Consider the following 56,240-nt stretch of genomic DNA (forward strand, 5'->3'; position numbering starts at 1 on the left):
CCGATGCGCCCTTCGACGTCCTCGACGTAGACGACATCGTCAGCGACGACCGGAGTGCTTTCGATCGGCTTCTTGCCGAGGCGCTGGCGGGCGACCAGGCGACCTTCGCCGAGTTCGAGCCAGTGCACCCAGCCGTCGAGGTCGCCGACCACGGCGTGGTTGCCGATGATTGCCGGCGCGGTCAGCCAGCGGTGGCGCAGTTCCTCGTTCTTCCAAAGGTTGGCACCGCTCTGGCGATCAAACGCCCACACGTTGCCTTCGGCATCGCTGGTGACGACGGCGGTCGCGCTGACGCCGACGCCGGCATAGCTGTTCATCTCGCGCCCCCAGGCCGGGCGACCGCTGTCGGCATAGAACACGGCGATCTGGCCGCGGTAGCCGACGGCGAATACTTCGTTGGCATCAACGACGACCTGACCATCGATGTCAGCGAGACGCTCAACCTCGGTGCGGCCCTCGGCGTTCGACAGCAACTGTGTCCACGCCAGCGCACCGTCGGAACTGCGCACGGCGACCAATCGACCACTGTCATAACCACCGACGACAAGGTCTCCGGCGATTACCGGCGAGGAATTGCCGCGCAGGCTGAGCGCCGGCACAGCCTGCTCGTAGACCCACTTGCGCGAACCGTCGGCCGGGTCGATGCCGAACAGGCGACCATTCTGCGCACGCACGGCGACGAGATCGTTGCCCATTGCCGGTGCCGTGATGATTTCGGCATCGATCCGGCTCTGCCAGCGCGGGCTGCCATCCGTCGCGGAAAAGGCATGCAGGGAACCCTCCAGGGAGCCGACGACGACGAGGTCGCCATTCGCTGCAGGGCCACCGGACCAGCGTTCCTTCTTGTCGCGCACGCTCCACAGGTTGCGCCCGGTGGCAGCGTCCAGCGCCTGCACGCTGCCGTCGACACCCGCCACATAGAGACGGCCATCGGCCACTGCCGGGCGCAGTCGAGCACCCGAGTTGCCGGCACCTTTGCCCGGCGTGGCCGTCCACAGGGACTGTACAGCGAGGGTCGGCGTGAACGACTCCGACAGCGGCGTCGGCGGCTCGACGTTGTCCTTGCGGCCAAGCTTGTCGAGCCACTTGCAGCCACCGAGTGCAACGATGGCTGCCGCGATGACGGGGACGACGAGGGCGCGCTTCATGAATTCTGTTTCTCCGCATCCGGCAGGTCGCCAAGCTTCATCTCGATCAGGTCGCGGCCCGGCGACATCGGGTCAAGCGCCTTCAGCGCTTCTTCGTAGGCCGAGCGCGCATCGGCACTGCGACCAAGCCGGGTGAGTGCGTCGCCTCGCAGTTCACTGGCGAGTGCGACGAAATCCGTTTTCGACATGCCGTCAATTCGCGCAAGGGCTCCGGACGCGTCACCGTTGGCCAGCAGGACGCTGGCCATGCGCAGCGCCACCAGTGCCTTCAGCGTGGAGTCCTTGGTGTTGGCGTCGGCAACAGCGAGCGCGGCCTGGGCGGCAGCGAGATCCCCCTTGGCAACCGCCTTCTCGGCCTGTTCGAGCGATGCGAACACCACGTACGGACTGCCTGCATGGTTGCTGCGCAGGGCGTCGGCGATCTTCGTTGCATCGTCTTCGCGCCCAGCCTCCATGGCGTCGGCAAAGGCGCGGAATTGCATCGCCGCCTCGCCTTGTGTGCGTACCTGGCGCAGCTTCCACTGCTGCCAACCGAAAATCAGGGACAGGCCGATTGCGATACCAACCGCGATCGAAACCCAGTTGTCACGCACCCACTTGCGGACCAGTTCGCCTTGTTCGTGTTCGTCGAGGACTTCGAAAGCCATGCCATATCACCGGAGTTGACCGTCGCGCACGGATCAGGCGCCAGCCAGCCGGCGCCACGCGAAGCGGCGCAGGATATCAGGAAACCGGAGCAAGCCCGTAAAAAAGCCGTGGATGCGGACGGCTCAAAGTTCGACGCGGGCGACCTTGGCGTCGCTGCCGAACAGCTTCAGATGAGCGACATTGGCGCGGCGGAACGGTGCGAGGTCGATGACTTCCCCGTCGGCGACGACTTCGGCCCCCTCGGCATTGCCGATGCGCACGGTGATCACGTCGTCGCTCGAATACCGGCGTTCGGTTCCGGCGCTGAGCAGCCCATATTCGAGTTTCTCGCCATTCGCGGCGGTCACCTCGACCCAACTCGCCTCACGCAGGTGCAGCGACAGCGAATGCGCGGCCTTGTCTGTGACCGGGGACGGCGCCACGGACGACGTCACTGCGGGGAACGGCGCCATCGAGGCCACGACCGGCGCCGGTTCCAACGCCATTGGCGCGGACACCGGTACGACGGTGGCCTCGACCGCAGCCGGCTCGGTGACGACGGTGGTTGGTGTGGCCGCAACCGTCGTCACCACCGGGGCGGAGTCGAGGACGACCGTGCGCGCAAGGTTCTGCGCGAGCCCACCATGCGTGGCGAGCCAGACCGCCGGACCGATGACCAGGCCGGTCAGGATCAGATATGTCGCGCTGACCGAGTAGCGGTCGAGCAGATAGCGTGAACGTGAGATTGCGCCTGTGGCAACCAGCGGCTCCTCGGCTTGCGCATGCCGGGTGACAACCGCATCGGCCAGTTCGACGGGCAGGCCGAGCAGGCGGGTGTAGCCGACCAGGTAGCCGCGCAGATAGACCGCGTGGCTGATGCCGGCATAGTCCTCCTCCTCGATGCGGCGGACGAGGCTGGCCTGCCACTTGAGGCGTGCGGCAACGTCCTCACGTGACCAGCCGCGACGCTCGCGCTCGATGCGCAGACGCGCACCGATGCCGACGTCGTCCGGCGGGGCGGCCAACGAGCAGCCTGCAGGATCCCGTTCATGGGACTGCGCATCGACCAGTTCAGCGTGCTCGGGGCCGGCGTTGCTCACTGTTTGGTTCTCCGGAAACAGCGTCAGGTCGAGCTGGCGAGGATCCACCTCGCCGGTCCGACCGGATGATTCGTCCATGCGACCTTCCCACCGCATGGCTTGGGCTTCGTCGATCGGCATCAGGATGAACCCGGGTTGTCAAGCATCCGTGCCTGTTCGGAATCGGGGAAACGCTCGCGCAGACGTCGTGTGTAGTCGACAGCCGCGCTCGCGTTGCCGAGCCGAAGCTCGATGTTGCGTCCGAGCATCAGGGATTCCGCACTCCCCCCGCCGACTGCCTCGTAACGCTGGATGAAGGCGCGCGCCTTGAAGAACTCGTTCTTGCGGTAGAGCACGTCGGCCAGTCCGAGCAATGCCACAGCCTGGTTGGGATCGCGGTCGAGGGCGAGGCGAAGATCGCGCTCGGCCACATCGAACCTGCCGGCCTTGATCGCACACGATCCCGCATTGGTCAAGGCCACTACCGGGGTCTGATAGAACGGATCCGCGACGGCCTTCTCGAAATAACCTGCCGAGTCGTCATAACGGCCGAGCGCATTGCACAGGAACCAGCCGTAGTTGTTGTTCTCGTTGCCCGACCTCGGCCGCAGTTGCACCGCGCGCCGGTAGTGCTCCTCGGCCTTGGCACGGTCGCCGATCTGCTCGTAGAGAACTGCAATGACGGTGTGCGCATCCGTGTAGCGCGGATCGGCGGATAGTGCCTTGTTGAGCTTCTCGAGGGCGATCTCCAGCTTGCCTTGGCGCATATAGCCCAGGCCAAGCTCGGTATTCTCCTTGGCCGCCTTGGTGCGCGGATCATCCGGATTCGATTTCGCCGGCGCATCGACGACACTGGACGGCCGCGAACCACCGCCGCTGCTGGCGCAGCCGGCGATGGCCAAGGCAAGCAGGCACACAACGACGGCACGTTCACGCCGCATCGGCGACACCTCCGGTCAGCTTGCGCTGGAATTCCGCTTGGCGGCGCGTGCGGTCCATGACCTGACCCTTGAGCTGTCCGCAGGCTGCATCGATGTCGTCGCCACGCGTGCGTCTGACCATGGTGAGGACATTGGCATCGAGCAGGATCTTCTGGAACGCACGAATGGTCGTCTCGTCGGACCGCTCGAAGCGCGTGCCGGCGAACGGGTTGAACGGAATCAGGTTGACCTTGCTCGGAACCTTGCGCATCAGCTTGACCAACTGCCGCGCGAGCTCCGGGGTGTCGTTGACACCCTTCATCATGGTGTACTCGAAGGTGATCGTTGTGCGCGGGCGGCGCGCGGCGTAGCGCGCGCAGGCATCGATCAATTCGCTGATCGGATACTTCCTGTTCAGCGGCACCAGTTCGGTGCGCAGTGCATCGTTCGGGGCATGCAGCGACACAGCCAGCGAGACGTCGCTCTCCTCCGAGAGACGATCGATCATCGGTACCAGACCAGCGGTCGACAGGGTGACGCGCTTGTTGGCGAGGCCGAAGCCAAGGTCGTCGCGCATGATGCTCATCGCACGCACGACGTTGTCGAAATTGAGCAGCGGCTCACCCATGCCCATCATGACCACATTGGTGAGCTTGCGCTGATGGTGCGGGACGTTGCCGAGGTGGCGCGCCGCCACCCAGACCTGACCTATGATCTCGGCAGTCGACAGGTTGCGGTTGAAGCCCTGCGTGGCAGTCGAGCAGAACTGGCAGTTCAGTCCGCAGCCGACCTGCGAGGACACGCACAGCGTGCCGCGCGTGCTTTCCGGGATGAACACCGTCTCGATCGCGTTGCGGCTGTCCATGCCGAGCAACCACTTGTGGGTGCCGTCCGTCGACTGTTTTTCGAACAGCACGTTCGGCGGCACGATCTCGGCGATGCCTTCGAGCTTGGCACGCAGCGCCTTGCCGACATCGGTCATCGCGGAAAAATCGGTGACGTGCCGGTGGTAGATCCATTTCATGACCTGGTCGGCACGATACGGCTTCTCGCCGGCCTGCGCGAAGAACTCGCGCAGGCCTTGGCGATCGAGGCCGAACAGGTTGGATTTTTCCACGGCCGTCACATGCCCGCTCAGCGTGCCGCGATCTCGGACGCGGCGAAGAAGTAGGCGATTTCCTGCGCTGCCGTTTCCGGTGCGTCGGAGCCGTGCACGGCATTCGCATCGATCGAGTCGGCGAAATCGGCACGGATCGTGCCCTTGTCTGCCTTCTTCGGATCGGTGGCCCCCATCAGCTCACGGTTCTTGGCGATTGCGCTTTCGCCTTCGAGCACCTGGATCATCACCGGACCCGAGATCATGAACTCGACCAGCGCACCGAAGAACGGCCGCTCGCGATGGACCGCGTAGAAACCTTCCGCCTCGGCGCGCGAGAGCTGCTTCATGCGTGCGGCGACGACCTTCAGGCCGCCCTTCTCGAAACGGGAATAGATTTCGCCGATGACGTTCTTCTTCACGGCATCGGGCTTGATGATCGACAGGGTGCGCTCCAGCGCCATTGTTCGGGGACCTTGCGTTTTCGGGGACAGGGGAACCGCGGCGGACGGGCGCCGGGAAGCAAAACCACGTCAATCCGGGCAGTTAGCGGGCAAATCCGCTGCGCATTCTAGATCGATTTCGTGACCATGTGCACCCCGCAAGTGCGCACGGGGTCGCGTTTTCCATTGCCGGCCAGCCCCCCCCCACGTATGATTCAAACAGTTGTTCGACATCGATCGCAGGGAACCCCGTGGACTCGCCGCACTTCTCGACCAAGGAGCGCATCCTCGGCGCCGCCGAGGAACTGTTCGCACGCAACGGTTTCGCCGGTGCCTCGCTGCGTGAACTGACCGCCGCCGCCAAGGTCAACCTCGCCGCAGTGAACTATCACTTCGGCTCCAAGGACAATCTCGTCAACGAGGTCTTCCGCCGCCGCCTCGACGAACTCAGCACACAGCGCCTCGATGCGCTGGCGCGCGTGCTCGCACAGCCACGAGTGACCCTCGAGGATCTGCTCGCCGCCTTCATACACCCGGCGCTCGCGCTGTCGATCGACACGAGTGGCGGCGCGACCTTCATGCGTGTGCTGGCTCGTGCCTATGCTGAACACAACGAGCGCCTGCGCCGGTTCCTGTCGGACAACTACGGGCATGTGCTGAAGGAGTTCGCCAACGCCTTCGGCGCTCAGTTGCCGCACCTCGACAAGGAGGAACTGTACTGGCGCATCGACATCATCGCCGGAGCGCTGACCTATGCGATGGCCGACTTCGGCGTCATCAAGCGAAGCTCGAGCATGTCCGAGCAGGCCCACCGCGAACGGGCGGCCGAGCATCTGATCCGGTTCGCGGCCGCCGGGTTGCGGGCGTAACCGGCGCGATCGTCCCTGCTCGCTGCTGCGAGAGAACCCGAGCCACTTCCCGAACATCGCATCTTCGTATCGTCCAATAGCGGCAATCCATGGCCGCACTTTTCAAGTCAACGCTTTCAACTTTGGAGTTTTCGATGAACAACCCATTCCTCCGCATCCGCAAGGCCGCCGTGCTCGGTGCCGGCGTCATGGGTGCGCAGATCGCTGCGCACCTGACCAATGCCGACGTCGAGACCGTGCTGTTCGACCTGCCGGCGAAGGAAGGGCCGAAAAGCGGCATCGCGATCAAGGCGATCGCCAACCTCGCCAAGCTCTCGCCCGCGCCACTGGCTGATGCGACACGCGCGACGGCGATCATCCCGGCCAACTACGACGAACACCTCGATCTTCTGAAGGACTGCGATCTGATCATCGAAGCGATCGCCGAGCGGCTCGACTGGAAGCTCGACCTTTACAAGAAGATTGCGCCATATGTATCTGATTCTGCTTTCGTTGCAAGCAATACCTCAGGCCTGTCGATCAATGCCCTGGCCGAAGCACTGCCGGCCGCGCTGCGCCCGCGCTTCAGCGGCATCCACTTCTTCAACCCGCCGCGCTACATGCACCTGGTCGAACTGATCCCGGCGCGCGAGACGGATTGTGGCCTGCTCGGCGCGCTCGAAGCCTTCCTGACCAGCACGCTCGGCAAGGGCGTCGTCTACGCCAAGGACACGCCGAACTTCATCGGCAACCGCATCGGCGTGTTCTCGATCCTCGCCACGATGCACCACACCGAACAGTTCAGGCTCGGCTTCGACGCCGTCGACGCGATCACCGGCCCGGCCATCGGCCGCCCGAAGAGCGCGACCTACCGCACCTCGGACGTGGTCGGTCTCGACACCATGGCGCACGTCATCAAGACCATGCGCGACACCCTGCCCGACGATCCCTGGCACCGCTACTTCAACGCCCCGGCCTGGCTGCAGGCGCTGATCGACCAGGGCGCGCTCGGCCAGAAGACCGGCGCCGGCTTCTTCCGCAAGGTCGGCAAGGACATCCACGTCCTCGACCTCGGCAAACGGGATTACCGCCCGGCCAGCGAGGGCGCCAGCGAGGAAACCGCGAAGATCCTCGCAATCAAGGATCCGGCGGAAAAGTTTGCCGCCCTGCGCACCTCGACCGACCCGCAGGCGCAGTTCCTTTGGGCGATGTTCCGCGACCTCTTCCACTACACCGCCTACCACCTGGCCGACATCGCCGACAGCGCTCGCCACGTCGACCTCGCGATCCGCTGGGGCTACGGCTGGAAGCTTGGCCCGTTCGAGACCTGGCAGGCTGCCGGCTGGAAGCAGGTCGCGCAGTGGATCGCCGAGGACATCGCCGCGGGCAAGGCCATGAGCACCGCACCGCTGCCTGCCTGGGTCAGCGATGGTCGTGATGGCGTGCACGGGCCTGATGGTTCGTACTCGCCGACCACCGGCCGCAACCTGCCGCGCTCGAATGCCCCGGTCTACGCGCGCCAACCGTTCCCAGACCCCTTGCTCGGCGAGCGCTTCGATACCGGCACGACCGCCTGGGAAAACGACGGTGTACGCCTTTGGTCGTTTGGCGACGACGTCGGCGTCATCTCGTTCAAGACGAAGATGAACACGGTCAACGACGCCGTGCTGGACGGCCTGCAACGCGCGATCGAGGAAGCGGAAAAAGCATTCAAGGCGGTCGTGATCTGGCAGACCGGGGAACCGTTCTCGGCTGGCGCCGACCTCAAGGGCGCACTCGGCCTGATCCAGGCCGGCAAGATCGACGCCTTCGAGGCGATGGTGGCGAACTTCCAGGCCACCAGCATGCGCATCAAGTATTCGCTGGTCCCCATTGTCGCCGCCGTGCGCGGCATGGCCTTTGGCGGCGGCTGCGAATTCCAGATGCATGCAGCACGCACAGTGGCCGCGCTGGAAAGCTACATCGGCCTGGTCGAAGCCGGTGTAGGTCTGCTGCCGGCCGGCGGCGGCCTCAAGGAACTCGCCCTGCGCGCGTCGCGCAACCCGGTCGGCGACGCCTTCGACGGGGTCAAGCGCATGTTCGAGACGGTCGCCATGGCGAAGGTCTCGGGCAGTGCACTCGAAGCCAAGCAGCTCGGCCTGCTGCGCCCCGACGACGTCATCGTATTCAATGCCTATGAACTGCTCCACGTCGCGCGGACGGTCGCCGCGGCGATGGCCGATTCGGGCTGGCGCCCGCCACTGCCGGCGCGCGACATCAGCGTAGCCGGTGACGTCGGCACGGCCACGCTCAAGATGATGCTGGTCAACATGCGCGAAGGCCGCTTCATCTCGGCGCACGATTTCGAGATTGCCAGCCGCATCGCCGACACGCTGTGCGGCGGCACCATCGAGCGCGGCTCGCAGGTCGATGAGCAGTGGCTGCTCGACCTCGAGCGCAGGCATTTCGTCGAACTCGCACAGATGCCGAAGACGCAGGAGCGCATCGCCCACACGCTCTCCACCGGCAAGCCGCTGAGGAATTGATCAAAGCCGGGAATCGGGAATCGGGAATGGGGAATCGATCAGGGCGCAGTGCGCCGACGGTTCCATCCACCCGCTTCCGCGATTCCCCATTTCCCCATTCCCGATTCCCGGAGTTTCCAATGACCAAGCAAATCCAGGACGCCTACATCGTCTCCGCCGTGCGCACGCCGGTCGGCAAGGCCCCACGCGGCGCATTCCGCAACACGCGCCCGGACGACCTGCTCGCCCACGTCGTACGCGCCGCCGTCGCCGCCGCGCCGGGCATCGACCCCGCGCGCATCGATGACGCCGTGATCGGTTGCGCGATGCCCGAGGCCGAGCAGGGCATGAACGTCGCCCGTATCGGCATCCTGCTCGCCGGCCTGCCAAACAGCGTGCCGGCACAGACCATCAACCGCTTCTGCTCGTCCGGCGTGCAGGCCATCGCGCTCGCCGCCGACCGCATCCGCACCGGCGATGCCGACCTCATGCTGGCCGGCGGCACCGAGAGCATGAGCATGGTGCCGATGATGGGTCACCGCATCGCCATGAACCCGGCTGCGTTCCGCGACGAGAACATCGCCATCGCCTATGGCATGGGCATCACTGCCGAGAACGTGGCCAGCGAGTGGAAGATCAGCCGCGAGGACCAGGACGCCTTCGCCCTCGCCTCGCACCGCAAGGCACTCGCCGCACAAGCCGCCGGCGAGTTCAGGGAAGAGATCGTGCCGTTCGCGCTCGACGACCGCTACCCCGACCTCGCGAAACGCACGATCAAGGCCGACACGCGCACGATCGATGCCGACGAGGGGCCGCGTGCCGACACCAGCGCCGAAGGCCTGGCCCGGCTGCGCACCGTGTTCAAGCTCGGGGGCAGCGTCACCGCCGGCAATTCCTCGCAGATGTCCGATGGCGCTGGCGCCCTGCTGCTCGCCAGTGAAAAGGCCATCCGGGAGTACAACCTCACGCCGATCGCGCGCTACGTCTCGTTCGCCGTCGCCGGGGTACGTCCCGAAGTCATGGGCATCGGCCCGATCGCGGCGATCCCGAAGGCGCTGTCGCTGGCCGGACTGACCAAGGAACAGCTCGACTGGATCGAGCTCAACGAAGCGTTCGCCGCACAGGCGCTGGCGGTGATCCGCGATGTCGGCCTCGATGAGGCGAAGGTCAATCCGCTCGGTGGCGCGATCGCTCTCGGCCATCCCCTCGGTGCAACCGGCGCGATCCGCGCCGCGACGCTGATCCACGGCCTGCGCCGGCGCCAGCAGAAGTACGGCATGGTCACCATGTGCATCGGCACCGGCATGGGCGCGGCTGGCATCTTCGAAGCGCTCTGAACGGATATCGGTCGTCGGTCCCTGCAGCGCTTGCTTGTCCTTCCGCGCGGATGCGCGGGAAGGAAAGCAGGCGCGGGCCACCGACCAACGTCGACTCGACCTGCCCGCGCTTTGCAGGCAGGCTGGGCGGACCAGAGCACCACCGCGAGGACGCCAGCCCGCCATGCGCATCGGCCTGCTTGCCGACCTGCACGCCAACCGCGAGGCGACCGAGGCCTGCTTCAAGGCGCTGCGCAAGGCCGGCTGCGAGCGCTACGTGTTCCTCGGCGACCTGGTCGGCTACGGCGCCGATCCGGTCTGGATGGTCGATTTCGTGCGCGAACAGGTCGCCGCCGGCGCGCTCGCCGTACTCGGCAACCACGACGCTGCTGCGGTCGCGGCCGGCAGCAGCACGATGAATGAGCAGGCGGAAGCGGCGATCGCGTGGACGGCCGCCCGACTCGATGCCGAACAACGCGCCTTTCTCGCCGCCCTGCCGCTCCAGGCACGCGCAGGCGAGCAACTCTATGTGCATGCGAATGCCTGGGCAGCGGACGGCTGGGCCTATGTCGGCAACACGCTGGCCGCCGCACGCAGCCTTGCCGCCACCGATGCCCGCCTGACCTTTTGCGGCCATGTGCACGAACCCGCGCTGTACTTCACCCAGGCGCATGGCGCCAGCCATTTCGCGCCGACGCCCGGCCAGCCGATCCCGCTGATCGCCTCGCGGCGCTGGCTGGCGATCCCCGGTTCCTGCGGCCAGCCGCGCGACCACAACCCGGCAGCGGCCTGCGCCTGGTTTGACCAGGGCAGCGCCATGCTGTGCTTCCTGCGGGTGCCCTACGACCATGAACGCGCCGCCGCAAAGATCCGTGCGGCCGGTCTTCCCGATGCCTTCGCCGCACGCCTGCTGACAGGAACCTGAGCCATGCCGATCGACCTGCGCCCCGGCCTCGACATCGGCGGCTACACGCTGGTCGAACCGCTGCACGAGGGTGGCATGGCCACGCTCTGGCGCGTTGCGCATCCACAACAGGCATTTCCGCTGCTGGCCAAGCTGCCGAACATCGGCTACGGCGAGGGTGTGAGCCGCATCGTCAGCTTCGAAGTCGAACGCATGCTCATGCCCTCGCTGTCGGGGCCGCACGTGCCGCGCTTCGTTGCTGCCGGCGAGACCGGCGACCAGCCCTGGCTGGTCATGGAACTCGTCAGCGGCGAAACCCTGCAACCGCTGCTCGAACAGACCCCGATCGCTGCCGAGCGCGTCGCCGTGCTTGGCGCCCTGGCCGCGCTCGCACTGGATGACCTGCATCGCCAGCATGTCGTCCATCTCGACATCAAGCCGGGCAACCTGCTGCTGCACGTCGATCGCAGCGGTGACGAACGCATGGTCCTGCTCGACTTCGGCCTGTCCCACCACGCCCACCTGCCCGACCTTCTTGCCGAGCAGTTCAGTGTCCCCATGGGCACCGCACCGTACATGGCACCGGAGCAGATCCTGGGCGTGCGCAACGACCCACGCAGTGACCAGTTCGCGCTCGGCGTGACCCTGTACTACCTGGCCACCGGCGAAACACCTTTCGGCGCACCGACCAGCGACGGCGGCCTGCGCAGGCGCCTCTACCAGCCGCCGCGACCGCCGCGCGAGCTGCAACCGTCGCTGCCGCGCTGGCTGCAGGAGGTCATCCTGCGCTGCCTCGAGGTCGACCCCGATGCACGTTACCCGACCGCCGCCCAACTCGCCTTCGACCTGCAGCATCCCGAGCAGGTCGCGCTGAGCGAACGCGCCGAGCGCACCCACGGCGACGGCCTGCTCGGATCTGCGAAACGCTGGCTGCGTGGCTTCCGACTCGATGCCGAGGAACTGCGCGCGCGACCCGCGCACGACGAACCGCGCCCGCCGTTGATCGTCGTCGCCGTCGACCTCAAGCAGGGCGACCCGGCACTCGACACAGCCCTGCTCGACGTCACCCGCCGCCTCGTCGAGACCGCACCGAACGCACGCCTCGCCTGTGTCACTGTCCTGCGCGTGGCGCGGATCGGCATGGACTCGAACATCGACGTCGAAGGCCGCAACCGCCACGTCAAGCGCCTCGTCTCCCTGCGCCACTGGGCACGCCCGCTGAACCTCACCGAGCAGCGCATCACTTTCCACGTCCTCGAATCATCCGACATCGCCGAAGCGATCATCGACTACGCGCGCAACAACGCCATCGACCACATCATCATGGGCGCGCGCGGCATCACCGGCATGCGCCGCCTGCTCGGCAGCGTCTCCGCCCGCGTCGTCGCCGAGGCGAACTGCACGACGACGGTGGTGCGTGCGGCGCGCAACGACGCCGGTCTTCCCGCAGCGGAAGCCATCGATACGACCGACGCCGCGTCGTAAGACGGTTCAGGCCAACCCCGGATGCAATCCATGGCGGCAGCCGCCGCAGTGCCACGACATTGCCCGCGCACGCCCGCCGCGGTGATCGATCACGCCATCCTCGTTCCATTGGGCACCGCGCGCTCGACCGTCGTGATGACGACGCCGTCGTCGGTCGGAAACCCGGTCAGCAGGAACTGTGAGCGGAACGGACCGATCTGCTTTTCGGGGAAGTTGATGACGCCGACGATCTGGCGGCCGACGAGGTCTTCGGCGCGGTAAAGCTGCGCGATCTGCGCGCTGGTCTTGCGCTCGCCGTGCGCACCGAAGTCTGCCCAGACCTTCCAGGCCGGCTTGTGCGCCTCGGGAAACGGCTCGACGCGCGTAATCGTGCCGGCGACGAGCATGACCTTCTCGAAATCGGCCCAGGTGATGGTCGCGCAGGCTGGTTCTTCGCTCACCGCTTCCCCGCCGCTTCGCGCGTAAGGCCGATCTGCACCCAGCCGAGGTTGAGGCCGATGCTGGTCGCGTCGGGATTCGCCCAGGCATAGGCGAGGACGTGGTTGCCGGCGTCCTCGATCAACGAGAGCCTGAGTACCGGCATGTTGCCATCGCGATAGGTCAGGCGTTCGAGGCGCAGCGACCAGCCGGATGGCCGGCCATCGCGCCAGTTCAATGCAGCACGGCCGCCTTCATTGCCGATGCGCAGGTCCTTGTTCATGTGCCAGTCCGTGCTGTCGGCGGTGGCCTTGTCGCCGGCGCCGTTGATCGCACCCCAACCGACGAACCACTGCACGCGGCGCGCCTCGGCGCGCGCGTTCTCGCCTCGTGCCTGGTCGGCAAACAGGCGCACGCGCAGCCATTCACCCGCATGCTCGATCGCCAGTGGCAGCAGCGCGGCCTCGACGCCGATTCCAGGCGCGATCGTCGCGCAGGCCGCGGCATCGGCGCGCGCCTCGAAACCGGCCGCCGTGCGCGTGCCGCGCAGCGCGCAGGCATCCAGCGCGACCCATTGCGCGGCATCGAAGCGCTTGTCGGTCGGTGCATCGGCGACCAGCGGGCGATGCGGTACGACCACGAGCCCGCCATCGGCACCGGCATCGACGCGCAGCAGCCAGGTCGCCTCGAGCGTCGTCGCCGAACGCAGGTGCGTGCGCCAGGCCAGCCAGCCTTCGCGCGGCAGCGGATCCACGCGGAACGCGACGGCCGGCGGCGCCTGGGCAGCGGCGTTCGAAACCTGTTCGTGATTGTCGTAGTCGCCGACGAGCGCAGCGCGCGGATCGCCAGTGGGCAAGGACGCAGCGGCATCGGGGCGCGTCATCGTGTGGCAGCCCGACACCAGCCATGCAGCCAGCACGACCATCGCGAACTTCAGGGCATCGATTCGATTCATGCGACAAGGATAGACCGGCGCACGGTTTCGGCGATATACGGCGCGCCTTCGCCGGCCCGTGGCGGCTATGCTCGCCGTCGAATCCGGGGAGGAAGCATGAGCGATGATATCCTGCGCGCCGACGCGCGCCTGCGCCGCGTGACCTGGATCGCGCTCGCCGTCGCCGCCGTGCTGTGTGTGGTCGCCATCCTCGCATTCCAGCGCTGGCTAGCCGGCATCGCCCCGGACATGCCGCTCGAAATGCTGCAGAAATACATCCGCCAGTTCATTGCACTCACGGTGACCGGCGTTTCCCTCTGTCTCGCCCTGCTCGCCTGGCTCGCGGCACGCGCCGGCCGCCGCGCCGTGCAGGCACGGCAATGGCCGATACCCGGCGCGCGCGTCATCCGCGACACGCCGATCCGCCGCGGCGAACCCGCGCAGCGCATCGGCCGTCAGCTGCAGGTGCTCGCGCTGGTGCTGCTGGTGTTCGCAGCGGGGAGTGCGATGGTGAGTTTGCGCATGTTGTAGCCGGCAATGGGGAATGGGGAATGGTGAAAAGCAAGGCGCCTTTCTTTCTGCTCCGATTCCCTGCCCTTCCGTTTCCCCATTCCCTATTCCACATTCCCGGCTCTCAAACAGCCTGCACCCGCACCTTCCTTCCCTTGATGCCGCCACTGCGCAGGCGTTCGAGCGCCTGGTTCGCCTGCTCGCGACGCACGGCGACGTAACTGCGGGTCGGGAAGATCGTGATGCGACCGACTGCATCGCCGGCGAGGCCGGCGGCGCCGGTCAGGGCGCCGAGGATGTCGCCGGGACGCAGCTTGTCCTGGCGGCCGGCGTCGATGCGCAGGGTCTGCATGGCCGCGGCGGCGGCACGCACCGATCCGGGCAAGCGCGGCAACGGCACCCATGGCAGGCGTGTATCGCCCGATTCGAGCGCGTGCGCGCGCGACATTTCGCCCGGTGCGACCAGGCTGACCGCTCGCCCGCTGCGTCCGGCCCGGCCGGTGCGCCCGATGCGATGGCGATGCACGTCCGGGTCGGTCGAGAGTTCCCAGTTGACGACCAGCGGCAGATCCTCGATGTCGAGGCCACGCGCGGCGACGTCGGTGGCGACGAGCACGCTGCAACTGCGGTTGGCGAAACGCACCAGGGTTTCCTCGCGTTCGCGCTGGTCGAGGTCGCCGTGCAGCGGCAGCGCGGCGAACCCACGCCCCGCCAGCCCGCCGGCGAGATCCTCGACATCGCGCCGTGTATTGCAGAACACCAGCGCCGATGGTGCCCGTGCATCGAGCAGCACGCGCTCGCAGGCCTCGTAGCGCCGCGTCGCGTCGATCTCGATGAAGGCTTCGATGATCGCCCCATCCGCTTCGCCATCGGCGATCGTCACCTCGACCGGATCGCGCTGCAGGGCGCGACTGGTCGCACGGACGGCCTCGGGCAATGTCGCCGAGAACAGCAGCGTCTGCCGCGCCGGCGGTACGCGCGCCGCGAGCCGCTCGATCGATGGCAGGAAACCCATGTCGAGCATGCGGTCGGCCTCGTCGAGCACGAGGATGCGTGTTGCGTCGAACGTGAGCGCACCATTCTCGAGCAGTTCCTCGATACGTCCCGGCGTACCGACCACGACGTGCGGGGCGTGCACCAGTGACGCCAGTTGCGGACGCAGCGGAATTCCGCCACACAGCGTCGACAGCTTGAAGTTCGGCACGAAGCGCGCCAGCGCGCGCAGTTCGCGCGAGACCTGGTCGGCCAGTTCTCGCGTTGGGCAAAGTACCAGCGCCTGCGTTTCGGACCTGGCGACATCGACGCGCGCGACCAGACCGAGGCCGAACGCGATCGTCTTGCCACTGCCGGTGCGCGCCTCGGCGATGACGTCGCGGCCGGCCAGGACCGAGGGCAAGGCAGCAGCCTGCACCGGGGTCATCGTGGCGTGGCCGAGCGCCTCAAGCGCACGCAGCAAGGGCGGATCGAGCGGCAGCGTGCTGAAGGACTCCATGCACACATGATCGCATGGCGTGTGCGCGACACGATCGCCCGTGAACGGGCTCCTGCGAAAGTCCCTGCAGGAGCCTCTTCAGGGGCGATTCCTCGCCAATGTTTGCCTCACCTCCCGATCAACCAGAACGGCCACAGGCTCAAGGCGATCACGCCGGCGATGGCGGCCAGGATCAGCAACACGCGCAGCGGCTGCTCCCGCAACTGCGAACGCCACGTGGGCGCCGTGCCGTCCCGGCGCGCCTCGGCGTATTCGCCGCGCGCGCGCTCCCCACGCGCGACCTGATAGTCGGCCAGCAGCGCCCGCGCGCGCCCCGCTTCGGCTTCGTCGCTGGTCCACAGGGCACCGGCCGAGATGCCCCAGCGGTTCGGTTCGGTCTCGTACCAGGCGACGCCGTTCGCCTCGAACAGTGAGCGCACTTCGTCGGCTTCGTCGTCCGGCACGTGGCGCAGGTTGAGCAGTAGGTAGCGCATGCACGCATGGTAGCGCGGCGCTGATCGGTTTCGCCGCGCGATTCCGTCATGGCCGATGCACCCATCCCAAGGAGCCATCATGAAGTACTTCCACCCTGCCCTGCTCCTGTTCGCCGCCATCGCCGGCACACCCCACGCCAACGCCGCCATATTCACCGTCGGCTACGGACCCGACTGCACGCATGCCGGCATCCAGGCCGCGATCGATGCGGCGGCGGCCAACGGGCCCGCCGAGGACGAGATCCGCGTCGTCGCCAACGAATACACGCTGCAACGCCTCATCATCGCCAACCAATCGCTGGTCCTGACCGGTGGCTGGGGCAGTTGCGCGACCGATGCCGCCGTGGTCGGCGCCACTGGCCTGATCGGTGGTTTCGAAGCCGGAACTCCGGGCACGAATGCCGTGCTGCGCGTGCAGGCCGGTGACAGCACGATCCATACCGTCACCGTGCGCCGTTTCGAACTGCGCGACGGCAGCGGCGGCGCCGACGGCAACGGTGGCGGGATCGATGCCTTCGGCGCACTGCGCCTCGTCCTCGGCGACGTTTCCATTACCGGCAACCACGTCAGCGGTTCCGGCGGCGGAATCTTCCTGCGCGGACCGTCGACCGGCGCCTTCGGCGGCATTCTCGAACTTGATCCCGGCGTGAACATCCACGCCAACAGTGCCGACCTTTCCGGCGGCGGCATCCATCTCGAGCGCGCCTCGGCACGTATCCGCGCCGACCGCACCGCGATTTCCGGCAACCGTGCGCTCTACGGTGGCGGTGTCTATGCCAAGGCCGCGTCGATCACGATCGGACGCGGCGGCGGCGATCCCGATCCACAGAGCGGCGCCAGCGGCCATCGCATCGCCGGCAATCGCGCGCAGGTCGGTGGCGGCGTGTATCTGGAAAACCAGTCGCTGTTCGACGCCAACGAACTCCAGCTCGAAGGCAACGTTGCCAGCCAACTCGGCGGCGGCCTCTACGCGATCGGCGCCTCGCAGGTGCAGATCCAGCGCGACTATCCGAATGCTTTCAAGGTCGAATGCACAGGCAACACCTGTTCGCGCATCGCCTCCAACCAGGCCGGCAACGGCTGTCCCGGCAACGATGGCTTCGGCGGCGGCCTCTATCTCGACGGCAATTCGCGCGCCTACGTGCGCCAGACCGAGATCGTCGACAACTGCGCCTATGGCTCTCCGGCGATCCAGTCATGGGGTCCGCGACTCGATCTCGAAGGCGTGCTTGTCGCCAACAACCGCCTGCGCTGGCGGGAAGGTGCGAACTACACCGGGCGTGCGGCGATCAGCTACGCCTCGCGCACCGGCGGTCCCGACTCGGTCGCGCGCCTGGCCTTCGTCACACTTGCCGGCAACGTCGAAGTGCGCGACGACGGCACGACATCGCCGGCCAACGCGATATCGCAACTCTCCAACTTCGGCGCCTGGACCTTCAGCCTCAATGGCCTGGTGACGGCCGACCCGGTACCGGGCGCGGTCGCCTCGTTCGGTGCCTGCAATCGCCAGAACGTCGCGCTGTCGAGCTTTGCCGATGCGGCCGGTGGCGACTTCCGCCCACGTATCGGCGGCGGCCTGGTCGATGCCTGTGCCGTCGCGGAGTCCAGCCACGAGTATCGCGACCCGCGACTGGTCGTGCGCTGCACCGACCATCCGCAGCAAGCCGATCAGGGCGGCAGTTGCGACATCGGCGCCTACGAGGCAGTCCATCTCGCTCCCGAGGATCGCCTGTTCGCCAACGGTTTCGAGGCCACGCCGATGCCTTGATACGCGCCGGGTGAGGCAGCGGCGGCTTGCATCGCCCTGCCCTTCGGCCAATCCTCGCGAATCCGCTCACAGGTCCGGATCAGGGCCGTCCATCGCATGAAGCGCACTGCCACCATCGAAACCGATACCAGTCCCGCCAGCACCGTGCACTTGCGGCCCGGACCGTGGAACACCGTGTTCGAGGCCGTGTGCGCGCATTTTCCACGCATCCCGGTGGAAACCTGGCGAGCGCGCTTCGCGCGCGGACGCGTGCTCGACGAGGATGGAGCGCCAGTCATCGCCGACCATCCGCATCGACCAGGCCTGTGCCTGCGCTACTTCCGTGAAGTCGAGGACGAGGCGCTGATCCCGTTCGTCGAGTCGATCGTGCACGCCGACGAGCACCTGGTCGTCGCCGACAAGCCGCATTTCCTGCCGGTCGCTCCGACCGGGCGCCATGTCAGCGAAACGCTGCTGACGCGCCTGGTGCGACGACTGGGCAACCGCGATCTCGTGCCGCTGCACCGCATCGACCGCGACACGGCCGGGCTCGTGCTGTTCTCGGCCGATCGTTCGACGCGTGCACGCTACCAGCGCCTGTTCCGCGAGCGCGCGATCGCCAAGCACTACGAGGCGCTGGCGCCGCCGCTGGAACGTCTCGACTTCCCGCTCGTGCATCGCTCGCACCTCGTCGCCGGCACGCCGTTCTTCCGCATGCAGGAGATCAACGGCACGCCGAACAGCGAAACCCGCATCGACGTGATCGAGCGCGGGCCGTCACTGTGGCGCTACGCGCTGCAACCCATCACGGGCCGCAAGCACCAATTGCGCGTGCACATGGCAGCACTCGGCGCGCCGATCGCCGACGACGCGTTCTATCCCGAGCTGCGGGCAGTCGATCCGGACGATTTCTCGCGACCATTGCGCCTGCTCGCGCGCGTGCTCGCCTTCACCGATCCGCTCGACGGCCGGCTGCGGCGGTTCGAGAGCCGCCTCGCGTTGTAGAATGCCGGCCTTTTTCGCGGGCACCGATCGCCCGCCCAGCGGAGGCACGATGCACCTCGATCAGGTCAAGGCCGTCGTCACCGGCGGCGTCTCGGGACTCGGCCTCGCCGTTGCCCGCCACATCGTCGGTCATGGCGGCAAGGTCGTGCTGTTCGACGTCAACGACGACAAGGGCGCCGCCGCCGTCGCCGAACTCGGCGCGGCGAACGCGCGCTACCTGCCCACTGACGTCACCGACGAAGCCGTCGTTGCGGCCAACATCGCCGATGCGAAGACCTTCCTCGGCGGCCTCAATGTCGCCGTCAACTGCGCCGGCATCCTCGGCGCCGGCCGCGTGCTCGGCCGCGAGGCACCGATGCCGCTCGCACAGTTCCGCACAACTGTCATGGTCAACCTGGTCGGCAGCTTCAACGTCGCCAAGGCCGCCGCCGACGCGATGCAAGCGAATGCCGCCGGCGACGACGGCGAGCGTGGCGTCATCATCAACACCGCCTCGGTCGCCGCCTACGACGGCCAGATCGGCCAGGCCGCCTACTCGGCCTCGAAGGGCGGCGTGGTCGGCATGACCCTGCCGATGGCGCGGGAACTGGCCCGCTTCGGCATCCGCGTCATGACGGTCGCGCCAGGCATCTTCTGGACACCGATGGTCGACGGCATGCCGGCGGCCGTGCAGGAATCGCTCAACGCCTCGATCCCGTTCCCCTCGCGTCTCGGCCGGGCTGATGAGTTCGCCGCCCTTGTCGCCCACATCATCGGCAACCGCTACCTCAATGGCGAAACGATCCGCCTCGACGGCGCGGTGAGGTTGGCACCGAAATAGCCGGGAATCGGGAATGGCGAATGGGGAATCGCAAGAGCCCCACCACTCCCGCACCGCGTTCAGTTTCTGCTTTCAACCATTCCCTATTCCCCATTCCCGATTCCCTCCAAAAATGAAAGCCGCAGACATCAAGAAGGGCAATGTCGTCGAACACGACGGCAAGGTCTACCAGATCCGCGACATCGAACGCAGCTCGCCGCAGGGCCGTGGCGGCAACGTCACGTTCCGTTTCGTCATGTACAGCGTGCCGGGCGGCAACAAGCTCGACATCTCGCTGCGTGCCGACGACGACCTCAAGGAAACCGAACTGACGCGCCGTCCGGTCTCGTTCTCGTACAAGGACGGTGACGCCTTCGTGTTCATGGACAACGAGGACTACACGCAGTACACGCTCGACGCCTCGACTGTCGGCGACGCTGCCGGCTACATCGTCGACGGCATCGAAGGCTGTTACGTGCAGCTCATCGACGACGCCCCGGTCGCCCTGCAGCTGCCACAGAGCGTGATCCTGGAAATCGTCGACACCGCCCCCGAACTCAAGGGCGCCAGCGCAACCAAGCGCACCAAGCCGGCCAAGCTCTCGACCGGCATCGAGATCCAGGTGCCGGAGTACATCACCAACGGCGAGAAGGTGTGGGTCAACACCACGACCGGGGAATTCTCGGGTAGAGCCTGACGCTTGCACCGATGCCCTCAGGCATCGGTGCGTCAGGCTCTGGTAAGACAGGATGTCGAACGGGTCGCGTTCCAGGGACGGCTGCTTGGTCCAGTCCCGATTGCGCTTTCACGAGCGCCGTCCAGATCGCCCCTGAAGGGGCTCCTACATCGCTTCGTTTGCCGTAGGAGCCCCTTCAGGGGCGATGCTTTTCGCCATCGCCCGGGTAACGGTTGAATGCGACCCGCGGTGGCTCCAGCATTTTAGCCGCGAGCCACCCATAGGGCGCATCCCCGAAACGGCATCACCCCACCGACGCCCCCAACAAAACCCGGTTCACGCGCTGCACGAAGGCCGCGGGGTCGTCGAGCTGGGCGCCCTCGGCGATCTGGGCCTGCTCGAGCAGCAGCAGGGCGAGGTCTTCGCCACGCGCGGCGTCGTTCTCCGCTTCGAAACGCTTGACCAGTGCATGCGCCGGATTGATCTCGAGCACCGGCGCACTGCCCGGCACGTCGTGACCGGCCTGCTTGAGCATGCGCTTGAGATGCAGGGCCATGTCGTATTCGTCGAGCACGAGGCAGGACGGAGAGTCGGTCAGGCGCTTGCTGACCTTGACCTCGCTGACACGCTCACCAAGCACCTCCTTGAGTCGCGCGACGACGCCCGCAGCAGCCTGCTCGGCGGCCTTGTGCTGCTCGCCGGCCGCGGCATCGAGTTCGATGTCACCCTTGCCGACATGGCGCAGCTTCCGCCCGGAGTACTCGGTGAGATAGCCGGCCATCCATTCGTCGATGCGGTCAGACATCAGCAGTACCTCGACGCCCTTGGCCTTGAGCGCCTCGAGCTGCGGACTGCCCTTGGCCGCGGCGTATGAATCGGCCGTGATATACCAGATCACCTCTTGGCCGACCGCCATGCGGCCGACGTAGTCGTCGAGCGACACGGTCGGCGCCGCGCCGTCGGACTTCGTCGAGGCGAAACGCAGCAGTCTGGCGATGCGCTCGCGGTTGGTCGCATCTTCGGCAATGCCTTCCTTGAGCACGCTGCCGAACGCGGCCCAGAAGGTCGCGTACTGCTCGGTCTCGTCACGCGCGAGCTTGTCGAGCAGGTCGAGCACGCGTTTCGTGCAGGCGCCACGGATACGCTCGACCTGGCGGTTCTGCTGCAGGATTTCGCGGCTGACGTTGAGCGGCAGATCGTCGGAATCGACCACGCCGCGCACGAAACGCAGGTAGGCGGGCAGCAGTTGCTCGCTGGCGTCCATGATGAAGACGCGGCGGATGTACAGCTTCAGCCCCTTGCGCTCGTCGCGCGCGTTGCCGAAGTCGAACGGCGCCTTGGCCGGAACATAAAGCAGCGAGGTGAAGTTCTGGTTGCCCTCGACACGGTTGTGCGTCCACGCCAGCGGGTCACCGAAATCGTGGGTCAAGGTCTTGTAGAACGCCCGGTAGTCGTCGTCGGAGAGTTCACTCTTCGGTTTCGTCCACAGGGCCGACGCGGAATTGATCGTGCCCCATTCGCCGGTTGGCTTGCCGTCTTCCTGCTTGCGCATGCGGATCGGGAAGGCGATGTGCTCGGAATAGCGTCCGACCAGGCTGCGGATCGTCCAGTCCTGCAGGAACTCGTCTTCGTCAGGCTTCAGGTGCAGGGTGACCGTGGTTCCGCGCGCGGGCAGATCGACGTCGGCCAACGAATACTCGCCCTTGCCGTCGCTCTCCCAGCGCACGCCTTGGGCCATGCCGGCGCGACGGCTGCTCACGCTTACACGATCGGCGACGACGAATGCCGAATAAAAACCGACGCCGAACTGGCCGATCAGGTTGGCCTCGCCCTTGCGCTCGCCCAGCGATTCGAGATAACGGCGCGTGCCGGAACTGGCTATCGTGCCAAGATTGGCGACGATCTCGTCGCGGCTCATGCCGATTCCGTTGTCGCGCACGCTCAGCGTGCGCGCCTCGCGGTCGACGCTGATCTCGATGCGCAGTTCGGCATCGTCGGCGAGCAGGTCCGGACTGGCGATCGCCTCGAAGCGCAGCTTGTCGCAGGCGTCGGAAGCATTCGAAACGAGCTCGCGCAGGAAGATCTCCTTGTGCGAATACAGCGAATGAGTGACGAGGTGGAGGACCTGGGCGACCTCGGCCTCGAACTTGCGGGTTTCGGTGGTGACACTCATGGCGGGAGCCTCGGCGACGGAATCCTGGCCGGCGTATGGGGATGCCGCGCGGCGGATTCAATGCTGCAGCGGCGCCAGTGATGCTTCCGACACCCAGCGCAATCGCGGCGCGCTCCCAACCAGGATGGGTTCGCTTCCGGCGGCACCCACCGAGCCGGTCGCAGCTCCCGCCCGGCGAAATCCAGGCAACGTTGCGAAGTGCAGGCAGGCTGTCGAGCCGGCGCAGCGCCGGGCTGCGCCCGCACAGGACGGTGACGCCGTTGCGGAAAGGATCAGAGCATTCCTGGGACAGGTCCGGATGTGGGCGCGCGGAACGTGCCGCGACACACCCAGCCGGTGTGCCGACGCGAAAAAGACGAAGCCGCCTTGCGGCGGCTTCGTGTTGGCGCAGACCTGCTGAAACGGAGGCGAACCCCCGTTGCGGTCAATCCTGACCGGCGTGGACGCTGAGGTCTTCCTTGATGCGCGCGGCCTTGCCCTGCAGGTCACGCAGGTAATAGAGCTTGGCGCCACGCACCGAACCGCGACGCTTGACCACGACCGATTCAATCACCGGGCTGTGGGTCTGGAACACGCGCTCGACACCGGTGCCGTGCGAGATCTTGCGCACCGTGAAGGCCGAGTTGAGGCCGGCGTTCTTCTTGGCGATGACCACGCCCTCGTAGGCTTGCACGCGCTCGCGATTGCCTTCCTTCACCTTGACGTTGACGACGACGGTGTCGCCCGGGCTGAACGCCGGCAGGTTGCGGGTGATCTGGGCGGCTTCGAATTGCTGGAGGAGGTTCATGGCGTTCACCAATGTCGTCGATTGTCTTCGTGCGCGGCCGCAGCCGCCGTGATTATTCGTGTTTCATCCCCGCCCGGTGCTCGCGGCGGAATTCTTCGAGCAGCGCCTGTGATTCCTCATCGAGACTCACACGCGCCAACAAGTCCGGGCGTCGCAGCCAGGTGCGTCCGAGCGCCTGCTTGCGTCGCCAGCGGCGGATCGCCGCGTGATCACCCGACAGCAGCACGGCCGGCACCTCGCCGAACGCGTCGCTGACGGGGCGCGTGTAGTGCGGGCAGTCGAGCAGGCCTTCCGCGAAGGAGTCCTGCTCGGCGGACTGCGCGTCGTTGAGCGCGCCATCCTGCAATCGCCCGACCGCGTCGATCACGACCGCCGCCGCCAGTTCGCCACCCGAGAGCACGTAGTCGCCGATCGAGATCTCCTCGTCGACCATCGCCTCGAGCAGGCGCTCATCCACACCTTCGTAGCGTCCGCACAGCAGGATCAAGCGCTCCCTGCGTGCGTAATCCGCCACTTTTTCCTGGCTGAGCCGCACACCCTGTGGGCTCGTGTACACCACCTTCGCCGGGCCGGCCGCGGCGCGCACCGCCTCGATCGCGGTGCGCAGCGGCTCGATCGCCATCAGCATCCCCGGACCGCCGCCGAAAGGCCGCGAATCGACCGTGCGATGGTTGTCGGTGGCGAAATCGCGCGGGTTCCATGTCCGCACGTCGAGCAAGCCACGCTCCTGCGCCCTGCCGACCACGCCAATCCGGGCGCAGCCTTCGATGAACTCGGGAAACAGCGTGATGACGTCGATGCGCATCGCGCGATGTCCCGTGGTTGGCCGTCAGAACTCCGGATCCCAATCGACCGTCACGCGGCCGGAGTCGAGATCGACCGCCTTTACGCAATCCCCGGTGACGAAGGGCAGCAATCGCTCGCGCCCCGCGTCCCGCACCACCATCACGTCGTTGGCCCCGGTCGCCAGCAGATGCGAGATCCGCCCGAGCGAAACGCCTTCCGTCGTGACGACCTCGAGTCCTTCGAGATCGGCCCAGTAATACTCGCCAGCCTTGGCCTTGGGCAGGAGCGAGCGGCTGATCCAGACTTCGGCGCCGACCCACCCTGCCGCAGCGTCGCGATCATCCACATCCGGCAACTTCGCGACGATGCCCTTGCCCTGCGCCCTGCCACGTCCCCCGCGGATTTCCCGTTCCACCGCCCCCTGCTTCAGCAGCCAGGGCTGGTAACGGAAGATCTGCAGGCGCGGCTCGGTGAACGATTCGAGCTTCACTTCGCCGGTGACGCCGTGGAGCCCGACGATGCGACCGACCAGCAACAGGCGGTCGACCGTTTCCTTCATCCCGCTCAGGCAGCCTGCGCCTGCTTCGAAGCCAGCTTGTAGAGCGCCCTGACCTTGTCGGTGAGCTGCGCGCCCTGGTCGAGCCAGTGCTTCACGCGCTCGGTGTCGAGCTGCAGCGGCACTTCCTTGCCGGCCGCGACCGGGTTGTAGAAGCCGACGCGCTCGATGTTGCGGCCATCGCGCGCATTGCGCTGGTCGGCCACGACGATGTGGTAGAACGGACGCTTCTTGGCGCCGCCACGGGAGAGGCGAATCTTGACCATGGTATCTCTCTGAATATGCAGGAACTTCCGGCGCGAGCGCCGGAGGGCTTCCGGGTCGGACCAAGGGAGCCGCGCATTGTAGCGGCTTCCCGGAAAAATGGAAGCCTCGCAGCAAGTTACGTTGCAGCAGTGAAGTGCGAGGGGGCAGACGTCGGGCCGAGGAACGACTGACGGGGAACGGCGATCGCGCGTCATCCGGCCTGGAATAGTGGTCGACCCGATTTCTGCCGGCGCCGGCCGTCCTGCGTCACCCGGCGATGTCCGGATCGCCGCCCCGCTTCACCTGGGGAACCCACCACCGCCAAGGCCGCCCATCGCCCCCTTCATCTGCCGCATCAGGCCCTTGACGCCACCGCTGCCGATCTTCGCCATCATCTTTTCCATCTGCTGGTACTGCTTGAGCAGGCGGTTGACGTCGGCCGGCTGCATGCCGGAGCCGCGGGCGACGCGGGCGCGGCGCGAGCCGTTCAGCAGGTCCGGGTGGCGGCGCTCCTTCTTCGTCATCGAGTTGATGATCGCGATCATGCGCTGCACTTCGCGGTCGTTGACCTTCGACTTGACCTGCTCGGACAGCCCCCCCATGCCGGGCAGCTTGTCCATCAGCGAAGCCATGCCACCCATGCTGAGCATCTGCTCGAGCTGGGTACGCATGTCGTTGAGGTCGAAACGCTTGCCCTTGATGACCTTCTCGGCCAGCTTCTGCACCTTCTCCTGATCGACCTTGCGCTCGACTTCCTCTACCAGCGACAGCACGTCGCCCATGCCGAGGATGCGCTGGGCGATACGGTCCGGATGGAATGGCTCGAGCGCGTCGGTTTTCTCACCGGCGCCGATGAACTTGATCGGGCGGCCGGTGACATAGCGCACCGACAGCGCGGCACCGCCGCGCGCATCACCGTCCGTCTTGGTCAGCACGACACCGGTCAGAGGCAGCGCCTCGGCGAAGGCCTTGGCGGTGGTCGCCGCATCCTGGCCGGTCATCGCGTCGACGACGAACAGGGTCTCGATGGGGTCGAGGAAGCCGTGCAGGGCCTTGATCTCGTCCATCATCGCCGCATCGACGTGCAGGCGACCGGCGGTGTCGACGATCAGCACGTCGGCGAAGTTCTTCTTGGCCGCATCGAGCGCGGAACGCGCGATCGCGACCGGATCCTGACCGCCCTCGGACGGATGGAACAGCACCTCGACCTGTTCGGCCAGCGTGCGCAGCTGCTCGATCGCCGCCGGACGGTAGACGTCGCAACTGACCACCATGACCTTCTTCTTTTTGCGCTCGCGCAGGAAACGCGCGAGTTTGGCCACGGTGGTGGTCTTGCCGGCACCCTGCAGGCCGGCCATCAGCACCACCGCCGGCGGTGCGGCAGCGAGGTTGAGGTCGGTATTGACCGAACCCATGACCAGGGTGAGCTCGTCGCGCACGACCTTGATGAGCGCCTGCCCCGGAGTCAGGCTCTTCATGACCTCCTGGCCGATCGCGCGCACCTGCACGCGCTGGATCAGTGCCTGCACGACCGGCAGGGCGACGTCGGCCTCGAGCAGGGCGATGCGCACCTCGCGCATCGACTCGCGGATGTTCGCCTCGGTCAGGCGGCCTCGGCCGCGCAGGCGGTCGACAGTCGCGGAAAGGCGCTGGCTCAGGGATTCGAACATGATCGTGTCGATGCGGCAGAAAACCGGCCGCGGAGTATAGCAGCGCGCCCCTGCCCACCTCGCGCGGGACGCGTGAGCGATCGTGACGCATTCCGGACCGTGGGCGCCTGTGCCAAACTGCGGGCATGCCGGTTGTCCTTTCGAGCGCGTTCGCGATCCTCGTCTACGTGGCTGCCGCGGTATTGCTCGCGATCGCGATCGCGCGCCCGCCCGGACCACCACGTGCACTCGCGCCGCTGCTGGCCTGGCTCGCCGCAACCGTGCACGCCGTGCTGTTGTTCGGCATGCACCGGAACGGTGTCGACCTGCATTTCTTCGCCGCACTGTCGCTGTGCGGTTTCGGCATTGCCCTGACCACACTCGTGGTGAATCTGACACGCCCGGTGGCCGGTCTCGGCGTGATCGTGTTTCCGCTCGCCGCCCTGCTGCTCGCCATCGACACCTTCCTTGCGCCAGCAACCAACCCACAGCAGCTCGAGTGGCAGATCAACCTGCACGCCGCGTTCGCCCTGCTCGGCTACAGCCTGCTCAGCATCGCCGCGGTACTGGCCATCCTGCTCGCCCTGCAGGAGCGCGCACTGCGCCAGCGCCGCCTCGACTCCGGCCTGATCCGCGCCCTGCCACCGCTGACGCTGACCGAAGCATTGATGTTCCGCCTGATCGCCGCCGGCTTCGTCCTGCTGACCTTGACCCTGCTGAGCGGTGTGCTGTTCGTCGACGATCTCTTCGCCCAGCACCTCGTGCACAAGACGACACTATCGATCATCTCGTGGGTCGTGTTCGGCCTGCTGCTGTTCGGGCGCTGGCGCTGGGGCTGGCGCGGTCGCCGCGCCGTGCGCCTGACCCTCGCCGGCATGGCGATCCTGCTGCTCGCCTTCTTCGGCACCAAATTCGTGCTCGAGCTGCTGCTGGCGCGCAAGGCGTAGCCGCCCCTCAGCGCACCGACGGATCCTGCGCCGAAGCGAAGAACATGAGGTAGACGAGGCGCGCATTCTCCAACGAGTCGCCGAAACCGGCACCAGCGGTATGCCACAGCCACGGCCTCAGCAGTACGAGCCGGTTGAAGCGCATCGGCACCTGCATCGTCTGTTCCCACGCCGCGTCGTCATTGCTGTCCCGTTCGATGATGTCGCGATGCATCTCGGCCATCGAGGCATAGCCCATGGCCGCAAGTTCCGCCGGGTCGATTGGCGCACGCTCACTGCCGGTACGCCGATGGCGGAAGAACTCGGTGCCGCCATGGCAGTGCTGCGGAAGGCTGAGGTAGAGGATGCCCGACCAGTGCGAATGGTCGATATGCACTTTCGCTGTGCCCACGTCGGCGGCCATCGTGATCCGGCACTTCGCATGCGACTGCGGCGGATCGACCGGTTTTAGCGGCTCACCGACGATGCGTGAGACAGCATCATCAAGCCCCGCCAGTCTGATCCGCTGCAACGAATTGCGACCGGGAAATGCACCCTGCTGCTCGGGATAGGTCAGGCGCAACGCGGCGTTGCGCACCTCGTGCGGATCTCCGAGGAAGTCGTCAACGACGATGAGCGAGGTAGGCATGGCCGTGCAGACTAGGGATGTTTGGGTCGGCAGCGCAAGACATGCCCGGATCATTCCCGATCACGCCGGCAGCCGCGACCGCCAGGCCGCGGAGTCGCGGAGTCGCGGAAACAGCCTCAACTGCGAGTCGGTGGATCAGCGCTTGGGATGTTCTGATCAATCCCTTGGCATGGTCGAGCCATGATCAAAGCTCGCGCGCCGCGGCGATCGCCTCGTCGAGACGGTCGACGCCGGTGATATGGAGCTCGCCGATGCGCGCTTTCTTCGGTGCATTCGCCTTCGGCACGATCGCGCGCGTGAACCCATGCGTGGCCGCCTCGCGCAGGCGTTCCTCGCCGTTCGGCACCGGCCGGATCTCGCCGGACAAGCCGACCTCGCCGAAGGCGACCAGCTTGTCCGGCAAGGCACGGTCGCGGAAGCTCGACAGCACCGCGAGCAGTACCGGCAGGTCGGCCGCGGTCTCCTGCACGCGGATGCCGCCGACGACGTTGACGAACACGTCCTGGTCATACACCGCCGCGCCGCCGTGCCGGTGCAGCACGGCAAGCAGCATGGCCAGCCGGTTCTGCTCGAGACCGAGGGCGACACGACGCGGGTTCGGCAATGCCGAGGCGTCGACCAGCGCCTGCACCTCGACCAGCAACGGTCGTGTGCCCTCGCGCGTGACCATCACCGCGCTGCCCGGCGTCGGCTGCGCATGTGCCGACAGGAAGATCGCCGAGGGATTCGGCACCTCCCTGAGCCCCTTCTCCGACATCGCGAACACGCCCAGTTCGTTGACCGCACCGAAGCGGTTCTTGAACGCGCGCAGGATGCGGAAGCGGCTGCCCGATTCGCCCTCGAAATAGAGCACCGCATCGACCATGTGCTCGAGCACGCGCGGTCCGGCGATGCCGCCTTCCTTGGTCACATGACCGACCAGGAACACGCTGGTGTCGGTTTCCTTGGCGAAGCGTACGAGCCGAGCCGCGGATTCGCGCACCTGGCTGACCGAACCGGGAGCAGCGGTCAGCAGTTCGGTCCAGATCGTCTGGATCGAATCGATGATCAGCACGTCGGGCTTAGCGTTCGCGGTCTCGGCGAGAATGCGTTCGATCGAGGTTTCCGCGAGCGCTTCGAGCCCTTCCAGCGACAGACCGAGACGCTGTCCACGCGCAGCCACCTGGGCCAGGCTTTCCTCACCGGTCACGTACAGGCCGCGCAGGCGTGCACCGAGCATGCCGAGCATCTGCAGCAGCAGGGTCGACTTGCCGATGCCAGGATCGCCGCCGATCAGCACCACCGACCCTGCAACCAGACCGCCGCCGAGGACGCGATCGAGCTCACCGATGCCGGTCGCATGCCGCTGCTCGGCCAGTGCCGCGACCGCTGCCAGTCGCGTGATTCTCGCCGTATCGCCGCTACCGGCGTAGCCCCCGCGGCGTACGGCGACGGCACCGGCCTTGACCGCTTCGACGACGATTTCGGTCAGCGTGTTCCAGGCCGCACATCCGGTGCACTGCCCCTGCCACCTGGAATGCTCGGCACCGCAGTCGGTGCACACGTACGCGGTTTTTGCCTTGGCCATTCGGGCCTCCAGTCAGTGCCGCACGGACCAGCACTCGATGACGTCCGTGGATGCTGACGCCGTATCCAGTGATCGGTCCAGCAGCCGCGTCAGGTCGCCACGCCTGGCCGTGCCTGCGCGCGCCTTGAGGAAATCGGCTGCCATCTCCATCGCACCGATCTGCCGCGCGACCGCCGGGACGATCCGTTGATCGAGGGAAACGCCGCCCTCGATGGCCAGGCGTGTGGCCACGCCCTTGAGCGACTGCGGCAAGTGCAGCGGATATTTGTAGCGTTGGGCCTGCGTCATCTGATCAGTCTCCCGAGGATTGTTCGCGGCGTCACGATGGCAACGCCCAGGCCGAGCGCCGGGCGGAAATCCTTGACCTTGTGCGTCATGGCGGCATCGACCCGGCCATTCGACGCGGCTTCCAGCACCATCTCATCCACCGCTTCGGACAACATCGGCCGCGTCCGGAACGAGATATCGATGCCCTCAGCAACCGCGGCGAAGGCGCGCATCACGGCCGCCACGTCATCAAGGCTGCGCCCTGTCGCGGGCCGGATCGCTTCCCGACTCAACACCGCCTCGTGCTCGAGGAACAGCGCCGCGGAGCACTGCGGCGTCACCCCGCCCCGGTCGCCCCATCGCAGCAGCAAGGTGCAGGTCCCGCCGCGGCGTCGGAATGCCGCCACGACCATGTTGGCATCCGGAACAAACCTCTTGGAGGCAGCATAGATGGATCCGATGAGATGTCAAAAACACTGCCGCAGCGAATGCGGCCCTGACCGCAGGGAGCCTCTGCACGACTCGTCGGTCTTCGCGAGCTTGTGCAGCAATTCGGCGACGATGACCTCGACTCGATCGTATCGGCAAGGCCCATGGCACGATTCCGCCACGCCTGTCCGAACCGAAGCCAGCCTCTTGCTCCGGCTGCGCTCGATCCGCTGGGCTCAACCCTCGTCTTCAAGGAAACGTACGCGCCGCGTCATGCCGCAGGTCAGCTCGTAGCCGATCGTGCCGGCGTGCGCGGCGATCTCCTCGACCGGCAGGCCTTCGCCCCAGAGGACGACGCGCTCGCCGATGCGGGCCTGCGGGGCAGCGCGCAGGTCGACGGTGACCAGATCCATCGACACGCGCCCGATGATCGGCACACGCGCCTCCCCGACCAGCACCGGCGTGCCGGTGGCGGCGGAGCGCGGATAGCCATCGCCATATCCGACCTGGATCACGCCGACGTCCATGTCCTCGGGACAATGCCAGGTCGCCGCGTAGCCGACCGGCTCGCCGCGAGCGACGCGGTTGATCGCAACGAGCTTGCTGGCGAAGGTCATCGCCGGGCGGAAGCCGAGGTCGGCCGCGCTGCGGCCCTCGATGACGGAAATGCCATAGAGGAGACCGCCGGGCCTGACCCAATCGCCACGCGCCCGTTCCCAGCCGAGCACGGCGGCTGAGTTGGACAATGCGCGCTCGCCGGCGAGGCCAGCGAAAGTGGCGGCGAATACATCGATCTGCTGCGCGGTCTGGGCGTCGCCGAATGCGTCGGAGTTGGCGAAGTGGGTCATCAGGCCGATCGCCGGATCCACGTTCGAGAGCGCGCGCAGGCGCTGGTATGCCGCGCGCGCCTCGTGCGGGGCAAAGCCGAGCCGATGCATGCCGCTGTCGAGCTTCAGCCAGACACGCAGCGGGCGCGGGTCGCGGTCGGCGGCGAGCCAGTCGATCTGCGCGGCGTGGTGCACAGCCGATTCGAGATCGAGGCGATGCATTTCGGCGATGTCGGCCGGCTCGTCGATGCCGGACAGCACGACGATGCGCTGGCGCACGCCACTCGCGCGCAGGCGCTGGCCGTCGGCGATGCAGGCGACGCCGAAGGCATCGGCAGCGGAAAGCGCGCGGGCGACGCGCTCGAGGCCGTGGCCGTAGCCGTCGGCCTTGACCACCGCCATGACCTTGGCGTCATGCGCGAGCGAACGCAGGCGCGCGAGGTTGTGGCGCAAGGCGCCGAGGTGGATCGTCGCGCTGGTCGCCCGGCTCACTCGAACTGGCTCGCGTAGCGATCCGAGGCGAGGTTCTCGAACTTCGTGAACTGGCCGAGAAAGGCGAGCTTGATCGATCCGGTCGGGCCGTTGCGCTGCTTGCCGATGATGATCTCGGCCACGCCCTTCTCGGGCGAATCGGCGTTGTAGTACTCGTCGCGGTAGATGAACATGATGAGGTCGGCGTCCTGCTCGATCGCACCCGACTCGCGCAGGTCCGACATCACCGGTTTCTTGTCCGTGCGCTGCTCGAGCGAACGGTTGAGCTGGGAGAGCGCGATCACGGGGACCTCAAGTTCCTTCGCCAGGGCCTTCAGTCCACGCGAGATTTCGGATATTTCGGTGGCGCGATTCTCCTTGTTTCCGGGCACCTGCATGAGCTGCAGGTAGTCGATCACGATCAGGCCCAGGTCATGCTCGCGCTTGAGTCTGCGTGCACGCGCGCGCAGCTCGCCGGGCGACAGCGCCGGCGTGTCGTCGATGAAGATCTTCGCCTCGCTCAGCATGGTGATCGCGCTGGTCACGCGCGGCCACTCCTCCTCGGCGAGGTCGCCGGTGCGCAGGTGCTGCTGGTTGATGCGCCCGAGCGAGGAAATCAGGCGGAACGCGAGCTGCGTGGCCGACATCTCCATCGAGAACACGGCCACTGCCTTCTTCGTGCGCATGGCGGCGTTCTCGGCCATGTTCAGCGCCAGCGCGGTCTTGCCCATCGAGGGCCTCGCCGCAAGGATGACGAGGTCGGAGGGTTGCAGGCCGGTGGTCATCTCGTCGAGGTCGAGGAAGCCGGTCGGCAAGCCGGTGACCTGCCCCTTGTTCTCGAAGCGATGACTGAGGATCTGGAAGGCCTCCTTGGCCGCCGTGCGCATCGGCACGAAGCCCTTGCGCCCACGTGCGCCGGCCTCGGCGATGCGGAACACCTTCTGTTCGGCGGTCTCGAGCAGTTCCTGACTGGAACGCCCTTCCGGCTGGAATGCGTCACCGGCGATCTCTGTGCCGGTGTCGATGAGCTGGCGCAGCACGGAGCGCTCGCGAACGATCTCGGCATAGGCGACGATGTTGGCCGCACTCGGCGTCGAGTTGGCCAGTTCGATCACGTAGTCCATGCCGCCGACCTGCTCGGCCAGCCCCTGCGTCTGGAACCATTCGCCGAGCGTGACCGCATCGCAAGGCATGTCCTTGGCTGCCAGTTCGTTGATCGCGCGGAAGATCAGGCGATGGTCGCGCCGGTAGAAATCCTCCTCGTTGATGCGATCGGCCACGCGCTCCCAGGCATCGGGCGCGAGCATGAGGCCACCAAGCACGGCCTGTTCGGCCTCGATCGAGTGCGGCGGCACGCGCAGCGCTTCGACGTTCGGCACCGGCTTGCGTTCAGGAAAGGCTGCGGACATCGGCGTGTCGACGATGAAATCGGGACAGGGATACTAGGGCCAAGTCTCAGCGGCTGCGACGTACAGGCCAGTGGACAAGCCCATGTCCGGCACGGAACAAGCTGTGGACAAGCTGTGCGTGTGCGGCAACGAAAACGGGCGCCTCGCGGCGCCCGTTGCGACGTTCCGCGTGACCGCGGAGTCAGCTCTCGGCGACGACGATGACCTTGACCATCGCGTCGACGTCGGCATGCAGGTGCACGCGCACCTCGAACTCGCCGACATGGCGGATCGGGCCGTCGCCCTGCACGACTTCGCTCTTGTCGAGGGCGAGGCCGATGCCGGTGAACGCCTCGGCGATGTCGCGAGGACCGACCGAACCGAACAGCTTGCCTTCGGTGCTGGCGTTGGCCTTGATCGTGACTGGCTCGGCAGCATCGAACTGTGCCTTGCGCGCCTCGGCGCCGGCGAGCTGCTGGTTGGCCTTGGCTTCGTACTCGGCGCGACGCTTCTCGAACTCGGCCAGGTTGGCTTCGGTCGCCGCGACGGCCTTGCCCTGCGGCACGAGGTAGTTGCGGCCATATCCCGGCTTGACGTTGACCTTGTCGCCAAGGTTGCCGAGATTCTTCACTTTCTGCAGGAGGATCAATTGCATGGGGTTACCTCAATTCGTTAGCGCCGGTTGCCCGGCGCAGCTTGCGCTGTCCGAATCAGCCCGCGTGCGGGCTGGAGCGGGATATCAGTGGCTGTCGCTGTATGGCAACAGGGCAAGGAAACGTGCGTGCTGCACGGCCGTGGTCAGCTGGCGCTGGTAGCGCGCCTTGGTGCCGGTGATGCGGCTCGGCACGATCTTGCCGGTCTCGGTGATGTACTGGCGCAGCGTGTTGAGATCCTTGTAGTCGATCTCGGTCACGCCCTCGGCGGTGAAGCGGCAGAACTTCTTGCGGCGGAAGAACTTGGACATGGGATGGATTCCTCGATTCGGATTCGGTTATTCGGCTGCCGCGGCAGAGGCCGCGCGCTCGGAACGCTCGCCACGATCACCGCGGCCACCACGCTCCTCGAAATCACCATCACCACCGAAGCCACCTTCGTCATCGCGACGGCGGCGATCGCCCTTGTCGTCCTTGTTCTTCATGATCGCCGACATCTCGGTGACGGCGTTGTCGCGCTTGATGACCAGATGGCGCAGCACGGCGTCGTTGTAGCGGAAGCCGGACACGAGTTCGTCGAGCACCCCCTGGTTCGCCTCGATGTTGAGCAGCACGTAGTGCGCCTTGGCGAGGTGCTGGATCGGGAATGCAAGCTGGCGGCGGCCCCAATCTTCGAGACGGTGGATCTTGCCGCCATCGGCCTCGATCATCGACTTGTAGCGCTCGATCATCGCGGGGACCTGCTCGCTCTGGTCCGGATGGACCATGAACACGATTTCATAGTGACGCATGGAGGTTCCTTGTGGGTGTCCGCACGGGGTGCGGGGTCAGCCTCCCGCCGATGCGGTGAGGCAAGAAACTCCGCCGGGACCGGCGAAGGGCCGCGGATACTAATGCTTTCAGCGGGTTGCGGCAAGCCGCGGAGCCGGAAATGGGGGAATGGTTTGAAGCATGACTCTTGATTCTTTGCATTCCCCATCCCCGATTCCCCGTTCCCGGCTCCATCAGAACGCATGCACCGTCGATGGCGGGTCGCGCAACCAGCGCGACCAATCGCGGGCCAGCGCGGCGAGACCGCCCGGGTAGTGGGTGTCGAGCAAACCGCCTGCGTCGACCGGGACGCATGAGTCGGCGCGCTGGGCAGCGAGCACGGCGGCAAACGCAGCGCGGCCTGCAGGCCGCTCCATCAGTACGGCGACCAGGGCGAAAGCCTGCAGATAGCGCTGTTCGCGCCCCTCGGCGAGGAAAGAGTCATGCTCACGGGCGAGCAGATCGACCAATTCCTCGATGCCTTCGGTGCTGATGTGCAACGGCGACCACGAGCGCGCCGGCGCGACCTGCGCACCGAGACCGGACACGCTCATGCGCTCGAAAAACCCGGCCAGACCCTCGTTCAGCACGACCGGCAGACGACCGACACGTTCGTGCACGAGCGCATGGCTGATCTCGTGGCGCAGGACGAGGAAGGCCACTTCCTCGTCGGCCTGCCAGCGCACATGGATGGTGCGGTCGCGCGAGGAATACGCCCCCGCCGACTCCGCCAGTGCCGGAGCCGCTACAAAGCGCGCGTAGGCTTCCGCGGACTGCACGAAAACGACATCGAGCACAAGTCCGGATTCGCCTCCGACACCGAGCTGATCGCGCAGGCTGCGCTCGATCGCCAGCGCATCGGCAACCGCACGCTGTTGCAGACCGGTCGGCAGGTTGACGTCGTGGCCACGCGCACGCACGACGATCGGCGGCACGCCCTCGACTTCGAGCACACGATGGTCGCTGGCGCCCCGACCGGGTGGAGTGTCGGAATAGTGAGTGATACCGCTGGCGTCGACCCAACGGTGCACGGCAATGCGCGACGTCTTCACAGCGGCGGCAGTACCGGCGAGACAACGTCCACCCTCCCTTGGCAGATGGGCGATCAGCGCGCCGGCATCGCTGCCGGCGTGCAGCTCCGGGGCTGCCACCACCGGGACGTCAGGCCGCTGCGAAGGCTCCGGATTGCCCGCCGGAACGGATGCGCGCACCGCCTCCTGCACCGGGATCGAGGCAACGGCGGAAGCCGATTGCTCCGCGTCGCCACGCAGGGTCAGCCCCCATGCCGCCAGCGCGCACAGCAATGCCGCGACCAGTACGGATGCGACCTTCATGCGCACCCCCGCGAACACCGGTGCATGCGCGCCCCCAACACGGTGACTATCGCCAGGCTGGCAAGCGTGGTCATGTGGGTGAGCATAGAGCGTGGACGACGGGCATAGGCAAATCGGCCTGTTGCGGCGAACGCAAAGTCGCTTGTCTGGAGGCGTCGTCTCCCCGGCGCTGAGAGCTTTCAAGGAAGATGCGCAGAATCTCCAGAAGTACGTACTCTGGCCATGATTCTCAAGTTTCTCCGCTCTGACCCTGTCTCTCCCGACGCACGGCGCCGGGCGAAACGCCGATGAACCGCTTGAAGGCGCGGCCGAACGCGGCTTCGGACTCATAGCCCAAGCGCCTCGCCAGGACCGCGAGCGGCGCGTCTTCTTCCTTGAGGCATGTCAGCGCGACATGCATCCGCCAGCTCGTCACGTAGTGCATGGCCGGCTCACCGACGAGCTCCGTGAAGCGCGCCGCAAACGCCGAACGCGACATGGCGACCTCGGCTGCCAAGGAGGCAACCGTCCACGCACGCGCAGGGTCGCGGTGGAGGAGCGAGATGGCGCGGCCAATCTGTTTGTCGCGAAGGGCGCCAAGCCATCCGGTCTGCGCGGCAGGATCCTCCAGGATCCACGATCGGATGGCTTGGATGACCAGGATGTCGGCGAGGCGCGTGATGACCGCTTCCCCTCCGGGCCGCAGCTGTCGCGCCTCGACGGCCATCAAACGCAGCAGGCTCTGGATCCACTCCGTATGGGGTGAAGTCCACGCCTCCAGGCTGATTACCCTCGGCAGGAGCTTGACGAGACGATGCGCGGCCGGGTGATCGAAGCGAACTGCGCCACACACGAGACTTGTGGGCTGCCCACCTCCGCCATGGCGGAGAACTTCGTAGCGCTCGCTGACCTGCTCGCGGGGGAGATCGAACAGCTTCGCCGCCGGGACCCCGCGCGCACTGGAGATCTGGTGGCCTTCGCCGTGAGGCACGAGCGCGAATTCCCCGGGCTGCAGCAGTCGAGGCTCCGCACCGTGGACCTCAAGCCAGCAGCGACCGGCGGTCACCACGTGGAACAGCAAGCAGTTCGACATCGGTGGAAGCTCCAGCCCCCACGGTGCGGTCAACTCCGAGCGCGTGTACACAACGCCGCGCATGCGCAGGAAGTGCAGCGCCTCCCCTAGCGGGTCGACCATAGCCCAGGGCTTGCCGGGAGGATCGACGGTGGATGCTGCCTGGTCCATGCCCCAGTCTATCCACGCGGCCAACTACGGATCAATACCGTTTGGACGAATGATCATGGATTATGGACTTTAAGCAATAGATCATCCTTATTAACCTCCATATAGTGGACGAAATGCAATACGGAACGCTGCCGCTTCAGACCCGAAGCCCAGCGCCATTCCTCCCAGGGAGAACAGGCCATGCAAAACACAGAAGCGTCCGGAGAACGGGGAAACCTGACGCTGGTCCTGGCCGGCACCGGCAAGACCGGCCGCCGGGTCGCAGATCGGCTGAAGGCGCGGGGAATTCCTGCCCGGGTGGGCTCGCGTTCGGGTGAACCGCCGTTCGATTGGGCCGATCCGACGACGTGGACACATGCCCTGACGAACGTGCGTTCGGTGTACCTCGCCTACGCCCCGGATCTTGCGGTGCCCACCGCGCCCGGCGCGATCCGCACGTTCGCCGAGCTTGCGGTGCGCAGCGGGGTTCGACGGCTAGTCCTGCTCTCCGGCCGGGGCGAAGAGGAGGCCCAGCGCTGCGAGCAGCTGGTGCAGGACTCCGGGGCAGAGTGGACGATCGTGCGCTCGAGCTGGTTCTGCCAGAACTTCAGCGAAGGCATCTTTCGAGAGCTCATCCTCGGCGGCGAGGTCGCCCTTCCGGCAGGGTACGTCGCCGAGCCGTTCATCGACGCCGACGACCTCGCGGACGTCGCCGTGGCGGCCCTGACGGAGGACGGGCACGCAGGCCAGGTCTACGAACTCACTGGTCCCCGCCTGTTGAGCTTCCCGGAGGCCGTCGGAGAGATCGCCGAAATATCCGGCCGGGAAGTCCGGTACGTCGAGGTCTCCCACGAGGCTTTCGTCTCCGAACTGACGAAGAATGGCGTTCCGGCAGCCTACGTGGATCTTCTGCAGTATCTCTTCACCACAGTCCTGGACGGCCGAAACGCGCACGTGACCCAAGGCGTCCAGCGGGCGCTAGGCCGCAGCCCCAAGGATTTTAGCGAGTACGCGCGCGACGCCGCCACGACCGGCGTTTGGGACGCCGCTGGCAATCACGCGGCCGGTGCGCAGCAGGAGAAACAGGGTCAGAGTACGTTTTCTCTTCAATAGATCACGAGAAACAGGGTACGGGGTTCCTCTGCCCCCGTTGGTCATGCCGGTATTGCAGGCCCCAACTTCAACTGCGTGGTTACACCCGGCGATCACATCTTTCAAGGAGGATACGCAGAATCTCCGGAAGAGTGAGCGAAAAACGATTGGGTCTCTCGTCGCGGTGATAGTCCCGATTCGGATCGAGTCTTCCCCGCGCACGTGGGGATGTTTCCAATCACGGCGAATCGGTTGGCCCGGCGGCGCGGCAGATTGAGAAATCGACCACGGTCTCAGAACCTGCCACAGGTGTTTTCGAGACCAGAAAAACAACAGAGCCAGTGACCGTAAGTCACTGACCCTGCCGTCTCGGTATATGGCGCGCCCGGAGAGATTCGAACTCCCGACCACCAAGTTCGTAGCCTGGTACTCTATCCAACTGAGCTACGGGCGCATGGATCGTTTCGCTGTCGACGAAGCATGCCGCAAAGGGCGACCCGGCGTCGCGAGGGGCGGCATTATTCTTGCCCGCCGCGGTTTCGTCAACTGCCCGAAGCCGTCGCAGTCAGGCTCTCCGAGCCCCTGCAGGGCGGCTGCTCATGTCTTTTTCTTCTTCGCCCGCACGTACAGCACGAGGCTGTGTTCCTCGATCACATAGCCATGCCGCTCGGCGATCTCGTGCTGCAGGCGCTCGATTTCCTCGCTGGTGAACTCGATGACCTTGCCGGTATCGAGGTCGACCATATGGTCGTGATGCTTGCCACGGTCCAACTCGTAGACGGCCTGGCCACCCTCGAAGTTGTGCTTGAGCACGAGCCCCGCCGACTCGAACTGGGTAAGCACGCGATAGACCGTGGCGAGGCCGATGTCGTCCTCGTGGTCCAGCAACTGGCGGTAGATGTCTTCGGCAGTGAGGTGGCGTCCGTCATGCGATTCGAGGATCTCGAGGATGCGCATGCGCGGGTGGGTCACCTTGAGGCCCGCCTTGCGAAGATCGGTCGATTCCAGCATGCCGTAGCCTCCTTCGTTTCGGGCAACGATTCGCGAACGGGCGCTAGTGTATCATCCGGCATCCATCCTCCCCCGGACCGTTGACGCATGTGCTTTCGTTGGCTCCTCGTGCTCACCCTGTTGCCGCTGGGCGGTTGCGGGATGCTCTACAAGCTCGATGTGCAGCAGGGCAACCTGTTCGATCAGGAACAGGTCGAATCGCTCAAGCCCGGCATGAGCAAGCGCCAGGTGCTGCTGGTGATGGGCTCACCATCAGTGGTCAGCCCGTTTGACTCGAGTCGCTGGGACTACGTGTCGACGATCCGCCGTGGTCGCGGCAAGATGGATACCAAGGATCTCGTCCTGCACTTCGACGGTGATTCTCTTGCCCGCATCGAGGGCGACTACTTCCCGGAAGATCCTGACGTGCTGATCCGCGACGCGCGCAAGTACAAGCGCCAGTATCCCGACGAGAAGCGCGAGGATGACAAGAAGCGTCGTGGCGGCGAAGGCCAGGGTTGATCAGCGCCTGATCGCCCGCGCGCGACGGGCTTCCTTCGGATCGATCAACAACGGGCGGTAGACTTCGACGCGGTCACCATCGCTCAGCACGTGGTCGCGCGCCACGTGCTTCGACCATACCCCCGCATCGTGCGCATCGACATCGATGCCGGTCGCCTCGGCCAGACCGGAGGCCGTGATCGCCTCGGCCACCGTCGACCCGACCGCCAGCTCGCAGGCGCGCAGGAACTGGTGCCGTGCGTCCACATAGGCCACTTCGACACGGATGCGCTCAGTCATTCGGCTTCATCGCCTCGCGCACGAAATCGTCGACCATGCGATCGGCGAGATTCTGGAAACCAAGCCGCAACGCTGGCGCGGTCAGGCGGCCCGAGTATTCGAAATCGAGGGCGAAGGCGATCTTGCAGCCATTCTCGCCGAGCGCGAGGAAGTTCCAGTCGCCGACCAACGAACGGAACGGGCCGTCGACGAGGTTCATCAGGATGCGTCCCGGTCGTTCGAGCGCGTTGCGCGTGGTGAAGCTCTGCGTGAAGCCGGCGATACGCAGATCAAGGCGCGCAACCATGGACTGACCGTCGCGCTCCAGCACGCTGGCGGCGGCGCACCAGCCGAAGCGCCTCGGGTATGCTTCGATCCCGTTGACGAGGTCGAACATGCATTCTGGCGTTTTCGGCACGAGGGCACTGCGGCGGATGCGGATCACGCGGGGGCTCACGTCGATGCCGGCGCCGGCCGGCGGGTATGGAAGATTGGCGCATCAGGTCAGGCGCGTCCGCATGCGGCGCCCGTACCGACACGACGACGCAACACCGTTTGCAATTCCGATTCTAGGGATGCTCTGATCCATTCCACAACGGCGTCACCGTCCTGCGCGGGCGTGGCCCGGCGTTGCGCCGGGCCGCGAACCTTGCGGATGTCATGACGCCATTGCGGAATGGATCAGAGCGCCCCCTGTCAGGTCTGATCGAATCCCTTCGCGGCTGGAGCCGCTCCCACAAAGCCTTGGATTCGTGGAAGCGACCTCAACCGTGAAGGGCAAAATCAGGGCATCCCAAGCGAACATGGCCAAGGCAAAAGACAAAGACAAGAAGGGCGGCGGCACGATCGCGCTGAACAAGCGCGCCCGCCACGAGTACCAGATCGACGAACGCTACGAGTGTGGCGTCGCCCTGCTCGGCTGGGAGGTCAAGGCGCTGCGTGCCGGCCGCATCAACCTGACCGACGCCTACGCGATGGTGCGCCACGGTGAGATCGTGCTGTTTGGTGCTTCGATCCCGCCACTGATCTCGGCCTCGACCCATGTCGTCGCCGAGGACCGGCGCACGCGCAAGCTGTTGCTTCATCGTGCCGAGATCGACAAGCTGATCGGCGCGGTCGAACGCAAGGGCTACACCCTGGTGCCGATGGCGCTGTACTGGAAGGGCAACCGGATCAAGCTCGAACTCGGCCTTGCCCGCGGCAAGCAGGAACACGACAAGCGCAACGCCGCCAAGGACCGCGACTGGGCACGCGACAAACAGCGCGCGATGCGGGCGCACAACAAGAGCGCCTGACAAGCCAGGGGGAGCACCATGCACCAGGATCGGACGATCAAGGCGGGCGTCGGCACGCTCCTGTTCACCACCATGCTGTTCGCTGCAGCCACGGTGTCGGCGGCCAGCGTCTACAAGTGCAAGGGCAAGGACGGCGAGGTCTCGTTCTCGAACACGCCCTGCCCCGAAGCGCCCGCCGCCACGCCGCACGCGACCTACACGCCCGAGCCGGAACGCAAGCCCCGCGAAGCAGAGCCATCCTTCGACGAGGCGCTGCCGTTCGACCGCAACGCGCCGATCGCCACCGGTGAAGTGCCGGATCATCCCGCCAATACGCCCCTGCCCTCGATCGTGTCGTCGCCGCAAGCCGATGTCCGCGGCTACACGTGCTCGGTGGATGGCCGTACCTGGGTGCAGTCCGCGCCCTGCCCGGCGACGGCCACGGTCAACCGCTACAAGTCCGTGACCAGCCACATGCCGATCACCGGCGAGCCGATTCACGGCGTAACCAGATTCGAGGAAACACGCAGCGTCGAGCAACGTGCGCTGTCGCGCACCGAACTCTGCGATCAGCTGCGCCGCAACGCCGCCACTAGCCGGGGTGAAGCCCGCGCCTCGGATTCCGCCTACGAACGCAACAAGCTGCGCCAGGCCAATGGTTGTTGAGTCCCGCTCGGGCAACGGGCCGGCCTGGACGTCGCCGCGATACGGGCATCGACACGCGCACGGCGTCAGCGGTGCCTGATCCCGGATGTGCGGCACAGATGGGCCGTGCACACATGGCTATCATCGGTGCGCCCCAGGACAACCCAGGACCTCGCATGTCGTCGATCGAACGATCCGACCTGACTTCATCCCGTGCACGACCGGAACGCCAGCCGTTCTGCCTGACGAAACCGGCGCGGGCGTGCTGGGCTTTCCTGCTGCTCGCCCTGACCGGACAGGCCTTGGCGCAGGCTTCGGCGGTGAACTACGACATCGTCTATGTACGCCAGCCACGGTTTGGCGATCTGCAGAACACCATCTGGCCGGAGATTTTCCATCCTGGACGCATCGATCCGGGCGCCGACCTGATGCTGCTGCACCCCGATGGCAGCGAGGAGGTGCTGGTCGACTGCACCGTCTGCAGCGTGACCGACCCGATGCTGAGTTTCGACGCGCAATGGGTCTACTACAGCCTGTTCCACGACGTCAGTCCGGGTCAGCTCAACGGTCAGCGTGGCCAGCTTTCACGACGTGGCGCGGACATCTTCCGAATCCATCTGCAAAGCCGACAGATCGAACAGCTGACCTTCGGCGAGTTCACCCCGGCAACCGGCGCGGGCAACTTCGACGAGACCAATCCGCTCGATCCGCCCGGACAATTCAATCGCCTCGGCTACGGCATCCTCAACCTCGGCCCGATGCCCCTGCCCGGCGGGCGCATCGCCTTCACCAGCAGCCGCAACGGCCTGTTGCCCACCGCCCCATTCACCAACCCGAACATGCAGCTGTTCGTGATGGACCTGGACGGCAGCAACCTGGATCCGATCGCACCGATGACCTTGGGCAGCGCACTGCACCCGACCATCCTGCGTGACGGCCGGTTGATGTTCTCCTCCTATGAATCCCAGGGCCTGCGTGACCGCCGCGTCTGGGGCATCTGGACGATCTGGCCCGATGGCCGCAACTGGGCACCGCTGGTCAGCGCACTGACCGCACCGGAGGCCTTCCACTTCATGACCCAGACCAGCAGCGGCGAAGTGGTGGTGGAGGCGTACTACAACCTCAACAACAACGGCTTCGGCGCGCTCTACGGTCTACCGCCGGCCCCACCCGCCGGGCAACCAGCCTTCCACAGCGCAACGATCGCCGAAAACCCGCCGATTCCGCACACGCTGTCGAACACCGCGCAGCCGGGCACGTTCCGTTTCTCCTTCACCCCGCGCGGCTATCGCGCCATCACCCCGCTGACCCACCATCAGGATCACGCCGCACCGATCGACGGCAACGGTGTCCGCAACGGCAAGTTCACCCATCCTTCGGCCGCGCCGGGCAACAACCTCCTGGTGGTCTGGAGCCCGGGACCGGCCAACGATCTCAATCGCCCCACGCCGATCCCCTACTACGACGCCGGCATCTACCTGATCGCCGACAGCGAGCAGGTCTGGAACCGCAACCAGTTGCTGCTGCTGAAGAACGACCCGGCCTACAACGAAGCCTGGCCGCGCGCAGTCGTTGCCTACAGCACCATCCACGGCGTGGCCGAACCGGCCCAGCTGCCGCGCCTGGCCAACGACGGCAGCGTGCATGCAGCGCTGCCGGCCGGCACGCCACACGGCCTGGTCGGCAGCAGCAGCCTGTACAAGCGCGAGAGCGCGCCGGGGCGAGGCTATGCCAGCTTCCAGGGCATGGATCCATTCAACACTGCGGAAAACGAAGCCTGGAGCAACTGGGCCCATCAGGGGGCCGACGCCGGTCGCTATGCCAACAGCGACATCTGGGGCCTGCGCATCCTGGCGATGGAACCTAACGTCGATCGCCGCTACGGACCCGGCGCCAGCCTGGACGGCGACTACAGCAGCTTTGCCAACGAACGCCTGCGCGTGCTCGGCGAGTTCCCGGTGCGCAAGTTCAACGCCAACGGACAACCGATCCTCGATGCCGAGGGCAATCCCGACACCAGCTTTCTGGTCAAGCTGCCCGCCGATACCCCCTTCACCTTCCAGACCATCGACCGCAACGGCATGGTGCTGAACATGGCGCAGACCTGGCATCAGGTGCGGCCCGGAGAAATGCGCGTGGACTGCGGCGGCTGCCACGCCCACAGCCAGCAGCCGCTGGCCTTCGAAGGCACAGCCGCCAGTGCACCCGGCTACCCGATCCTGGATCTGGGCGAGATCACGCCGTGGCTTACGCAGAACGAAGCCGGCGACCCGGTGGTGCAGAATCTTCCGGGCGGGGTGCGCGACGTCGAGTTCCTGCGCGACATCCGTCCCTTGCTGCAACGTTCCTGCGTGCAATGCCACAACGGCACACAGAACGCCGGCAACCTGGACCTGTCCATCACCGCCAACGTGCCGGCCTGCGACGGCAATGCGCCACAACTGCCAGGCGACTATCGCCGCCTCGCCGCAGATCAATGCGCCACCTACGGGCACAAGCCGGTCATCCCCAACAAGGTCTGGCGACAGACCAATGCCAGTCGCTACATCCGCATGTTCCAGAGCCGACGCAGCCTGCTGGTGTGGAAGCTGTTCGGTGCGCGCCTGGATGGCTGGACCAATGCCGATCACCCGACCGAGACCGTGCCCGGCGATGCCACCACAATGCCAGCCGGCGCCCACACCAACCATGCGGATCTGGACTACACCGGCGAGATCATGCCGCCACCGGGATCGGGCGTGCCGCCCCTGAGCCGCGCAGAGCGCATGCTGATCGCGCGCTGGATCGATCTGGGTGCGCCAATCAATCTGGCCGAACTGCGTGGCCGCCCGGGCGAAGGCTGGTTCATCGACACCCTGCGCCCCACCTTGACCCTCGCCTTGCCCAAGCCCGGGCTCAACACCGCCCCGATCACCGAGTTCCTGTTCGGCGCCGCCGACCTCAACAGTCGCATCGACCCGCCCAGCCTCTCGCTGCGCGCCAGCTTCGCCGTGGCCGGTCGTGCCCCCGGTGCAGAACTGATCGATCTGGCCCAGCCTCTTGGCGACGGGCGCTACCGGCTGCCCCTGCCGGCGGCCTTGCCCCTGCTGGTGAACGCTCGCCTGGATCTGGAAGTGCGCGACCAGCAAGGCAACGTCCACCGCCTCAAGCGAAGCTTCGACACCCAAGGGGTCGATCAGCTGTTCAAGGATGGCTTCGATCCCCCCGGCTGACCACCGTCATCAGCCTCCATTTGGAGCATGGCCGCATTCCCGCACTCAAATGCTCCGCACGCATGCCGACGTGATCTGCCGCAGCACCATGGCCGACACGATCGGAAACGAAAATCCCCCCGGCCGGCAACGGCCGGGGTTGCGCTGCTGACAGCCACGCGGCCCAGCGTCTTCGCATGGCCGCCGCCCTTGTTGCTGCAGGCACCGATTGCATGAACCGGACGAATCGTTTTCCCGCTGCAGCGCAGGTCATGGCGGCGATTCGAAGCCATCGGCAAACAGCGGGTCACTCCGATGCTCGATCGCACCCATGTCGCATACCACGCTGCCATCGAGGTCGCCGTCCTGCGGCCGCGACACACCGCGCTGGTCCACACCCGCACACGACAGGTTCACCCCGGCATCGACGACCGGACTCCCTGCCAACGGCAGATGCACGGCGAGGCGAGCGCCGGGGCGCGTCAACGGCTCCAGCATGGGATCGACGCCAGCGAGGTCCCCCGGCAGCAGTGCCGCATTGCAACCGGACATGTCGCCGACCAGGGTGCCGCCGTTGGAATGCAGCCTCTGGCTGCAGTTCGGCCCACCGATGCCGGCACTGTTGCCCGCGAGAATCGTGTTGGTCAGCGCGATCGGCTGTGGATCGAAATGCACCTCGGAGATGCCGCCGCCGAAGTTGTTCGCGTGATTGCCGACAATCGTCGATTCGCGGATATCGAAGGTGCAGCCACCATCGTTGTAGAAAGCACCCCCGGAGCCTGCGTGGTTGCCACTGATCGTCGAATTGGTGATCGTCACGTCACAGGCCATGTTGGCATGCAACGCACCGCCGAGCTGCAGCACCTCGTTGTCGATCACGCTGCACCGATCAAGCACCACCGACGCGCGTTGGCCGGTGTGGCTCGTCGACACATAGACACCGCCACCGCCTCGCGCGACGTTGCCCTCGATCAGGCAATCATGCAGTTCCAGCGCAGTCCCCGGGCCAATACTGGCGATCGCACCGCCATTCGCGAACCCTTGCACGCCGTCGATCGAGGCATTGGCGAGCAGACTCACCGCGGCGCCGAGCACATGGCCTTCGTTGAGGATGCCGACTCCGTCGAATCGGGCCGCACAATCGCGGACGGTGACGCGCAACAGCGACAATCCGGCACCTGCGGCGACCTGGATGCAGCCGCCACGCGCACCGCCCGGGTGATCGGCGCGACCATTGCGCACGGTCAGGTCCTCCAGTCGCAGGAGGACAGGGGAAGCCGAACGGTGGACGTCGAACGCCCGATCGAGCGCGGCGCCGTCGATCACCGTCTGCGCCTCGCCGTCACCGCGAATGAGTACATCCTCGGTGATGTCCAGATCACCGCTGGCGGAAAGATCATCGCCTCGACCCGCGAGCGCGAGCACATGGATACCGGCAGCCAGCGTGATGACATCAGCACCAGCCAGCGCATTGGCCTCCTGGACTGCCGCGCGCAAGCTGCACGAGGACCCGGAGACAGCGCCATTGCACACCCCGTCGCCCGGCAGGGAATCGGTGAAATCCGCGGTCGTATCAACGTGAAATACCGCAGCTGACACGGGCATCGCCAGTGCGCAGAGCAGCATGGCCAGCACTCGCGCACGCCCGATCGGACCCTCGCGTGAAGGACCTCCGACCCGAGTCATCCCCACCTTCCCGATCATGGCCGCGAAACGTCATGCATGCGCGGACCGCGGAGCCCCCTCGGCCTTGCCGACGCCATGCGCTGCGAACCACGTGCGAAACCCATCGCTGCTGCTGCGCGCACGGCACCACCGCAGCGACTGGCGTGGCGAGGCGTCATTCCGCAGGCGCAACCGTCACGAGCAGGTGCGCTCGGCCCCGCACGCTCACTGGACAAGCCTTTCGTTGGTGAGCCTGTCGAGATCTTGGGTGAGCTGTGTGTCGAACGACACGCCATGGAGCCGCCACTTCGGACCAGGCCGATAGACCTTGAGCTCGAAACGCAGTGGCTGTCGCTCGTATCCCACGATGAAAATGAGATGCGCGTAGCGCGTGCCCACCTTCTGATCCACGGCAAGTTCATGATAGACGTACTTTCCCGTCATCTCGTCGAGCTTGGCGAGCTCGGCTTTCAGGTTCTTCACTGCATCGCTTTTGGGATCGACCCAGGGATTCGTGGCGTACAGGTGGTCTATCGCGGCTGCGGTCTCGCCTTTCGCGATTAAACCGAAGAACCGGTCGGGGATCCCGTCGTAGGCCTGAGCGCAGACGGTGTTCGAGGCGATCAGAAACAGGATTGCAACGATTCTGTGCATGGAAGGCCCCCAGGCAAAGCCGCTGGTCGCAGCATCGTGAAGGTACCACGGCGAGTTCTCAGCCACTGGGGCCGTGCGCCTGCGCCAGGGCGATGAGCAGTCGAGTGCGCCAACCTCGCCGGATGCGGGAGGCCGGGGGCTGTGCGGCGGCCGCCTGTCTGTGAACGACCCGGCATCTCCATGGCCGCTGAGCATGCGCGGATGCGTATGTCGCGCGGAGGGTCGGCAGCGTGCCGGCCCCACGCACCAAGGAGACCCCGACATGTCCATCGACACACTGCTTCGCACGCTTTGCGTGTCTGTGCTGACCGGCCTGGCAGCCACCCCGACCCTTGCGCAGGGCCCCACCCCCGATGCTTTCGGTCAGGACGGAGTCATGGCACTCACGACCTGTACCCCAGTCCGCGTCGCCTTGTTCGACAACCGTATCCATGTCCGTTGTTCAACGCCGGTGAACGGAATCATCTACTTCGCTGCTCCGACCCAGAACCACAACCGGGTCAGCCGGCAGCTCGCTCTGATGTCCATGGCGCTCGCCAGCGGCCGATCGCTGGTCATCGAATACGATCCGGCCGACACCAGCGGCACCGCGATCGGCTGTCAGGCCAGCGATTGCAGGCTGATCCGCCAGTACATCGAAGTCCAGTAGGGACCCGAGCGATGAAAATCCCACTCCTGTTCACGGGACTGCTGGCACTCGTCGCCCTGCTGCCGGTCGCCCAGCCTGCGCATGCCGGCCTGTTCGGCATGCAGGGGGTTCGGTCCAACTCGGTCTCGGTCTGCTTCGTCGGCAACGCGGTCACTGCCCGGCCGGCTCGCGTGGCGCAGATCCGCCAGTACATCGCCCACTTCGAACGGACTGCCAACATCCGCTTCGTCTACTGGGGCACATGTCCGTCTTCGATACCGCAGCCGAACGGCAACGACTGGTTCGATGGCGACATCCGCATCGTCATTCCAAACACGGACGTCAACGCCCTGGGCATGGTGCCTGGGCAGGGTTGCCCGATGTTCGGCGGCGCCGGAAATTACAACGGAGACAACGACGGATGGGGAAGCTGGTCGAATTTCCCGAACGACCTGGCCCCTCACCGCCCCTGTCTGTACAACATGAAACTCGGCGACGACCCTTGGAACAGCACGCCGTATCTGAACCACACGCTGCACGAGTTCGGTCACGCGCTCGGCCTGGCCCACGAGCATCAACGCACCAATGCCACCTGCCCCGGGCCGGGCACCATCGCCAACGGCTGGCTCACCGGTTACGACATCGATTCGGTGATGCACTATGCGTTCTCCGCCTGTGGCGTGCAGGGGAACTACGCGCACACCGGCCTGTCGGCCCTCGACAGCCTGTCCGTGCGCATGTTGTATCCCGAGGACGGGCGGCCGGCGCAGATCGTCGGGACGACCCTCGTCGCGGTCGGCAGTCCGATCCTGTTGCAGTTCGGCTGGCGCCATGACGGCGCCTACATGCCCTTCGTTGCAAATTCCATGCAGTGGCGGATCAACGGCAGCCTGCACTCGACGGCAGTGGACTTCCAGCATGCGTTCGCAGTTGCGGGCGACTACACCGTGGCGCTCACGGTGGTCGACTTCCTCAACCGGACGCATACCGGCCAGACACTGGTTCGCGTGCGCACACCGCAACAGATCCAGGCGTTGACCGAAGCAACCAACGCCATCCATCAGCATCTGCTGCTCGGCCCGGAATGGTCGATCTTCTACGATGGCTTCGACGGCAACTGAGATCCCTGCAACTGCAGCCGACCCGCCTTCGATGCCGCCGTTGATGTCATTGCCGTCGGTGTGCAGAGAATCTGCCGATGCCCCAGGGCGCAGACTCGCCCCCTGGGGATGCCCTGTTCCGTTCCGCAATGGCGCCATGACATGCGCAATCTCCGCACGACAGACGGCCAGTCTGCCTTCGCCGTCGCGCCTTGATCTGCGTCCACACAGGACGGTGATGCCGTTGTGGGATTGAGCATCCCTAGTCTCCAGCCGCCACCAGCCGCGCACGCAGCGCTGCCCGTGTGGCCGGCAGGCGGTCGGGTGGAAACACGGCGTCGGATTGCCTCACCAGATCGAATGCGGCCGCACGGCGGCCGCGCGCGGATTCGATCCTTGCCAGCGCCAGTGCGGCATCGGCCACGCCGTAGGGGTAGCGATCGCGCATGACCCAGCGCTGCTCGAGCACAGCGCTCGTGCGCTGGCGCGCGGCATCGAAGTCGCCATTGGCCAACTCGAGTTCGGCCTGGATCAGCTCTAGTTCCTGCCGGTGCAGGTGGTCGGGCGGCAGGGTCGCCTCCAGTTTCGGCCGCAACGTCGCCACGATCGCTGCGGCCTGGCCATGGCGACCGAGCAGGATCAGGCAACGTGCCCTGCTGGCGGCGACCAACCAGCGATCCAGGTGGTCGCCCGTGTAGACCCTGGCATGGATGGCCTCGATCCAGTCCAGGTCGACCGAGGCGCGCTCCGGCTCGCCGCGCAATATGGCCATGCTGGCGCGACCGCTCAGCGCCGCTGCGACCAGAACGTGATCCTCGCCATACAGTTCCAGCAGGCGCAACAAAGCCGCCTCATAGCCGTCGTGCGCAGCCTGCCAATCACCGCTCCGCGCGTCGATGCCGGCCAGATTGAGTTCCAGGTTCGCCAGCATCGGGGGCGAGCCGGGTTGTTGCCGGAACACTGCCAACGCATCGAGCAAGTGGGCGCGCGCGGCAGTCATGTCACCGCGGCCGAAGCTGAGCACGGCCAGGGCGTTGTGTGCCAACCCGGTCTCGGGATGGTCAGGCCCCCAGGTGGCCAGCAGGATGTCCAGTGCGCGGCGGTACATCGATCCGGCCTGATCCAGATGCCCGCGCTGGCGTTCACTGCCGCCCCAGTTGCGCAGGGACTGCGCAACCAGCGGATGATTCGCGCCGAGCAGGGACTCGCGCAGCGCCAGCGCGCGCTGATGGTACTCGGCGGCCTCCTCGTGCTGGCCGCGCATCGCCGCGATCACGCCCAGGTCGTTGTCGATCTGCGCCAGCCGGGTGTGCCGCGCCCCCAGGCGTTCCAACTCGATCACGCGCACCTGCCGCAGGGTGTCCTGCGCAGCGACCAGGTCACCACGTACCTGTTGCAGGTTGCCGAGAGCATACAGGTCATGAGCGACGGCGGCACCGTGCCCGCCCTCGCGCGCGCGATCCAGAACCAGAGCCTGATCGATCGCCTCCTCGGCCGCATCGAATCGACCTTCGGCCTCATCGATGCCGGCCTGAACCAGAAGCAGCCGTCTGCGTCCGGCCTGGTCGTCAGCCTGTGCCAGGAGTGCCCCGGCCGCGTGCAGGTCGGCACGTGCGCGCTCGATGCGACCATCGCGCAGCAACAGTTCGGCCCGATCCAGCAGCAATGCCACGCGGTCGTGCCGGGGCAGCGCAGCTGCGTCGCCATCGTTGAGGACACTATCCAGACTGCGCACGCCATAGTCGTGATCGCCAAGCTTGGCCGACAGCGCGGCGATGCTGCGCACAAGCTCGCTGCGCAGCGCCGGTGAGCCGGCGAAAGCACTGATCGCGCGATCACCACCGAGACGCAGCAGCGTGCTGGCGGTGATGGCGGCCCGACCGCTGGCATCGGGATCACCAAGCTCGAACAGGCTCAGCAGGAACTCCTTGGTCTGGGTCGCGCGTGCGGCTTCGATCTGCGCCCGCCGCGCTTCCGACAGGGCATACAGCACGGTTCCCGCCAGAGCCGCCACGGCGACCGCGGCAATCGCCACCGGCAACTGATAGCGGCGCAGGAAGCGACCGATGCGGTAGCTCCACACGCCACGTCGTGCCTGCACCGGCTGAAACGCCAGATGGCGGCGAATGTCGGACGCCAAGGCGTCGACCGATCCGTAACGGCGCCTCGGCTCCTTGGCCAGGGCGCGCAGGACGATGGCGTCGATGTCACCGCGTACCCCGGCCGCCGAAATTGGGCGATCGCTGGGCGTCATCCCCGAGGGTGCCATCACCTCGCGTTCGAGCACGGCCCGGAGCTCGGACACATTGGAACCGCTGGCCGCACGGGCATCGGCGAATGGCGTGTCGCCGACGATCAGCGTGTACAACAGCACACCCAGGCTCCACACGTCCGCGCTGACCGAGGCCGGTTCGCCGAGGATCTGTTCCGGCGCCGCGTAGGCCGGGGTCAGTGCACGCCACTGGGTGTGGGTCTGCTCGCCATCGTCGATCGCCTTGGCGATACCGAAATCGAGCAGACGCACACGACCGTCCTGGTCCACCAGGATGTTCGACGGCTTGATGTCGCGATGCACGATCAGCTGCCCATGCGCATACTGCACTGCATCGCAGACGTCGACCAGCAGACGCAGGCATGCGCGCAAGCCCAGCTTCCGTTCGCTGCAGTAGCGGTCGATCGGGATGCCGTACACGCGCTCCATCGCGAACCACGGCTGGCCATTGTCGGCAATGCCGGAATCGATCAGGCGAGCGATGCCTGGATGTTCCAGCCGCGCCAGCAGGCGCCGCTCTTCGAGGAAGCGTCGATGCCGCTCGACGCTGTCCAGGCTTGCCGGCAGCAGCTTGAGCGCCACGTGCTGGCACAGGTCCTGGACATCGCGGCTTGCGGCATAGACCACACCCATGCCGCCGCGCCCGAGCATGCCGGTGATTCGGAATGGTCCGACCTTGTCGCCGACCGCGAGTTCGGATGCAGACACCGCCGGTCCGACCCGGTCGATCCAGGTCGGGCCGCCGGCGACCGCCGCCAGCAACTGGCGCAAACTGTCGGCATCGTCGGAATCGAGCTTCAAACCCGCCATCCAGGCCGCCCGCTGACCCTCCGGCAGTTCCAGCGCCTGGTCGAGCAGCGCCGACAGATGCGGCCAGCGTTCAGGCCGTATGGCCATCGTCACCTCCCTGCAAGGTGATGGCCAGCACTGCCCGCGCCTTCTGCCAGTCGCGTCGCACGGTGCGCTCGGATTGTCCGGTCAATGCCGCGATTTCAGTCAGTTCCAGTCCGGCGAAGATGCGCAGCTCCGCCACCTGCGCAAGACGCGCATCCAGCTGCTGCAAGTGATCGAAGGCTGCCGCCGCATCGAGCAACTCGTCCGGCCACGGCAGCGCCTGTGGCGAGATCGGACCGACATCGATCGGCGGCGTTCGTTGCTGCGCGTTGCGGCGACGCAATTGGTCGATGACGATCTGACGCATGGCCTTGGCCGCCGTGGCGTAGAAGTGCTTGCGGTTGGCATAGCCTTCCAAACCATCTCCGGCCAGACGCAAGTAGCTCTCATGCACCAGGCCGGTGGTGTCGAGCGTGGCGCCGCGGCCCAAGGCACCGATGCGGGCCCGGGCGATCAGCCGCAGCTCCTGGTAGACCCGCTGCCACAGGCGCTCGCCGGCCACGGCATCACCGGCCGCCCATGCGGTGATCAGGTGGGTCAGATCGTGCGAGCACGCCACGGCACGGGCCTTGCGACGATTGCCGACTGCGCGAGCATACGCCCGTCGGATGCGCGTGCCGTACCGGAGCACTGCGGCACAGCGGCGCAGCGGATATCCGCCCCCCGGCCGACTTCCGTACCCACCCGGCGTGCCATCCGAGCGCAGACCGGAGCCGAGTTCATGCCGCAACAGGCAGACAGGCCGACCCTGCAACCCGTCGCTCATCGGAAAGCGCCATGCCGGCCACCGGCGTGATGGCGGGGGCTTGCCTCACGAGGTTCGACTGGCGCGAACAAGGGTTGGCGGGACAGTTTGAGCCACGCCGCCATGGCGAACCCATGGCAATTGGCAGCGACTGTGTTGCCGTGCCCTGCTTCAGTCGTCGAAGGCGTGATCGAAGATCAGGTCGAGTTTCGCGCGCACCATCGTCACATAGCCATTGCCGGTCGAGTTGTCCTCGAAGAAAGTGCGGCCAAGCATCACGAGGCCGGAGCCGGTGTAGGCCATGGCGTGCATCTGGTCGTAGTCGTCACTCTGGCCTGCGCTTTCCGGATCGACAATCGTGAAGCTGTTCCAGCCATTGTGGCCGAATGCCGTGTCGATCGACCCGTCACTGAACGTGCGGATCAGGGTGAACCGCGTGCGATGCGTGAACGGCGCGGCGATCGGGAACGATATCGCTCCGATCTGGATGCGCCGATTCGGCAGCAGCGCCAACCCATCGCGCTGCTCGAAAAACGGAAAGATGCTGCCCATGCCGCTGAGCATGAAAAGGCGGATGCCGAACGAGGGCACCACCTCTCCGGAGCTGTCCAGCCGCATCAGCATGCGGCAACAGTTCGAGTCTCCCGAGCTGCCGATCCCGGAAACGACCAGGCTGCCATCGGCATCGAGCGCCATGGCCGTGGCGTAGAGCAGATCGTCCCCGGGCCGTGGCGCGATATCGACGATGCCATCGCCACTCCATGACGGATCGAGCGCGCCGGCCTCGGTGTACTGAGCCACGATGAGACTGGGGCCGAATACGTTGCCGCGCGAGCCACCGACGAGAATTCGACGATCCGGGCGCAGGACAAGCGCATAGAGATCGGCGGTGCCGTTGGTCGTCGGCACGACGACCTCGACGCGACCGTCGATGCCGAAGCCGGGATCAAGCACACCCTGTGCATCGAATCGGTAAATCGCAAGCTCCGCCCCCTCCTTGCCGGCCAGCACGAAGCGTCCGGCCGAATCACGCGCAAGGCCGGCTGCGCGGAAACCATGCGGTGGCATGTTGCCGGCGCCGAATGTGGTATCGACGCTGCCATCGCCACGCACGTGAACCAGGCAGTTCGATGCCCACACGATCGCACCCTCCGCGCCATCGTCCAGCAGCATCACGTTGCGCGAATCACCGCAGGCCGGCACCGTGATACGGCCGTCGCCATGGCCGCCCAACGCGTCCGGCGAGCCGTTCGCCAGCATGCGCCCGACCCAGACGCTGCCGTCATCCATTGGCGCCGCCCACAGGAAGCGTCCGTCCGGAAGCATGGCCAGATCGCCCGTCGGTCGGCTGCCATGGCCGCCCTGATCGCTGGGTCGGGTCAGGGCAACCTGGCCGCCGTTGCCAAAGGAAGAATCCACCTCACCATCGAAAGGCAGGGCCGCCGACGCGGACAGTCCCACGAGCACGACGACCAATCCAAGGATGCAGCGCATGCGAAGCTCCCCGAGGTACAGGACAGGCATGGCAGCTTAGTGTCCGGCGGGCTGAATCGGGTTGCATGGGAGTCGGCTACGGGCCGCGAACAACGAAGCGCTGCGCGCTGCTGCGAACTCGTGCGAACCGGATCGAAAAGCCTGCCGATGTGCCATTCGGCACCGGACGTTCGAACAGGTTCAAAGTGGTAACCGCACCGGCGCGCAGGGAGCTGGTGCGGCAGATGACAACGAAGGGGTTGAGCGAGCGCCGCGCCCTGGCGCAGGGCCGGGTCTGACCCCGCCAGGGTCGTGGAGGGCATCGGACCGATCCCGACACAAGGCATCTCGTATGACCGATCGTGGCCCTGCCGCATGACCTGCCGGTGCGCGCTCCTCTACGATGGGAGCGACGGCGACGGTCTTGCGTCGGCACTTTGGGCTGCAACGCCGTCGCCATCGCCGATCGCGCCCCCGGGCGCACTCTTGAAGGAGCCTGAACATGTCTCGCATCGCGCATCTGCTGAGCGGCATCGCAATCGCTGCCACGACGCTGGGCCTGACCACACCCGCCCAGGCGCAGCAAACGATCGAATGCCGCTCCAATAACTACGGTTACAACGAGTGCTATGCGGGCGACCTGTCGTCCCCGCAGCTGATCCACCAGACCTCCAGCAGCGCCTGCATCGTCAACCGCAGCTGGGGATTCAACCCGCGCCAGGGCTATATCTGGGTCAATGAAGGTTGCTCCGGCGTGTTTGCCGACGTTGGTGGCTACCACCATGGACGCGGCGATACCTGGGACCAGGGGGCGCGCCACTACGATGACCGAGGTCACGATGCCGGCGCCATCGTTGGCGGCATGGTGTTGGGCGCCATGCTGGGCGCAGCGGCCCGCGACGATCACGACGCGCACCGGCATGCGCGCGACCGCCGCTCGGAAGAGATCGACACCCGCCCGCAGTTCGACCGCGACGGTAACCCCAATTTCGACGTCCACGGCAACTATCAGGGCTGCCACGGCCTGGGCTGTCAGGTCGACAACCCAGACCGTTGAGCGCCGCCCGAATACCCCATCCGCGGAGAAACGACATGACCCAACCAAACCGAGTTCTTTTTCGCCTGGCCGCCGGACTGAGCGCCGCACTGGCGCTGCAAGCGGCGCACGCCGCCGACGACCCCTGCTTTCAGAAGGCCCAGTCGCAGGCCGCACTGAACCAGTGCGCCAGCGCCGCCTACCAGCGCGCCGACGCCGACCTCAACCGGCTCTACCGGCTCATGACGGCGCGCCTGAGCACAGACGACGCGGCGCGCAAGCGTCTGGTCGATGCGCAACGCAAGTGGCTGCAGTTTCGCGATGCCGAATGCGCTTTCCAAACCATTCGCACGGTCGGCGGCAGCGTCCAGCCCATGAACGTCAGCAGTTGCCTGACCGATCTGACGCGCGAGCGGGTGACGGACCTGCAAAAGCACCTGGACTGCGCGCGCGTCATGGGTGAAGGGGGCGCCTGCGCCGTGCCGCCGCAGAGCTGAACTCCGCCCCCATCGCGGGCGGCCCATCCCGGCCGCCCGCCGTTGCGCGCATGCCTTCGGCCGCAGTCCTGAGCCACGACATCTACCCCCACATCCGGGTGGTGCCGGGTGAACCGGAACGACCAATTCGGACGGCTGGCGAAGTCCGCAGGAACCCCCAAC

Annotated in this window: 56 protein-coding genes and 1 tRNA gene (1 of these 57 cut by a window edge); 21 read left to right on the forward strand and 36 right to left on the reverse strand. The window is 66.3% G+C overall.

Features of this window, described 5'->3' with window-relative positions; genetic code table 11:
* The 6 genes from bamB to ndk form a co-directional block, all read right to left on the reverse strand.
* A protein-coding gene (gene bamB, locus KF907_RS14590; protein ID WP_291221545.1) for an outer membrane protein assembly factor BamB crosses the window boundary here: on the reverse strand, positions 1-1,148 show its 5' portion. Its footprint begins 19 nt before the window's first position; only the first 1,148 of its 1,167 coding nucleotides appear in the window; its start codon is at positions 1,146-1,148; its stop codon lies beyond the left edge, outside the window.
* On the reverse strand, positions 1,145-1,795 hold the full coding sequence (locus tag KF907_RS14595) for a YfgM family protein (protein ID WP_291221547.1): 651 nt from the start codon (positions 1,793-1,795) through the stop codon (positions 1,145-1,147). Before KF907_RS14595 ends, bamB begins: the two co-directional genes overlap by 4 nt.
* Positions 1,796-1,918: 123 nt before the next feature.
* Complete coding sequence (locus tag KF907_RS14600; protein WP_291221548.1) at positions 1,919-2,953, reverse strand: helix-turn-helix domain-containing protein; 1,035 nt, start codon at positions 2,951-2,953, stop codon at positions 1,919-1,921.
* A gap of 41 nt (positions 2,954-2,994) precedes the next feature.
* Positions 2,995-3,795, reverse strand: a complete 801-nt coding sequence (pilW, locus tag KF907_RS14605; protein WP_291221550.1) for a type IV pilus biogenesis/stability protein PilW — start codon at positions 3,793-3,795, stop codon at positions 2,995-2,997.
* Positions 3,785-4,900, reverse strand: a complete 1,116-nt coding sequence (gene rlmN / locus KF907_RS14610) for a dual-specificity RNA methyltransferase RlmN (RefSeq protein ID WP_291221552.1) — start codon at positions 4,898-4,900, stop codon at positions 3,785-3,787. The genes pilW and rlmN overlap by 11 nt, the downstream gene beginning before the upstream one ends.
* 8 nt (positions 4,901-4,908) lie before the next feature.
* Positions 4,909-5,334: a nucleoside-diphosphate kinase gene (gene ndk, locus KF907_RS14615; RefSeq protein WP_291221554.1), complete on the reverse strand. Its 426-nt coding sequence runs from the start codon at positions 5,332-5,334 to the stop codon at positions 4,909-4,911.
* A 230-nt stretch (positions 5,335-5,564) separates the two neighbouring features.
* On the opposite strand from ndk, the gene KF907_RS14620 reads away from it, so the two are divergent.
* The 5 genes from KF907_RS14620 (at position 5,565) to KF907_RS14640 (ending at position 12,370) form a co-directional block, all read left to right on the forward strand.
* On the forward strand, positions 5,565-6,182 hold the full coding sequence (locus KF907_RS14620) for a TetR/AcrR family transcriptional regulator (protein WP_291221556.1): 618 nt from the start codon (positions 5,565-5,567) through the stop codon (positions 6,180-6,182).
* A 134-nt stretch (positions 6,183-6,316) separates the two neighbouring features.
* A complete protein-coding gene (locus tag KF907_RS14625) occupies positions 6,317-8,686 on the forward strand; it encodes a 3-hydroxyacyl-CoA dehydrogenase/enoyl-CoA hydratase family protein (protein ID WP_291221558.1) in 2,370 nt (789 codons plus the stop codon).
* 119 nt (positions 8,687-8,805) lie between these two features.
* Entirely contained in the window at positions 8,806-10,002 is a 1,197-nt protein-coding gene (locus tag KF907_RS14630) for an acetyl-CoA C-acyltransferase (RefSeq protein ID WP_291221560.1), read from the forward strand.
* Between the two features lie 163 nt (positions 10,003-10,165).
* Positions 10,166-10,906, forward strand: coding sequence for a metallophosphoesterase family protein (locus KF907_RS14635; RefSeq protein ID WP_291221562.1), 741 nt, complete (start codon positions 10,166-10,168; stop codon positions 10,904-10,906).
* A 3-nt stretch (positions 10,907-10,909) separates the two neighbouring features.
* On the forward strand, positions 10,910-12,370 hold the full coding sequence (locus KF907_RS14640) for a bifunctional serine/threonine-protein kinase/universal stress protein (protein WP_291221564.1): 1,461 nt from the start codon (positions 10,910-10,912) through the stop codon (positions 12,368-12,370).
* 89 nt (positions 12,371-12,459) lie between these two features.
* On the opposite strand, the gene KF907_RS14645 is transcribed toward KF907_RS14640, so the two are convergent.
* Both KF907_RS14645 and KF907_RS14650 read right to left on the reverse strand, forming a co-directional pair.
* Positions 12,460-12,810: a tRNA-binding protein gene (locus tag KF907_RS14645; RefSeq protein ID WP_291221565.1), complete on the reverse strand. Its 351-nt coding sequence runs from the start codon at positions 12,808-12,810 to the stop codon at positions 12,460-12,462.
* The gene (locus tag KF907_RS14650; RefSeq protein ID WP_291221566.1) at positions 12,807-13,742 is read right to left on the reverse strand and encodes a hypothetical protein; all 936 of its coding nucleotides are present in this window, start codon (positions 13,740-13,742) and stop codon (positions 12,807-12,809) included. The genes KF907_RS14645 and KF907_RS14650 overlap by 4 nt, the downstream gene beginning before the upstream one ends.
* A gap of 96 nt (positions 13,743-13,838) precedes the next feature.
* Between KF907_RS14650 and KF907_RS14655 the strand changes: the two genes are divergently transcribed.
* Positions 13,839-14,252, forward strand: coding sequence for a hypothetical protein (locus KF907_RS14655; RefSeq protein ID WP_291221568.1), 414 nt, complete (start codon positions 13,839-13,841; stop codon positions 14,250-14,252).
* A gap of 103 nt (positions 14,253-14,355) precedes the next feature.
* Here KF907_RS14655 and dbpA read toward each other — a convergent pair whose 3' ends face one another.
* Positions 14,356-15,723 (reverse strand): ATP-dependent RNA helicase DbpA, encoded by a 1,368-nt coding sequence (gene dbpA / locus KF907_RS14660; RefSeq protein ID WP_291221570.1) that lies wholly within the window; start codon positions 15,721-15,723, stop codon positions 14,356-14,358.
* A gap of 107 nt (positions 15,724-15,830) precedes the next feature.
* The gene (locus tag KF907_RS14665; protein WP_291221571.1) at positions 15,831-16,196 is read right to left on the reverse strand and encodes a DUF6164 family protein; all 366 of its coding nucleotides are present in this window, start codon (positions 16,194-16,196) and stop codon (positions 15,831-15,833) included.
* Between the two features lie 79 nt (positions 16,197-16,275).
* Here KF907_RS14665 and KF907_RS14670 point away from each other — a divergent pair, with 79 nt between their 5' ends.
* The 4 genes from KF907_RS14670 to yeiP all read left to right on the forward strand — a co-directional run bounded on the left by KF907_RS14670 (position 16,276) and on the right by yeiP (position 20,444).
* Complete coding sequence (locus KF907_RS14670; RefSeq protein ID WP_291221573.1) at positions 16,276-17,964, forward strand: hypothetical protein; 1,689 nt, start codon at positions 16,276-16,278, stop codon at positions 17,962-17,964.
* 96 nt (positions 17,965-18,060) lie between these two features.
* The gene (locus tag KF907_RS14675; protein WP_291221575.1) at positions 18,061-18,948 is read left to right on the forward strand and encodes a pseudouridine synthase; all 888 of its coding nucleotides are present in this window, start codon (positions 18,061-18,063) and stop codon (positions 18,946-18,948) included.
* A 49-nt stretch (positions 18,949-18,997) separates the two neighbouring features.
* Positions 18,998-19,768 (forward strand): SDR family NAD(P)-dependent oxidoreductase, encoded by a 771-nt coding sequence (locus tag KF907_RS14680; protein WP_291221576.1) that lies wholly within the window; start codon positions 18,998-19,000, stop codon positions 19,766-19,768.
* 112 nt (positions 19,769-19,880) lie between these two features.
* Positions 19,881-20,444, forward strand: coding sequence for an elongation factor P-like protein YeiP (yeiP, locus tag KF907_RS14685; RefSeq protein ID WP_291221579.1), 564 nt, complete (start codon positions 19,881-19,883; stop codon positions 20,442-20,444).
* Positions 20,445-20,727: 283 nt separating this feature from the next.
* Here yeiP and htpG read toward each other — a convergent pair whose 3' ends face one another.
* From htpG to ffh, 6 genes are all read right to left on the reverse strand, one after another.
* Positions 20,728-22,596 carry a molecular chaperone HtpG gene (gene htpG, locus KF907_RS14690; RefSeq protein ID WP_291221581.1) on the reverse strand — a complete coding sequence of 623 codons (1,869 nt, stop codon included), beginning with the start codon at positions 22,594-22,596 and terminating at the stop codon, positions 20,728-20,730.
* Positions 22,597-23,020: 424 nt separating this feature from the next.
* Positions 23,021-23,383, reverse strand: a complete 363-nt coding sequence (gene rplS, locus KF907_RS14695) for a 50S ribosomal protein L19 (protein WP_472843883.1) — start codon at positions 23,381-23,383, stop codon at positions 23,021-23,023.
* Between the two features lie 52 nt (positions 23,384-23,435).
* Complete coding sequence (gene trmD, locus KF907_RS14700; RefSeq protein ID WP_291221584.1) at positions 23,436-24,188, reverse strand: tRNA (guanosine(37)-N1)-methyltransferase TrmD; 753 nt, start codon at positions 24,186-24,188, stop codon at positions 23,436-23,438.
* Positions 24,189-24,212: 24 nt separating this feature from the next.
* Entirely contained in the window at positions 24,213-24,728 is a 516-nt protein-coding gene (gene rimM, locus KF907_RS14705) for a ribosome maturation factor RimM (RefSeq protein WP_291221586.1), read from the reverse strand.
* Positions 24,729-24,733: 5 nt separating this feature from the next.
* Entirely contained in the window at positions 24,734-24,991 is a 258-nt protein-coding gene (gene rpsP, locus KF907_RS14710; RefSeq protein ID WP_291221588.1) for a 30S ribosomal protein S16, read from the reverse strand.
* Positions 24,992-25,270: 279 nt separating this feature from the next.
* Positions 25,271-26,641 carry a signal recognition particle protein gene (gene ffh / locus KF907_RS14715; protein ID WP_291221590.1) on the reverse strand — a complete coding sequence of 457 codons (1,371 nt, stop codon included), beginning with the start codon at positions 26,639-26,641 and terminating at the stop codon, positions 25,271-25,273.
* A gap of 125 nt (positions 26,642-26,766) precedes the next feature.
* Between ffh and KF907_RS14720 the strand changes: the two genes are divergently transcribed.
* Entirely contained in the window at positions 26,767-27,567 is an 801-nt protein-coding gene (locus tag KF907_RS14720) for a cytochrome C assembly family protein (protein WP_291221592.1), read from the forward strand.
* A gap of 7 nt (positions 27,568-27,574) precedes the next feature.
* Here KF907_RS14720 and KF907_RS14725 read toward each other — a convergent pair whose 3' ends face one another.
* From KF907_RS14725 to KF907_RS14775, 11 genes are all read right to left on the reverse strand, one after another.
* On the reverse strand, positions 27,575-28,195 hold the full coding sequence (locus KF907_RS14725) for a DUF6445 family protein (protein WP_291221594.1): 621 nt from the start codon (positions 28,193-28,195) through the stop codon (positions 27,575-27,577).
* Positions 28,196-28,379: 184 nt separating this feature from the next.
* Positions 28,380-29,762 carry a DNA repair protein RadA gene (gene radA, locus KF907_RS14730; RefSeq protein ID WP_291221596.1) on the reverse strand — a complete coding sequence of 461 codons (1,383 nt, stop codon included), beginning with the start codon at positions 29,760-29,762 and terminating at the stop codon, positions 28,380-28,382.
* A gap of 12 nt (positions 29,763-29,774) precedes the next feature.
* Positions 29,775-30,050: a hypothetical protein gene (locus KF907_RS14735; RefSeq protein ID WP_291221598.1), complete on the reverse strand. Its 276-nt coding sequence runs from the start codon at positions 30,048-30,050 to the stop codon at positions 29,775-29,777.
* Positions 30,047-30,490 (reverse strand): PIN domain-containing protein, encoded by a 444-nt coding sequence (locus KF907_RS14740; RefSeq protein ID WP_343214766.1) that lies wholly within the window; start codon positions 30,488-30,490, stop codon positions 30,047-30,049. The genes KF907_RS14735 and KF907_RS14740 overlap by 4 nt, the downstream gene beginning before the upstream one ends.
* 204 nt (positions 30,491-30,694) lie before the next feature.
* Positions 30,695-31,777 (reverse strand): alanine racemase, encoded by a 1,083-nt coding sequence (gene alr / locus KF907_RS14745; RefSeq protein ID WP_291221600.1) that lies wholly within the window; start codon positions 31,775-31,777, stop codon positions 30,695-30,697.
* Positions 31,774-33,165, reverse strand: a complete 1,392-nt coding sequence (locus tag KF907_RS14750) for a replicative DNA helicase (protein ID WP_291221602.1) — start codon at positions 33,163-33,165, stop codon at positions 31,774-31,776. The genes alr and KF907_RS14750 overlap by 4 nt, the downstream gene beginning before the upstream one ends.
* 181 nt (positions 33,166-33,346) lie before the next feature.
* Entirely contained in the window at positions 33,347-33,799 is a 453-nt protein-coding gene (gene rplI, locus KF907_RS14755; RefSeq protein ID WP_291221604.1) for a 50S ribosomal protein L9, read from the reverse strand.
* Positions 33,800-33,883: 84 nt separating this feature from the next.
* Complete coding sequence (gene rpsR / locus KF907_RS14760; RefSeq protein WP_291221606.1) at positions 33,884-34,108, reverse strand: 30S ribosomal protein S18; 225 nt, start codon at positions 34,106-34,108, stop codon at positions 33,884-33,886.
* Between the two features lie 27 nt (positions 34,109-34,135).
* On the reverse strand, positions 34,136-34,588 hold the full coding sequence (gene rpsF / locus KF907_RS14765; protein ID WP_291221608.1) for a 30S ribosomal protein S6: 453 nt from the start codon (positions 34,586-34,588) through the stop codon (positions 34,136-34,138).
* Positions 34,589-34,801: 213 nt separating this feature from the next.
* Positions 34,802-35,941 carry a DUF4124 domain-containing protein gene (locus KF907_RS14770; protein WP_291221610.1) on the reverse strand — a complete coding sequence of 380 codons (1,140 nt, stop codon included), beginning with the start codon at positions 35,939-35,941 and terminating at the stop codon, positions 34,802-34,804.
* Between the two features lie 229 nt (positions 35,942-36,170).
* Entirely contained in the window at positions 36,171-37,163 is a 993-nt protein-coding gene (locus KF907_RS14775) for an AraC family transcriptional regulator (RefSeq protein ID WP_291221612.1), read from the reverse strand.
* A 180-nt stretch (positions 37,164-37,343) separates the two neighbouring features.
* Here KF907_RS14775 and KF907_RS14780 point away from each other — a divergent pair, with 180 nt between their 5' ends.
* Positions 37,344-38,255, forward strand: coding sequence for an NAD(P)H-binding protein (locus KF907_RS14780; RefSeq protein WP_291221614.1), 912 nt, complete (start codon positions 37,344-37,346; stop codon positions 38,253-38,255).
* 356 nt (positions 38,256-38,611) lie between these two features.
* Here KF907_RS14780 and KF907_RS14785 read toward each other — a convergent pair.
* Both KF907_RS14785 and fur read right to left on the reverse strand, forming a co-directional pair.
* Positions 38,612-38,688, reverse strand: a tRNA-Arg gene (locus KF907_RS14785).
* 143 nt (positions 38,689-38,831) lie between these two features.
* Positions 38,832-39,242, reverse strand: a complete 411-nt coding sequence (fur, locus tag KF907_RS14790) for a ferric iron uptake transcriptional regulator (protein ID WP_291221676.1) — start codon at positions 39,240-39,242, stop codon at positions 38,832-38,834.
* A 90-nt stretch (positions 39,243-39,332) separates the two neighbouring features.
* Here fur and KF907_RS14795 point away from each other — a divergent pair, with 90 nt between their 5' ends.
* The gene (locus KF907_RS14795) at positions 39,333-39,746 is read left to right on the forward strand and encodes an outer membrane protein assembly factor BamE (protein WP_291221616.1); all 414 of its coding nucleotides are present in this window, start codon (positions 39,333-39,335) and stop codon (positions 39,744-39,746) included.
* Here the strand turns inward: KF907_RS14795 and KF907_RS14800 are convergent, their stop codons facing one another.
* Positions 39,747-40,025, reverse strand: coding sequence for an RnfH family protein (locus tag KF907_RS14800; RefSeq protein WP_291221618.1), 279 nt, complete (start codon positions 40,023-40,025; stop codon positions 39,747-39,749). It abuts the gene before it with no gap.
* A complete protein-coding gene (locus KF907_RS14805) occupies positions 40,018-40,449 on the reverse strand; it encodes a type II toxin-antitoxin system RatA family toxin (protein ID WP_291221620.1) in 432 nt (143 codons plus the stop codon). The genes KF907_RS14800 and KF907_RS14805 overlap by 8 nt, the downstream gene beginning before the upstream one ends.
* 358 nt (positions 40,450-40,807) lie before the next feature.
* On the opposite strand from KF907_RS14805, the gene smpB reads away from it, so the two are divergent.
* From smpB to KF907_RS14820, 3 genes are all read left to right on the forward strand, one after another.
* A complete protein-coding gene (gene smpB / locus KF907_RS14810) occupies positions 40,808-41,299 on the forward strand; it encodes an SsrA-binding protein SmpB (protein ID WP_291221622.1) in 492 nt (163 codons plus the stop codon).
* 18 nt (positions 41,300-41,317) lie between these two features.
* Complete coding sequence (locus tag KF907_RS14815) at positions 41,318-41,944, forward strand: DUF4124 domain-containing protein (RefSeq protein ID WP_291221623.1); 627 nt, start codon at positions 41,318-41,320, stop codon at positions 41,942-41,944.
* 155 nt (positions 41,945-42,099) lie between these two features.
* Positions 42,100-45,135 (forward strand): HzsA-related protein, encoded by a 3,036-nt coding sequence (locus tag KF907_RS14820; RefSeq protein WP_291221625.1) that lies wholly within the window; start codon positions 42,100-42,102, stop codon positions 45,133-45,135.
* A 249-nt stretch (positions 45,136-45,384) separates the two neighbouring features.
* Here the strand turns inward: KF907_RS14820 and KF907_RS14825 are convergent, their stop codons facing one another.
* Positions 45,385-46,209 (reverse strand): right-handed parallel beta-helix repeat-containing protein, encoded by an 825-nt coding sequence (locus KF907_RS14825; RefSeq protein ID WP_291221627.1) that lies wholly within the window; start codon positions 46,207-46,209, stop codon positions 45,385-45,387.
* Here KF907_RS14825 and KF907_RS14830 point away from each other — a divergent pair, their 5' ends adjacent.
* Entirely contained in the window at positions 46,210-46,710 is a 501-nt protein-coding gene (locus KF907_RS14830) for a hypothetical protein (protein WP_291221629.1), read from the forward strand. It begins immediately after the preceding gene.
* A 294-nt stretch (positions 46,711-47,004) separates the two neighbouring features.
* On the opposite strand, the gene KF907_RS14835 is transcribed toward KF907_RS14830, so the two are convergent.
* A complete protein-coding gene (locus KF907_RS14835) occupies positions 47,005-47,433 on the reverse strand; it encodes a hypothetical protein (protein WP_291221630.1) in 429 nt (142 codons plus the stop codon).
* A 262-nt stretch (positions 47,434-47,695) separates the two neighbouring features.
* Here KF907_RS14835 and KF907_RS14840 point away from each other — a divergent pair, with 262 nt between their 5' ends.
* Positions 47,696-48,082: a hypothetical protein gene (locus tag KF907_RS14840; protein ID WP_291221631.1), complete on the forward strand. Its 387-nt coding sequence runs from the start codon at positions 47,696-47,698 to the stop codon at positions 48,080-48,082.
* An 11-nt stretch (positions 48,083-48,093) separates the two neighbouring features.
* Positions 48,094-49,182, forward strand: a complete 1,089-nt coding sequence (locus KF907_RS14845; RefSeq protein WP_291221633.1) for a zinc metalloprotease — start codon at positions 48,094-48,096, stop codon at positions 49,180-49,182.
* 241 nt (positions 49,183-49,423) lie between these two features.
* Here KF907_RS14845 and KF907_RS14850 read toward each other — a convergent pair whose 3' ends face one another.
* The 3 genes from KF907_RS14850 to KF907_RS14860 form a co-directional block, all read right to left on the reverse strand.
* Positions 49,424-52,330: a serine/threonine-protein kinase gene (locus KF907_RS14850; protein ID WP_291221634.1), complete on the reverse strand. Its 2,907-nt coding sequence runs from the start codon at positions 52,328-52,330 to the stop codon at positions 49,424-49,426.
* Positions 52,314-53,093, reverse strand: coding sequence for an ECF-type sigma factor (locus KF907_RS14855; RefSeq protein ID WP_291221636.1), 780 nt, complete (start codon positions 53,091-53,093; stop codon positions 52,314-52,316). Before KF907_RS14855 ends, KF907_RS14850 begins: the two co-directional genes overlap by 17 nt.
* A 150-nt stretch (positions 53,094-53,243) precedes the next feature.
* Complete coding sequence (locus tag KF907_RS14860; protein ID WP_291221638.1) at positions 53,244-54,566, reverse strand: NHL repeat-containing protein; 1,323 nt, start codon at positions 54,564-54,566, stop codon at positions 53,244-53,246.
* Between the two features lie 481 nt (positions 54,567-55,047).
* On the opposite strand from KF907_RS14860, the gene KF907_RS14865 reads away from it, so the two are divergent.
* Together KF907_RS14865 and KF907_RS14870 are read left to right on the forward strand one after the other, a co-directional pair.
* Positions 55,048-55,602, forward strand: coding sequence for a DUF3011 domain-containing protein (locus tag KF907_RS14865; RefSeq protein ID WP_291221640.1), 555 nt, complete (start codon positions 55,048-55,050; stop codon positions 55,600-55,602).
* A 35-nt stretch (positions 55,603-55,637) separates the two neighbouring features.
* Complete coding sequence (locus KF907_RS14870) at positions 55,638-56,078, forward strand: lysozyme inhibitor LprI family protein (RefSeq protein ID WP_291221642.1); 441 nt, start codon at positions 55,638-55,640, stop codon at positions 56,076-56,078.
* Positions 56,079-56,240 lie beyond the last annotated feature (162 nt).

Source organism: Dokdonella sp., from assembly GCF_019634775.1.
Taxonomy (GTDB): Bacteria; Pseudomonadota; Gammaproteobacteria; order Xanthomonadales; family Rhodanobacteraceae; genus Dokdonella.

Bases quoted from the DNA above. Each gene is read 5' to 3' on its own strand.
- KF907_RS14595 (WP_291221547.1), bottom strand. From the start codon at position 1,795: ATGGCTTTCGAAGTCCTCGACGAACACGAACAAGGCGAACTGGTCCGC.
- KF907_RS14600 (WP_291221548.1), bottom strand. From the start codon at position 2,953: ATGGACGAATCATCCGGTCGGACCGGCGAGGTGGATCCTCGCCAGCTC.
- pilW (WP_291221550.1), bottom strand. From the start codon at position 3,795: ATGCGGCGTGAACGTGCCGTCGTTGTGTGCCTGCTTGCCTTGGCCATC.
- ndk (WP_291221554.1), bottom strand. From the start codon at position 5,334: ATGGCGCTGGAGCGCACCCTGTCGATCATCAAGCCCGATGCCGTGAAG.
- KF907_RS14625 (WP_291221558.1), top strand. From the start codon at position 6,317: ATGAACAACCCATTCCTCCGCATCCGCAAGGCCGCCGTGCTCGGTGCC.
- KF907_RS14630 (WP_291221560.1), top strand. From the start codon at position 8,806: ATGACCAAGCAAATCCAGGACGCCTACATCGTCTCCGCCGTGCGCACG.
- KF907_RS14635 (WP_291221562.1), top strand. From the start codon at position 10,166: ATGCGCATCGGCCTGCTTGCCGACCTGCACGCCAACCGCGAGGCGACC.
- KF907_RS14640 (WP_291221564.1), top strand. From the start codon at position 10,910: ATGCCGATCGACCTGCGCCCCGGCCTCGACATCGGCGGCTACACGCTG.
- KF907_RS14650 (WP_291221566.1), bottom strand. From the start codon at position 13,742: ATGAATCGAATCGATGCCCTGAAGTTCGCGATGGTCGTGCTGGCTGCA.
- KF907_RS14655 (WP_291221568.1), top strand. From the start codon at position 13,839: ATGAGCGATGATATCCTGCGCGCCGACGCGCGCCTGCGCCGCGTGACC.
- dbpA (WP_291221570.1), bottom strand. From the start codon at position 15,723: ATGGAGTCCTTCAGCACGCTGCCGCTCGATCCGCCCTTGCTGCGTGCG.
- KF907_RS14665 (WP_291221571.1), bottom strand. From the start codon at position 16,196: ATGCGCTACCTACTGCTCAACCTGCGCCACGTGCCGGACGACGAAGCC.
- KF907_RS14670 (WP_291221573.1), top strand. From the start codon at position 16,276: ATGAAGTACTTCCACCCTGCCCTGCTCCTGTTCGCCGCCATCGCCGGC.
- KF907_RS14675 (WP_291221575.1), top strand. From the start codon at position 18,061: ATGAAGCGCACTGCCACCATCGAAACCGATACCAGTCCCGCCAGCACC.
- KF907_RS14680 (WP_291221576.1), top strand. From the start codon at position 18,998: ATGCACCTCGATCAGGTCAAGGCCGTCGTCACCGGCGGCGTCTCGGGA.
- yeiP (WP_291221579.1), top strand. From the start codon at position 19,881: ATGAAAGCCGCAGACATCAAGAAGGGCAATGTCGTCGAACACGACGGC.
- htpG (WP_291221581.1), bottom strand. From the start codon at position 22,596: ATGAGTGTCACCACCGAAACCCGCAAGTTCGAGGCCGAGGTCGCCCAG.
- rplS (WP_472843883.1), bottom strand. From the start codon at position 23,383: ATGAACCTCCTCCAGCAATTCGAAGCCGCCCAGATCACCCGCAACCTG.
- trmD (WP_291221584.1), bottom strand. From the start codon at position 24,188: ATGCGCATCGACGTCATCACGCTGTTTCCCGAGTTCATCGAAGGCTGC.
- rimM (WP_291221586.1), bottom strand. From the start codon at position 24,728: ATGAAGGAAACGGTCGACCGCCTGTTGCTGGTCGGTCGCATCGTCGGG.
- rpsP (WP_291221588.1), bottom strand. From the start codon at position 24,991: ATGGTCAAGATTCGCCTCTCCCGTGGCGGCGCCAAGAAGCGTCCGTTC.
- ffh (WP_291221590.1), bottom strand. From the start codon at position 26,641: ATGTTCGAATCCCTGAGCCAGCGCCTTTCCGCGACTGTCGACCGCCTG.
- KF907_RS14720 (WP_291221592.1), top strand. From the start codon at position 26,767: ATGCCGGTTGTCCTTTCGAGCGCGTTCGCGATCCTCGTCTACGTGGCT.
- KF907_RS14725 (WP_291221594.1), bottom strand. From the start codon at position 28,195: ATGCCTACCTCGCTCATCGTCGTTGACGACTTCCTCGGAGATCCGCAC.
- radA (WP_291221596.1), bottom strand. From the start codon at position 29,762: ATGGCCAAGGCAAAAACCGCGTACGTGTGCACCGACTGCGGTGCCGAG.
- KF907_RS14735 (WP_291221598.1), bottom strand. From the start codon at position 30,050: ATGACGCAGGCCCAACGCTACAAATATCCGCTGCACTTGCCGCAGTCG.
- KF907_RS14750 (WP_291221602.1), bottom strand. From the start codon at position 33,165: ATGTCCGCAGCCTTTCCTGAACGCAAGCCGGTGCCGAACGTCGAAGCG.
- rplI (WP_291221604.1), bottom strand. From the start codon at position 33,799: ATGCAATTGATCCTCCTGCAGAAAGTGAAGAATCTCGGCAACCTTGGC.
- rpsR (WP_291221606.1), bottom strand. From the start codon at position 34,108: ATGTCCAAGTTCTTCCGCCGCAAGAAGTTCTGCCGCTTCACCGCCGAG.
- rpsF (WP_291221608.1), bottom strand. From the start codon at position 34,588: ATGCGTCACTATGAAATCGTGTTCATGGTCCATCCGGACCAGAGCGAG.
- KF907_RS14770 (WP_291221610.1), bottom strand. From the start codon at position 35,941: ATGAAGGTCGCATCCGTACTGGTCGCGGCATTGCTGTGCGCGCTGGCG.
- KF907_RS14775 (WP_291221612.1), bottom strand. From the start codon at position 37,163: ATGGACCAGGCAGCATCCACCGTCGATCCTCCCGGCAAGCCCTGGGCT.
- KF907_RS14780 (WP_291221614.1), top strand. From the start codon at position 37,344: ATGCAAAACACAGAAGCGTCCGGAGAACGGGGAAACCTGACGCTGGTC.
- KF907_RS14795 (WP_291221616.1), top strand. From the start codon at position 39,333: ATGTGCTTTCGTTGGCTCCTCGTGCTCACCCTGTTGCCGCTGGGCGGT.
- KF907_RS14800 (WP_291221618.1), bottom strand. From the start codon at position 40,025: ATGACTGAGCGCATCCGTGTCGAAGTGGCCTATGTGGACGCACGGCAC.
- smpB (WP_291221622.1), top strand. From the start codon at position 40,808: ATGGCCAAGGCAAAAGACAAAGACAAGAAGGGCGGCGGCACGATCGCG.
- KF907_RS14815 (WP_291221623.1), top strand. From the start codon at position 41,318: ATGCACCAGGATCGGACGATCAAGGCGGGCGTCGGCACGCTCCTGTTC.
- KF907_RS14820 (WP_291221625.1), top strand. From the start codon at position 42,100: ATGTCGTCGATCGAACGATCCGACCTGACTTCATCCCGTGCACGACCG.
- KF907_RS14830 (WP_291221629.1), top strand. From the start codon at position 46,210: ATGGCCTTCGTTGAGGATGCCGACTCCGTCGAATCGGGCCGCACAATC.
- KF907_RS14835 (WP_291221630.1), bottom strand. From the start codon at position 47,433: ATGCACAGAATCGTTGCAATCCTGTTTCTGATCGCCTCGAACACCGTC.
- KF907_RS14840 (WP_291221631.1), top strand. From the start codon at position 47,696: ATGTCCATCGACACACTGCTTCGCACGCTTTGCGTGTCTGTGCTGACC.
- KF907_RS14845 (WP_291221633.1), top strand. From the start codon at position 48,094: ATGAAAATCCCACTCCTGTTCACGGGACTGCTGGCACTCGTCGCCCTG.
- KF907_RS14850 (WP_291221634.1), bottom strand. From the start codon at position 52,330: ATGGCCATACGGCCTGAACGCTGGCCGCATCTGTCGGCGCTGCTCGAC.
- KF907_RS14855 (WP_291221636.1), bottom strand. From the start codon at position 53,093: ATGAGCGACGGGTTGCAGGGTCGGCCTGTCTGCCTGTTGCGGCATGAA.
- KF907_RS14860 (WP_291221638.1), bottom strand. From the start codon at position 54,566: ATGCGCTGCATCCTTGGATTGGTCGTCGTGCTCGTGGGACTGTCCGCG.
- KF907_RS14865 (WP_291221640.1), top strand. From the start codon at position 55,048: ATGTCTCGCATCGCGCATCTGCTGAGCGGCATCGCAATCGCTGCCACG.
- KF907_RS14870 (WP_291221642.1), top strand. From the start codon at position 55,638: ATGACCCAACCAAACCGAGTTCTTTTTCGCCTGGCCGCCGGACTGAGC.